This window comes from Desulfovibrio sp. 3_1_syn3 (assembly GCF_000145315.2).
GTDB classification, from domain to species: Bacteria; Desulfobacterota; Desulfovibrionia; order Desulfovibrionales; family Desulfovibrionaceae; genus Desulfovibrio; species Desulfovibrio fairfieldensis.
Genome location: NZ_ADDR02000001.1, coordinates 1,372,501 through 1,428,528, shown reverse-complemented (window position 1 = coordinate 1,428,528; position 56,028 = coordinate 1,372,501). Strand labels below are relative to the sequence as shown.

Annotated in this window: 48 protein-coding genes, 3 tRNA genes, 2 rRNA genes and 1 pseudogene (1 of these 54 only partly in view); 20 read left to right on the top strand and 34 right to left on the bottom strand. The window is 60.4% G+C overall.

The genetic code is table 11. From position 1 onward, the window contains the following. The first annotated feature begins 195 nt into the window (after positions 1–195). Positions 196–831 carry a protein phosphatase CheZ gene (locus HMPREF0326_RS06045; RefSeq protein ID WP_008686315.1) on the top strand — a complete coding sequence of 212 codons (636 nt, stop codon included), beginning with the start codon at positions 196–198 and terminating at the stop codon, positions 829–831. Between the two features lie 381 nt (positions 832–1,212). On the opposite strand, the gene HMPREF0326_RS06040 is transcribed toward HMPREF0326_RS06045, so the two are convergent. The 3 genes from HMPREF0326_RS06040 to HMPREF0326_RS06030 all read right to left on the bottom strand — a co-directional run bounded on the left by HMPREF0326_RS06040 (position 1,213) and on the right by HMPREF0326_RS06030 (position 4,603). Next, the gene (locus HMPREF0326_RS06040; protein ID WP_008686316.1) at positions 1,213–1,818 is read right to left on the bottom strand and encodes an indolepyruvate oxidoreductase subunit beta; all 606 of its coding nucleotides are present in this window, start codon (positions 1,816–1,818) and stop codon (positions 1,213–1,215) included. An 11-nt stretch (positions 1,819–1,829) separates the two neighbouring features. Continuing rightward, entirely contained in the window at positions 1,830–3,680 is a 1,851-nt protein-coding gene (iorA, locus tag HMPREF0326_RS06035) for an indolepyruvate ferredoxin oxidoreductase subunit alpha (RefSeq protein ID WP_008686317.1), read from the bottom strand. 218 nt (positions 3,681–3,898) lie between these two features. Next, the gene (locus HMPREF0326_RS06030) at positions 3,899–4,603 is read right to left on the bottom strand and encodes a tetratricopeptide repeat protein (protein ID WP_008686318.1); all 705 of its coding nucleotides are present in this window, start codon (positions 4,601–4,603) and stop codon (positions 3,899–3,901) included. Positions 4,604–4,757: 154 nt separating this feature from the next. On the opposite strand from HMPREF0326_RS06030, the gene HMPREF0326_RS06025 reads away from it, so the two are divergent. The 5 genes from HMPREF0326_RS06025 to HMPREF0326_RS06005 all read left to right on the top strand — a co-directional run bounded on the left by HMPREF0326_RS06025 (position 4,758) and on the right by HMPREF0326_RS06005 (position 8,305). Then, positions 4,758–6,017, top strand: a complete 1,260-nt coding sequence (locus HMPREF0326_RS06025; protein ID WP_008686319.1) for a glutamate-5-semialdehyde dehydrogenase — start codon at positions 4,758–4,760, stop codon at positions 6,015–6,017. Next, positions 6,018–6,722, top strand: coding sequence for a nicotinate (nicotinamide) nucleotide adenylyltransferase (gene nadD, locus HMPREF0326_RS06020; RefSeq protein WP_008686320.1), 705 nt, complete (start codon positions 6,018–6,020; stop codon positions 6,720–6,722). A 2-nt stretch (positions 6,723–6,724) separates the two neighbouring features. Beyond that, positions 6,725–7,543, top strand: coding sequence for a tetratricopeptide repeat protein (locus HMPREF0326_RS06015; RefSeq protein ID WP_008686321.1), 819 nt, complete (start codon positions 6,725–6,727; stop codon positions 7,541–7,543). Positions 7,544–7,754: 211 nt separating this feature from the next. Then, positions 7,755–7,848: transfer RNA gene (locus HMPREF0326_RS06010), tRNA-Ser, on the top strand. A gap of 169 nt (positions 7,849–8,017) precedes the next feature. Continuing rightward, positions 8,018–8,305 (top strand): Arm DNA-binding domain-containing protein, encoded by a 288-nt coding sequence (locus tag HMPREF0326_RS06005; RefSeq protein ID WP_008686322.1) that lies wholly within the window; start codon positions 8,018–8,020, stop codon positions 8,303–8,305. Positions 8,306–8,325: 20 nt separating this feature from the next. Here HMPREF0326_RS06005 and HMPREF0326_RS16675 read toward each other — a convergent pair whose 3' ends face one another. The 3 genes from HMPREF0326_RS16675 to HMPREF0326_RS05995 all read right to left on the bottom strand — a co-directional run bounded on the left by HMPREF0326_RS16675 (position 8,326) and on the right by HMPREF0326_RS05995 (position 12,793). Continuing rightward, on the bottom strand, positions 8,326–10,404 hold the full coding sequence (locus HMPREF0326_RS16675) for a hypothetical protein (RefSeq protein WP_008686323.1): 2,079 nt from the start codon (positions 10,402–10,404) through the stop codon (positions 8,326–8,328). Continuing rightward, a complete protein-coding gene (locus tag HMPREF0326_RS16670) occupies positions 10,397–11,944 on the bottom strand; it encodes a VPA1262 family N-terminal domain-containing protein (protein WP_008686324.1) in 1,548 nt (515 codons plus the stop codon). The genes HMPREF0326_RS16675 and HMPREF0326_RS16670 overlap by 8 nt, the downstream gene beginning before the upstream one ends. Before the next feature lie 267 nt (positions 11,945–12,211). Continuing rightward, on the bottom strand, positions 12,212–12,793 hold the full coding sequence (locus tag HMPREF0326_RS05995; RefSeq protein WP_008686325.1) for a hypothetical protein: 582 nt from the start codon (positions 12,791–12,793) through the stop codon (positions 12,212–12,214). A gap of 195 nt (positions 12,794–12,988) precedes the next feature. On the opposite strand from HMPREF0326_RS05995, the gene HMPREF0326_RS05990 reads away from it, so the two are divergent. After that, complete coding sequence (locus tag HMPREF0326_RS05990) at positions 12,989–14,395, top strand: phosphomannomutase/phosphoglucomutase (protein ID WP_008686326.1); 1,407 nt, start codon at positions 12,989–12,991, stop codon at positions 14,393–14,395. 19 nt (positions 14,396–14,414) lie between these two features. Here the strand turns inward: HMPREF0326_RS05990 and HMPREF0326_RS05985 are convergent, their stop codons facing one another. The 3 genes and pseudogenes from HMPREF0326_RS05985 to HMPREF0326_RS05975 form a co-directional block, all read right to left on the bottom strand. Continuing rightward, positions 14,415–15,179: an HpcH/HpaI aldolase family protein gene (locus HMPREF0326_RS05985; RefSeq protein ID WP_008686327.1), complete on the bottom strand. Its 765-nt coding sequence runs from the start codon at positions 15,177–15,179 to the stop codon at positions 14,415–14,417. A gap of 48 nt (positions 15,180–15,227) precedes the next feature. Then, a pseudogene (locus HMPREF0326_RS17350) lies at positions 15,228–15,787 on the bottom strand (hypothetical protein). 336 nt (positions 15,788–16,123) lie between these two features. Next, a complete protein-coding gene (locus tag HMPREF0326_RS05975; protein ID WP_020990306.1) occupies positions 16,124–17,095 on the bottom strand; it encodes a tripartite tricarboxylate transporter substrate binding protein in 972 nt (323 codons plus the stop codon). A gap of 185 nt (positions 17,096–17,280) precedes the next feature. On the opposite strand from HMPREF0326_RS05975, the gene HMPREF0326_RS05970 reads away from it, so the two are divergent. Then, complete coding sequence (locus HMPREF0326_RS05970) at positions 17,281–19,182, top strand: sigma 54-interacting transcriptional regulator (RefSeq protein ID WP_008686330.1); 1,902 nt, start codon at positions 17,281–17,283, stop codon at positions 19,180–19,182. 1,413 nt (positions 19,183–20,595) lie between these two features. Then, on the top strand, positions 20,596–21,534 hold the full coding sequence (locus HMPREF0326_RS05960) for an IS1595 family transposase (protein ID WP_008686331.1): 939 nt from the start codon (positions 20,596–20,598) through the stop codon (positions 21,532–21,534). Here HMPREF0326_RS05960 and HMPREF0326_RS05955 read toward each other — a convergent pair. From HMPREF0326_RS05955 to HMPREF0326_RS05940, 3 genes are all read right to left on the bottom strand, one after another. After that, a complete protein-coding gene (locus HMPREF0326_RS05955) occupies positions 21,524–22,267 on the bottom strand; it encodes a DNA-binding protein (RefSeq protein ID WP_008686332.1) in 744 nt (247 codons plus the stop codon). The genes HMPREF0326_RS05960 and HMPREF0326_RS05955 overlap by 11 nt on opposite strands. A 1,874-nt stretch (positions 22,268–24,141) precedes the next feature. Next, positions 24,142–24,546: a MucR family transcriptional regulator gene (locus HMPREF0326_RS05945; RefSeq protein WP_008686334.1), complete on the bottom strand. Its 405-nt coding sequence runs from the start codon at positions 24,544–24,546 to the stop codon at positions 24,142–24,144. A 472-nt stretch (positions 24,547–25,018) separates the two neighbouring features. Beyond that, positions 25,019–26,302, bottom strand: coding sequence for a lactate racemase domain-containing protein (locus HMPREF0326_RS05940; RefSeq protein WP_009303426.1), 1,284 nt, complete (start codon positions 26,300–26,302; stop codon positions 25,019–25,021). 281 nt (positions 26,303–26,583) lie between these two features. Between HMPREF0326_RS05940 and HMPREF0326_RS05935 the strand changes: the two genes are divergently transcribed. The 4 genes from HMPREF0326_RS05935 to HMPREF0326_RS05920 all read left to right on the top strand — a co-directional run bounded on the left by HMPREF0326_RS05935 (position 26,584) and on the right by HMPREF0326_RS05920 (position 30,931). Continuing rightward, the gene (locus tag HMPREF0326_RS05935; protein ID WP_035072793.1) at positions 26,584–27,558 is read left to right on the top strand and encodes a tripartite tricarboxylate transporter substrate binding protein; all 975 of its coding nucleotides are present in this window, start codon (positions 26,584–26,586) and stop codon (positions 27,556–27,558) included. Positions 27,559–27,832: 274 nt separating this feature from the next. Next, positions 27,833–28,810, top strand: a complete 978-nt coding sequence (locus tag HMPREF0326_RS05930) for a tripartite tricarboxylate transporter substrate binding protein (RefSeq protein ID WP_008686337.1) — start codon at positions 27,833–27,835, stop codon at positions 28,808–28,810. A gap of 132 nt (positions 28,811–28,942) precedes the next feature. Next, the gene (locus tag HMPREF0326_RS05925) at positions 28,943–29,410 is read left to right on the top strand and encodes a tripartite tricarboxylate transporter TctB family protein (RefSeq protein ID WP_009303423.1); all 468 of its coding nucleotides are present in this window, start codon (positions 28,943–28,945) and stop codon (positions 29,408–29,410) included. A gap of 12 nt (positions 29,411–29,422) precedes the next feature. After that, positions 29,423–30,931, top strand: coding sequence for a tripartite tricarboxylate transporter permease (locus HMPREF0326_RS05920; RefSeq protein ID WP_020990304.1), 1,509 nt, complete (start codon positions 29,423–29,425; stop codon positions 30,929–30,931). 140 nt (positions 30,932–31,071) lie between these two features. On the opposite strand, the gene gmhB is transcribed toward HMPREF0326_RS05920, so the two are convergent. Both gmhB and HMPREF0326_RS05910 read right to left on the bottom strand, forming a co-directional pair. Continuing rightward, the gene (gmhB, locus tag HMPREF0326_RS05915; protein WP_008686340.1) at positions 31,072–31,635 is read right to left on the bottom strand and encodes a D-glycero-beta-D-manno-heptose 1,7-bisphosphate 7-phosphatase; all 564 of its coding nucleotides are present in this window, start codon (positions 31,633–31,635) and stop codon (positions 31,072–31,074) included. 55 nt (positions 31,636–31,690) lie between these two features. After that, entirely contained in the window at positions 31,691–32,191 is a 501-nt protein-coding gene (locus tag HMPREF0326_RS05910; RefSeq protein ID WP_008686341.1) for a (R)-mandelonitrile lyase, read from the bottom strand. A gap of 147 nt (positions 32,192–32,338) precedes the next feature. Between HMPREF0326_RS05910 and HMPREF0326_RS05905 the strand changes: the two genes are divergently transcribed. Both HMPREF0326_RS05905 and HMPREF0326_RS05900 read left to right on the top strand, forming a co-directional pair. Continuing rightward, positions 32,339–32,542 (top strand): cupin, encoded by a 204-nt coding sequence (locus HMPREF0326_RS05905; RefSeq protein ID WP_008686342.1) that lies wholly within the window; start codon positions 32,339–32,341, stop codon positions 32,540–32,542. Between the two features lie 224 nt (positions 32,543–32,766). Further along, a complete protein-coding gene (locus HMPREF0326_RS05900) occupies positions 32,767–33,708 on the top strand; it encodes a DMT family transporter (RefSeq protein WP_020990303.1) in 942 nt (313 codons plus the stop codon). Between the two features lie 83 nt (positions 33,709–33,791). On the opposite strand, the gene HMPREF0326_RS05895 is transcribed toward HMPREF0326_RS05900, so the two are convergent. From HMPREF0326_RS05895 to HMPREF0326_RS05885, 3 genes are all read right to left on the bottom strand, one after another. After that, positions 33,792–34,712 (bottom strand): DUF2333 family protein, encoded by a 921-nt coding sequence (locus HMPREF0326_RS05895; protein ID WP_008686344.1) that lies wholly within the window; start codon positions 34,710–34,712, stop codon positions 33,792–33,794. Positions 34,713–34,911: 199 nt separating this feature from the next. Beyond that, positions 34,912–34,988 (bottom strand) — tRNA-Pro (locus HMPREF0326_RS05890). 44 nt (positions 34,989–35,032) lie between these two features. Continuing rightward, positions 35,033–35,108: transfer RNA gene (locus tag HMPREF0326_RS05885), tRNA-His, on the bottom strand. A gap of 157 nt (positions 35,109–35,265) precedes the next feature. On the opposite strand from HMPREF0326_RS05885, the gene murA reads away from it, so the two are divergent. Together murA and HMPREF0326_RS05875 are read left to right on the top strand one after the other, a co-directional pair. Further along, on the top strand, positions 35,266–36,516 hold the full coding sequence (gene murA, locus HMPREF0326_RS05880) for a UDP-N-acetylglucosamine 1-carboxyvinyltransferase (protein WP_009303419.1): 1,251 nt from the start codon (positions 35,266–35,268) through the stop codon (positions 36,514–36,516). A 73-nt stretch (positions 36,517–36,589) separates the two neighbouring features. Beyond that, positions 36,590–37,291 (top strand): BON domain-containing protein, encoded by a 702-nt coding sequence (locus HMPREF0326_RS05875; RefSeq protein ID WP_020990302.1) that lies wholly within the window; start codon positions 36,590–36,592, stop codon positions 37,289–37,291. 83 nt (positions 37,292–37,374) lie between these two features. On the opposite strand, the gene HMPREF0326_RS05870 is transcribed toward HMPREF0326_RS05875, so the two are convergent. The 6 genes from HMPREF0326_RS05870 to HMPREF0326_RS05845 all read right to left on the bottom strand — a co-directional run bounded on the left by HMPREF0326_RS05870 (position 37,375) and on the right by HMPREF0326_RS05845 (position 41,478). Then, on the bottom strand, positions 37,375–38,091 hold the full coding sequence (locus tag HMPREF0326_RS05870) for a class I SAM-dependent methyltransferase (RefSeq protein WP_020990301.1): 717 nt from the start codon (positions 38,089–38,091) through the stop codon (positions 37,375–37,377). A 213-nt stretch (positions 38,092–38,304) separates the two neighbouring features. Beyond that, positions 38,305–38,592, bottom strand: a complete 288-nt coding sequence (locus HMPREF0326_RS05865) for a hypothetical protein (protein WP_008686347.1) — start codon at positions 38,590–38,592, stop codon at positions 38,305–38,307. A 98-nt stretch (positions 38,593–38,690) separates the two neighbouring features. After that, complete coding sequence (locus HMPREF0326_RS05860; protein WP_008686348.1) at positions 38,691–39,218, bottom strand: hypothetical protein; 528 nt, start codon at positions 39,216–39,218, stop codon at positions 38,691–38,693. A gap of 7 nt (positions 39,219–39,225) precedes the next feature. Next, positions 39,226–39,729: a cob(I)yrinic acid a,c-diamide adenosyltransferase gene (locus HMPREF0326_RS05855; protein ID WP_008686349.1), complete on the bottom strand. Its 504-nt coding sequence runs from the start codon at positions 39,727–39,729 to the stop codon at positions 39,226–39,228. Continuing rightward, complete coding sequence (amrS, locus tag HMPREF0326_RS05850) at positions 39,726–40,739, bottom strand: AmmeMemoRadiSam system radical SAM enzyme (RefSeq protein WP_008686350.1); 1,014 nt, start codon at positions 40,737–40,739, stop codon at positions 39,726–39,728. Before amrS ends, HMPREF0326_RS05855 begins: the two co-directional genes overlap by 4 nt. A gap of 1 nt (position 40,740) precedes the next feature. After that, positions 40,741–41,478, bottom strand: coding sequence for a hypothetical protein (locus HMPREF0326_RS05845; protein WP_020990300.1), 738 nt, complete (start codon positions 41,476–41,478; stop codon positions 40,741–40,743). 240 nt (positions 41,479–41,718) lie between these two features. On the opposite strand from HMPREF0326_RS05845, the gene purM reads away from it, so the two are divergent. The 3 genes from purM (at position 41,719) to HMPREF0326_RS05830 (ending at position 44,627) form a co-directional block, all read left to right on the top strand. Then, complete coding sequence (purM, locus tag HMPREF0326_RS05840) at positions 41,719–42,771, top strand: phosphoribosylformylglycinamidine cyclo-ligase (protein ID WP_009303414.1); 1,053 nt, start codon at positions 41,719–41,721, stop codon at positions 42,769–42,771. Between the two features lie 135 nt (positions 42,772–42,906). Then, positions 42,907–43,362: a YccF domain-containing protein gene (locus HMPREF0326_RS05835; protein ID WP_008686352.1), complete on the top strand. Its 456-nt coding sequence runs from the start codon at positions 42,907–42,909 to the stop codon at positions 43,360–43,362. A 503-nt stretch (positions 43,363–43,865) separates the two neighbouring features. Then, positions 43,866–44,627, top strand: a complete 762-nt coding sequence (locus tag HMPREF0326_RS05830; RefSeq protein WP_008686353.1) for a GntR family transcriptional regulator — start codon at positions 43,866–43,868, stop codon at positions 44,625–44,627. A 343-nt stretch (positions 44,628–44,970) separates the two neighbouring features. Here HMPREF0326_RS05830 and HMPREF0326_RS05825 read toward each other — a convergent pair whose 3' ends face one another. The 11 genes from HMPREF0326_RS05825 to HMPREF0326_RS05775 form a co-directional block, all read right to left on the bottom strand. Beyond that, on the bottom strand, positions 44,971–46,857 hold the full coding sequence (locus tag HMPREF0326_RS05825) for a TRAP transporter permease (protein WP_009303413.1): 1,887 nt from the start codon (positions 46,855–46,857) through the stop codon (positions 44,971–44,973). A 74-nt stretch (positions 46,858–46,931) separates the two neighbouring features. After that, positions 46,932–47,933, bottom strand: coding sequence for a TAXI family TRAP transporter solute-binding subunit (locus HMPREF0326_RS05820; protein ID WP_008686355.1), 1,002 nt, complete (start codon positions 47,931–47,933; stop codon positions 46,932–46,934). 69 nt (positions 47,934–48,002) lie between these two features. Continuing rightward, positions 48,003–49,157 carry a mandelate racemase/muconate lactonizing enzyme family protein gene (locus tag HMPREF0326_RS05815; RefSeq protein ID WP_008686356.1) on the bottom strand — a complete coding sequence of 385 codons (1,155 nt, stop codon included), beginning with the start codon at positions 49,155–49,157 and terminating at the stop codon, positions 48,003–48,005. A gap of 457 nt (positions 49,158–49,614) precedes the next feature. Next, a complete protein-coding gene (locus HMPREF0326_RS15905) occupies positions 49,615–50,325 on the bottom strand; it encodes a DUF134 domain-containing protein (RefSeq protein WP_008686357.1) in 711 nt (236 codons plus the stop codon). A 131-nt stretch (positions 50,326–50,456) separates the two neighbouring features. Next, positions 50,457–50,828, bottom strand: coding sequence for a hypothetical protein (locus HMPREF0326_RS05805; RefSeq protein WP_008686358.1), 372 nt, complete (start codon positions 50,826–50,828; stop codon positions 50,457–50,459). Positions 50,829–50,838: 10 nt separating this feature from the next. After that, on the bottom strand, positions 50,839–51,219 hold the full coding sequence (locus HMPREF0326_RS05800; protein ID WP_008686359.1) for a NifB/NifX family molybdenum-iron cluster-binding protein: 381 nt from the start codon (positions 51,217–51,219) through the stop codon (positions 50,839–50,841). Positions 51,220–51,223: 4 nt separating this feature from the next. Next, a complete protein-coding gene (locus HMPREF0326_RS05795; protein ID WP_008686360.1) occupies positions 51,224–52,135 on the bottom strand; it encodes a 4Fe-4S binding protein in 912 nt (303 codons plus the stop codon). Next, on the bottom strand, positions 52,128–53,015 hold the full coding sequence (locus HMPREF0326_RS05790; protein ID WP_008686361.1) for a nucleotide-binding protein: 888 nt from the start codon (positions 53,013–53,015) through the stop codon (positions 52,128–52,130). The genes HMPREF0326_RS05795 and HMPREF0326_RS05790 overlap by 8 nt, the downstream gene beginning before the upstream one ends. 1 nt (position 53,016) lies before the next feature. Continuing rightward, on the bottom strand, positions 53,017–53,373 hold the full coding sequence (locus tag HMPREF0326_RS05785) for a NifB/NifX family molybdenum-iron cluster-binding protein (protein ID WP_008686363.1): 357 nt from the start codon (positions 53,371–53,373) through the stop codon (positions 53,017–53,019). A gap of 638 nt (positions 53,374–54,011) precedes the next feature. After that, positions 54,012–54,126 (bottom strand): 5S ribosomal RNA (gene rrf / locus HMPREF0326_RS05780). 45 nt (positions 54,127–54,171) lie between these two features. Beyond that, a 23S ribosomal RNA gene (locus HMPREF0326_RS05775) occupies positions 54,172–56,028 on the bottom strand (it continues 1,075 nt past the right edge of the window).

The window sequence follows — 56,028 nt, the reverse complement described above, 5'->3', positions numbered from 1 at the left end:
CGTGTTTTGCCGCCGGGCCTGTCCCGGCGGCAAAACGTCTCACGGCGGAGAGCGGCTCAGGCATGAAATGTGTGAACCGCTCCGGCAAGGGTTTGCAGCCAACCCCTTGTCATGACAAGGGGTACAGACTCTGAGGGGCCCGGCCCCCTACTCGCAGCACTCTAACCTTTCGGCAGGGCCGGAAAGGGGAACGGGATGGCGGACCACGCAGATGAGCCGACCGTGTACAGACAGTTGAGCACGGACATGCGCCAGGGGCTGAAGGATATTTACCAGCAGATTTCCACGGCTTCCAGCGATCAGGCTTTGCCCGTGCCCGAAACGGACGCCCTGTTCCACGAGGCTTCGGACCAGTTGGGGGAAGTGCTCAAAGCCACGGAAACAGCCACCATGAGCATCATGGAAATCGTGGAGAAGCATCTGGATCTCCAAGCCGAAAGCGCGGAACTGCTGGCCGCCGTGCGGGAAGGCACGGCCACGGAAAGCCAGAAGGCCCGCCTTGCCGAGATCAACAGCCAATTGGGCGATGATCTCACCAGCCTGCTGACCACCCTGAGTTTTCAGGACATCACGGGCCAGCGGATCAAACGGGTGGTGGCGGCTCTGAACAAGATTGAAAACAGCGTGGTGGAGCTCTATGTCTCTTCCGGCCTGATCATGGACGGCGCGGAAAAAGACCCGGCCAAGAACGCCCAGGCCCTGAAAGAGGAAGCCAGCAAGGCTGTGGAGGATTTCCGCCAGAACCGCAAGGTCGTTTCCTCGCTCAACGGTCCCAAGAAAGGCGTCTCTCAGGGGGCCATCGACGATATGCTGGCCCAGTTGGGCATGTAGTGTCTAATTTAAAAAATTAGGCACACAAAACCTAGAGGGTCTTGCGGCGGCGCAGCCGCCGTGAGTCAGCGAAAAACCACGTTTTTTCTCTGACGATCCTCCGAAAATTGAGAGCAGAACTCTACTCAAAATTTTTGCAATCAGAGTAATCCCGGATTCCGGCATTTGAAAGCAAACAGCCCGCCGATGGTTTTCACCACGGCGGGCTGTTGTTTTACAGGGCTGTTACTCTTCAAAGCCTGTTGGCCACTACGAGAAATTTTGTTCTCTGCCAAGGAAGGAAGACTTTTTATGGAAGGAGTGTACTCTTGTGGTACTCGGCCGGAATAAAAAGTCTTTCTGACGCAGGCAGAGGGCGAAAGGGCCGTAGTGCCAACAGACTTAGGCCAGAACCGTCTTGCCCAACTCCAAGGCCTTAAGATTGGACTCCTGCAGCTTAGCGGGCAGAAACTTCTTGATGGCCGCTTCCAAGGCGTCCACGCCGAAAGGCAGCACGCCGGAGGCGCAGACCGCGCTCAGCAGCACGGTATTGCCGCTCTGGGCCGAACCGGCCCGGAGTCCCAGCTCGCGGCAGGGAATGAAGCGGCATTGCCCTGCCACCAGCCGGGTCTGTTCCTCAATATAGGCCATGTCAGGATAGCCGGCCTGTCCCAGGGAGACGCTGACCGGCGGCAGGGGATCGCTGCTGGAAAACACCGTGCCGCCGGGCCGCAGATAGGGCAGGCCGCGCAGGGTTTCCAGAGGTTCAAAGCCCAGCAGCACATCGGCCTCCCCGAAGTCCAGTTTGGGCGAACGCCAGCCGCCCAGCAACAGCACGGATTCCACCACGCCGCCGCGCTGGGCCATGCCGTGCACTTCCCCGGCCACCACATCCAGACCGGCCTGCAGAGCCGTACGCGCCAGCAGGGTAGTCGCCGTCAACGTACCCTGGCCGCCCACGCCGGTGAAATAAATCCGCATCCGTTTTTGCTTGTCGTGTGCTTTCATTGTTTCACCACTCAGCGCTTTTTGGCTTTAAAGGCCGTGGGAGCGATCTGCAGGCAGATCATGCAGCCGGAACACAGGGTTTCATCCACCGCCAGATTGTCGCCCTGGCGATAAAAGGCCGGACAGGCCAGCTGCTCCAGGCAGCGCAAGGCTTCCTCGCCCTGCTGCACCACCTGGGCCACCTGGGGCTGCCCTTTCTTGAGGCGACGACGGGCATAGAGCACGCACGGCTCCTCGGCGATGAGCACCCGCACCCCGGACTTGTCCTTCATTTCCTCCAGGGCCTTGGTCACGGCCTTGAGATTGAAGGCCTTTACCTTGACGCATTCGGTCACGCCCAGGCCGCGCACCACGGCTTCCATATCCATATGCACGCTCATGTCGCCGAGCATTTCCTGCAGCATGCCGGGATTGGGCTGATGGCCGGTCATGGCCGTGGTGCCGTTGTCCAGAACGACCAACAGCAGATCGTGGTGGTTGAAGACCGCATTCGCCAAGCCGGTCATGCCGGAGTGGAAAAAGGTGGAGTCGCCGATGAAACCCACCACCGGCTTGCCCGAAGCCCGCGCAAAGCCGCTGCCCGCCGAAATGGACGAGCCCATGCAGACCAGAAAGTCCGCGGTGCGCAGGGGCGGCAGCAGGCCCAACGTGTAGCAGCCGATGTCGCTGGAATAGATGGCTTCGTCCCCGAATACCTGACGCACGGCATAGTAAACGGCGCGGTGCGAACAGCCGGGGCAGAGGTTGGGCGGACGGCCCGGCAGCTGCGCCTCCACGGGACGCGCGGGCTTGGCCGGACAAGGGCAGTCCAGCCAGGCGGACAGGCGACGCAGCACCAGGGTGGTGGAATATTCCCCCTGGCCGGTCAGATTTTCATTCTTGCCCTCAATGCGCACGTTCAGGCCGCGCCGCTGGGCCAGGGCGCGCACGTCCTGTTCCAGCAGGTCCGCGCCTTCCTCCAGCACCAGCACCCGGTCGCATTTCTGGAGGAACGCGACGATCATTTCGCTGGGCAGGGGCCAGGTCATGCCCAGTTCCAGCACGCGCACGCGGTCTTCCCAACCGCCGCTGGCCAGGGCGTCGGCCAGGTAATTGCGGGCCACGCCGCTGGCGATGATCCCCAGGCGGGTCTGTCCGGCGGGTTCGCGCTCCACGTTGAAGCGGCTGCCCTCGGCGATCTGGCGGGCCTTTTCCAGGTTGGCGTCCAGAGCCAGATGACGGCGGCAGGCCACGGCGGGCACCGGCACAAAGCGTCCCGGCTCGCGCTTGAAGGCCACCTTGGGCTGGGGCGCGGGCAGATCGTCAAAATCCACGGGCCCGCGCATATGGCTGACCCTGGTGGTAGTGCGCAACATGACCGGCTGTTGCAGTTCGCGGGCCAGACGGAAGGCCTCGCGGGTCATTTCCTTGGCTTCCTGAGCCGAAACGGGCTCAAAACAGGGCAGAGAGGCGAAACGGGCGTAATGGCGGTTGTCCTGCTCGTTCTGGCTGGAATGGCAGCCGGGGTCGTCGGCCGTGAGCACCACCAGACCGCCGGGCAGGCCGATATAGGCCGAGGTAAACAGGGGATCGGCGGCCACGTTGAGGCCCACATGCTTCATGGCCACCAGGCTCATGGCGCCGCCCAAGGCACCGCCGGCGGCCACTTCCATGGCGACCTTCTCGTTGATGGAGTATTCCAGCCGGTAGCGGCCCTCACCGCCCAAGCGGAGGAAGGTGTCGGCCACTTCCGAGGACGGCGTGCCCGGATAACAGGAAACCATGTGCACGCCCGCTTCCAGAGCGCCGCGCACGATAGCTTCATTGCCCAATAACAGATGGCGCTCCCCACGGGCGCCGCGCAACAGCGGATCGTTGCTCATGCTTCCTCCAGACCCTGCGCGCGTGCCGCGCGGGCCGCAAATGGATACCCCCAGCCGGACTTTTCCGCCCCGGCGTCGCCGGGCGCGGTCGGCGTCCGGCACGCATTACGGCGTATTCGTGTCTAATTGGGAAAATCAGACACACAAAACCCGTAGGGTTTTGCGGCGGCGTAACCGCCGTGAGTCAGCGAAAAACCACGTTTTTTCGCAATCAGACACTAGTTCTGAACCGGCTTTTCAGGCGCGCTCCCGGCGGCGGGAACCAGCGCCTCGGCCCGGACGCGGAAATACTCCCCGTCAAGACCGTTCACTTCCTGAGCCAGGGCCTGGTAGGTCTTGGCAGCCAGATCCTTCTGCCCCGCCCTGGCGGCGGCTTCGGCCAGCATCTGGCGCAGCTGGACGGAACGGTTTTCACCCGGCAGGCGCGCTTCCAGGCCCTGCAGCAAGGTCAGGGCCTCGGCGTTCTTGCCCGCCTTGAGCAGGCTTCCGGCCTCGCCCAGGGCGGCGGCCAGACCCAGCGCGCCGTCGGCGTCCAGCTTGGCGGCTTTGGCGTAAACCTCGGCGGCAACAGCGGCGTCCCCGCTCTCCAGGGCGCTCTGGGCCCAGGCCAACAGCACGGAAAGGCGCACGTCAGACGGGGCCTTGTCGGCCAGGGCGGCCAGGGCCTTGAGGCGTTCCTGCCCCTGCATGGTCATGCTGACGCGCGCCAGTTCCTGGCGGGCGTCCTCGTTCTTGCCGCCGCTGTACCAGCGCCAGATGCCCGTGCCTGCCAGGACCAGCAGAAAGAGGATCACCACACCGGCGATAATGCCCGCATGGCGCAGCATGAACTGCAGGAGGGGCGCGCTTTCGGAACTGACTTCAGCCTGCAGATCGCGAAACAGGGGCGAAGTCTCCTCGCCTTGATTCTTTTGCGGATTCATGTATCAAAAACTCCTTAGGGAGACGGAACTGCCCAAAGCCGGAAGCCCGCGACGCGGGCAGGCTGTTCCTGACGGAACTATTTACATAGGCCAAAGCCAGCCTCCCTGTCAAAATAAATATCCCCGCCGCTCACGGCGGCGCAAAGGAGCAGCCATGACGCCTGCGGAAGAAATGGAACGCCTGGCCGCGCGGGCCCGTGAAGCGGCCCGGGCCATGAGCCGGGCCTGCGCCGAAATCAAGACGCGGGCCCTGATCGGACTGGCGGACCAGCTGGCCGCGCGGGAAGAGGAAATCCTGACCGCCAACCGCAAAGATCTGGACGCGGCCCGCGCCGCGGGCCTGGATGCCCCGCGTCTGGACCGCCTGACCCTGACCCCGGCCATCATGGCCGAGATGCGCGCGGCCTGCCTGCATGTGGCCCAGCTGCCCGATCCCGTGGGCGTCACGGAACAGCAATGGCAACAGCCCAACGGCCTGCTGGTGGGACGCATGCGCATCCCCCTCGGGGTCATTGCCATGATTTACGAGGCCCGGCCCAATGTGACCATCGACGCGGCCATCCTCTGCATCAAGGCGGGCAACGCGGTGATTCTGCGCGGCGGCAGCGAGGCCCTGCATTCCAACACGGCGCTGGCCGGGCTGCTGCAAACGGCCCTGTCCGACGCGGGCCTGCCGCCCCAGGCCGCGCAGCTGGTGGGCATCACGGACCATGCGGCGGTGACGGCCCTGTGCAAGCTGGACCGGTACATCGACGTCATCATCCCGCGCGGCGGCGAAGGCCTGGTGCGCGCCGTCACCGAAGCGGCCACCATGCCGGTGCTCAAGCACTTCAAGGGCGTCTGCCACGCCTTTATCGACGCGGATGCGGATCAGGATCAGGCCCTGGAGATCGTCTTCAACGCCAAGGTGCAGCGGCCCGGCGTGTGCAACGCCCTGGAATGCCTGCTGGTGCACAAGGACGCGGCAACGAACTTTCTGCCGCTGGCGGCAGCGAAACTGGGCGCCGCCGGGGTGGAATTCCGGGCCTCCCCGGAAGCCCTGCCCCTGCTCGGCCCCGGTGCCGTGCTTCTGCAGCCCGAGGATCTCGGCCAGGAGTTCCACGCCCTGATCCTGGCCGTGCTCGTGGTGGACGATCTGGACGCGGCCCTGGACCACATCGCCCGTTACGGCTCCAACCACACCGAAATCATCTGCACCCGCGACTACGGCCACGCCATGCGTTTTCTGCGCGAGGCCGACGCCTCCATGGTGGCGGTCAACGCCTCCAGCCGTTTTAACGACGGCGGCCAACTGGGCCTGGGCGCGGAAATCGGCATTTCCACCTCCAAGCTGCACGCCTACGGCCCCATGGGCGTGCAGGAGCTGACCACCACCAAATTCGTGGTGCTGGGCCAGGGGCAGGTACGGCAGTAAATGACGGCGCACGGCGTCCGGCGTCCGGGCCGGGCCATTCTGGGCGGCAGTTTCAATCCGCCGCACGTGGGTCATCTGCGTCTGGCCGTGGAGGCGCGCGAGGCACTGGGCGACCTGGTGCAGAGTGTGGATATGGTGCCCTGCGCCCAGCCGCCGCACAAGAAAACCGGGCACCTGCTGCCCTTTGAGCTGCGCGCCGCCATGCTGGAGGCGGCCCTGGCCCCCCTGCCCTGGCTGCGCTGCAACCGTCTGGAAGCCCTGCGGGACGGCCCCTCCTACACCTGGGACACCTTGCAGGCCTATCGCGCGGCGGAGCCGGACACGGACTTCTATTTTCTGCTGGGCAGCCCGGATTTCGCCCTGCTGCCCACCTGGCACCAGGGTCTGGAACTGCCCCGGCTCTGCCACTTCGTGGTGGTGCCGCGCGGCGATCTCACAGCCGAGGAATTCACGGACATGACCAGCGCCCTCTGGCCCGAGGCCCGCGAACACCCGCCTGTTCTGCCCGGAGGCCGCTGCATGGCCCTGCCCGGCGGCGGGCTGGCGCATTTTCTGCCGCTGCCCTGGCTGGCCGTGAGCGCCTCGCGCATCCGCGAACTCTGGCTGGCCGGACGCAGTGTGGATTATCTGGTGCCGAGAGCCGCGCTGAATCTTTTGCAGTCCCACCGACAGGCCATCGCGGCGCATTGGCAGGAGGCAAAATAACCATGCTCACCGTCGCGCCCAAGGAAGTGCGTGAAAACATCGCCCGCGCCAACGGCTATCTGCGCCGCAATGAAGTGAAGCGGGCCCTGACCTCCATGAGCGCGGCCCTGCGCCAATACGCGGGCCTGCAGCTGACGCGCGCGGCCAGGGCGGAGCTGGACATCCAGATCAGCGAATTTCTGAGCGCCCTGGTCCATCATCAGAGCATGCAGCCTCTGCTCGACCCCGCCCAAAGCGGCATCCCCCGCGAGATTTTCTATCATCAGGGCAAGGAAAGCGCCCTGGCCACCGTGCTGGACGGCCTGGCCAAAATTTTGCGGGAAGAGGCGGAGAATTCCATCCGGCAGGAAGCCGAAGCGCGCCTGGAACGCAAAAAAAATCTGATCCGGACCGGCGTGCAACTGATACACGAAGGCCAGCCCGCCAAGGGACGCGCTTTTCTGAAACGCGTGGCCGAGGAATTCAGCGACGAGGAAGGCATCCGCATCCAGTTGGGCCAGATTTTCACCGCCGCCGGACAATATACGGAAGCCGCCGAAATGTATGAGGAAGCCATGCAGGCTCAACCCCGTGAAGCGGCGGCCTACACCGGAGCCGTGGCCGCCTGGCTGAAACTGCGTGAATTCGAAAAGGCCGAAAATATCTACAAGGCCATTCTGCGCACTTTCGGCGGCCATCCCTCCACCTTCGGCAAAATGGCAAAAATGTATTTGGAGTGGCATCGGCGCGCCCAAGCCGAGGATACTGCCCTGCGCGCCCTGCAGGCCGATCCGCGGCAGGCCGATGCCCTGGAAGTCATGGCGGTGCTGGACAAAAAGTAATCATGCGGGCGCGGACGGGGTGTTCGGCGCCGCAATCGTACAGAAGCCATAAGCATACGCCCTGCCTCAGACGCGGTGCAGCCACGCCGGACGGCATCGGGTATCCGGCGAAAAAAGCCCGCGCGGCGTTGCCTTTCACGCGAAAGTACGCTAGAAGGTTTCTCCGATTCCGCTGTGGCAATTTGCCCGGCGCGACTCCGCCATACGACGCGGAGGGGTAGCGAAGCGGCCGTAACGCGCTCGACTCGAAATCGAGTTATCGGTTAATAGCCGGTACGTGGGTTCGAATCCCACCCCCTCCGCCAAAGATTCAAATCGAAGAAACCCGGATTGACCGAGAAGCTAAGAAACTAAGGTTTTCTTGGCTGGTTACTCCGGGTTTTTCCTCGTGTAACCAGCGACATCTGACCCATTACGGGGGCAACTTTCGGGGCAACAATTGCCCCCAAGCAATACCCCGAAAGAGTTGCCCCCATGTCGCTCACAGACCGCGAAATCCGCAACATTGCTCCCACTTCCAAGCGCCAGCGTTACTTTGACGAACGCGGCTTGTATCTGGAAGTTGCCCCCAGTGGGGGCAAGTGGTGGCGTTTCAAGTACCGCTTTGCCGGAAAGGAGAAACGGCTTTCTCTTGGCGTGTACCCTGAAATCGGCTTGAAAGAAGTCCGCATCAAATGCGCGGAAGTTCGCGCCATCCTTCATGAAGGCATCGACCCCGGCGAGGAACGCAAACAACAAAAAGCCGCCTTGAGCAGACCATGATGCCAGTTGAGGAGTGCCTCTCACTTTGCGCGGAGATAATTGGCACTCCATGTGTTTCCTAGGCTGGGATTATTGAGAAGCCATTCAGAACACTGTTTGTTCCCGGACAGTGCTTTTTTCATTTTTGCAATAGCCCCATCCAAAGCTTTCGGTATGGGGTCGGTATGAATACTCACCCCTTGCTCCCAAATTTTTTCAACACGGCACGCATTTTTTACGTCACCATATTTAGCGAATTGCATAAGCGCAAAGTCGAAAGCGAGGAAAGAGGAAATTACACAATCATAGTGTTGTGACCACGCCGTTGTAGGCCATAGGCTTTGCTCTAAAAGAGAGAGTACATATTCAGACTGCCTTTTAAATAACTCTATATTTGCAAGGCCGAGCATTGCCCGAAATGAATATTGCAAGTGCTGAAGTTTCAAAAAAGGCTCTATTTCTTTGCTTGAAACGATATTCACATTATGCACAATTACTTCTATTGCAATCAACGAAAATGTTTTTAGAGCATTATCAGCGACATCCCAACTTCCTTGGGCGGCAGAAATCACTTTTATAAGTCCAAGTATCCCTTGATGGAGAAGATATTCCGCACCGCCTTTTTTCTGCGCATATCCTTCGGTTCCAATCTGTAAAGCAATATAATGTCCAACTCCAAGAGCATTAAGAGCGTGATTATAACTATCAAATCTTTTCCGATGTGCGTAAGGCTCAGATAGTATTTTACAATCATACGTTAATGACTTAGTCGTAGTACTAAAAAACATATTTCCAAAACTTCTTCCCAAATTATCATGTTGCATCAGTAAGAAAACTTGAGCAGCGAAGTCTGCATCTTTCAGCGTTTGCTCTGTTGCGTAACAATGTCCACGTTCACCAGACTTGAATAAATCCGAGGCGGAAATAAATGCTCTTAAAGTATGTTTTAATAGAAATTCTCGGTCACTAACGACAGGAATTTTTTCTAAAAATTGCAACCATATTTCACTAGAAGAGATTATTTCAGCACAATGCTTTAATGCCTCTTTGGACAACCCTTTTGAGGGCCAGTGCAAAATTATTACTTGAATAATTTCAGTGGCAGTATTTTTAAAAAATTCCTTCTGCTTAACTTGGCGCTCAATATTTTCATAATGGTGTTCTTTTTTCCCATACAGATAATCTGGGTTTTCAGAAGCATATGCATAATGCCTTTTTGACTCTTGATGGTTCTGCTTTTCACGCTCATAGGCTTTAGAAATTTCAGCAATTCTAAAAAGTGATGCCCATACGGACATCCCGATTGGTATACCAGCGTTTTCAAGCAGTTTAAACGCCTCATCCAGCGAGACAGACCATACGGGATGCCATTTTTCCAACTGGGCTGTATGAGCAACAACTAGCCCTGTCAAAGAGATAAGCGGATGAGCAGAGCGGGCTAATTGGTAAATTTCTTGCTCATGCCCGGTGGAAAGAATCAGCATGTATGCGTGTTTTAGCCCATATAGGGCCGCATCAAGTATGAGAGGGTGATCTTGACTTTGTAGCCACGCCCCAACAGCGGGTGCGTCAATTTTGAGTAAAAGCGTGAGGCCGCCGGATAGCCCATAACTATGGCTCCGAATAATATGCTGTGGCCCATTTCCAAAAAGCCTATCAACAGCTTTGAAATTCTTTGGCGTAATCTCAACACCGTTTACAAATTGCAACTCCCCTTGGGTTTCTATCGATAAACCATGAGGGTACGAGAGGTGTGCCTTAACTTCGTTGTCAATGCATAGTAAGCACTCTGAAATTTTATCAGACGCAGGGGCCTTGCTTATATAGGAAACAACATCTCGTGTCATATATGGAGCAGTGCGAGCCATGAATTCGCTAATGCCCAAAACGAGCAAAGCAAAATCTTCTGACGATTTTACATTGAGTATCTGTTCGTCTGACGCGAGCTTGCCATGAAACCAATCACTATCGACATGCCAAAAAATTTCATCTTCCGTAATTACCCCTAATGATTTTGCCTTTTCATAGAGGTTGATAGTGTCTTGTGTGGTGGCTTCGCCTTCCAGCCATAGTTGCAAAATGAACTGAATCCAAGGAAGATGGAATGAAGTATCATTCATAGCTTTTCCATGTTTGACTTATGTCGAATCTTTCTGAATTTGGATTCATCATCAAATCAATATAATTTTTTACATGCATTGTGGTTAAATTATCCAATTTGGATATACAGAAGGGAAAATTTCTTGAACGACTGTTAAGGCTATTTGACATAAGGTGCACTTCGAATTTGTCTTCGCTTTTATGTATGATTAAATAGCGGTCGTGGAAAGAACGGCTATTCAAGTCCTTCACCAGTCTGACATTATGTATTGTAAGTTTACAATGAATTAAGTGTTTGTTCTTTTCCGCCAAACTGCATAACTCTGACCAGCCATCAATGGTTTTTTCTGACTGCTTAGCATCCCTTGGAAAAAGGTCAGTTAGTATGGTGACTGGAAGCCTTCTTGTTGAAATTCTTGGAACCAAATCTATAAATGCTGTTTTCTCAAAAAAGGGGTCAGCTATCACAACAGATTTGGAACCATGATCACATATGAGGCGTATTAAATGCAGTAAAGCCTCAATACTTTCCTCATTTCCATTTTCAAACCATGCGCTGCTTGATTCTTTATCAAACAGGCTAGCAGCATACCATTTCTGGCGATGCAAGTGTTGTCGTGCTTTTCCCGTATTGGCAAAAGTAAGCAATGAATTTTCAGGCATTGACCGAATATTTACGGTACTGGCTCTTTTCAGAACATCTTTTCCAATACCCTTTGCCTGCTCGCTTGTTCTATCACCAGCGAGCGTGACTGTCGGGCCTCCGAGGGAAATCCCAAACGCCACGGAGTCAAGCAAGGGGAAATCTTCCTCATGAACAAGATTTCCTGCTTCATCGTAAAGTACGCAAGATTCTCTGTTGAAATGTTCGTCTGTGACTATTGGGCCTAGTTGAGTTTGCCCTGCTTCCAAAATATGCATCTTGTCATATATTAACGATTCTCCCGCATAGAGCTTGAGAACCAAAAAGTGACGCCTCTGTGCAACGTCAGTTCTTCTTCTAAAAACAAGGCAATCGCGTTGTTCTGGGGGGCGCTTCATTGTTTCCGGCCCACGCAAGGAAAGGCTGAAAGGAGGTTCTGCATCTTCAGACCATTCCGGCATTTGACAGATTTCAAATGCCCCGACTAATCCAGCATATTCTTTTTTGAAATTCAGGCCGACCTCTTTTGATAAAGTGTCCAGAATTTCTTGCTGAACTTCTCTTTCTGCAACAATAGCCGCAATCGATAGAAAAGTATGCCAACTAAGAACCCGCACATTTGTGCAACCAAGACATTTTCTAATTTCTGAACAGTTGGCCTGTATCTCTAGTGGAGAAAAAAGTTGCTCTAAATCTGGAACAGAGGAAAAGCTTAGCTTACTTTCGCTAAGCTGTAATTCAATGGACTTAAAAATTTCTTCGGACACGGCAAAGCAGACTTGAACTATTCCGTTCTCACATGTTCTTTCAATGAAGGTTTCAAACGCCGGATAGGACGTTTGAGCCATGAATCCGTAAAGAAATACGTTATTGTCTTTTTGGGGAAGGTAGTATATCCAGCATTGCCAGCGGCGCATTATTGGTTGCTCCTGATGAAGTAAGAATTGTTAGAGCCTACTTCACCCCAAGCGAAATGCAATCGCAAGCAAAAAATATTCTGGGGCAACTTTGGGGGCAACCAACGTGACTCGTTTGTTAGACTCTTATAAAATCTAGCAAGTTACATACGGAGAGTGATAGCCTCCCCCTCCGCCATTTAAAGAAATTTCAGGCTGTTGCACATAATGTGCAGCAGCCTCTTCTTTTATACAGCTTCTTCCCTCTGTCGGCGACAGACGGCAAACTCACCCAACCGCATCCCTGACTGTGTTCCTCAATGCGGCATAGTCACACGGCATGACATTGCACAGTGCCGTCAATCTGTTCAGGCATACAGTTTTCTGATTTCCGAAAGTCTTGTCGAGTTTTTTGGTGGCGACGACATAAAAAGCCCACTGGCTCAGATCTAGGGGATCGATGGTCTTCCGGTCTCTATGCTTCAAGACGCAAAAAACATACACGTCAGCCTGGCGCTTTTTCTCTTCGGCGTATGCTGTTCCATCCCAATAACGCGTTTGCGGAATATTAAAAGTAATGGTTGAAAACTTTTTTTGCTCCCATGACTGAATATATGCCGAAGTTTTGACCTCAACTCGTATTCCCTCAGGGGAAAGCAGATCAAAACTTTCCCAGGTCGGGCTGGTCTCCATATGGCAGCCGATAGCCGTCGCCACTATATATTCGGCCAGTTTTCCCCGCTCCGTATTGCCGACGAGATCGGAAAAGGCCCAGGCCCAAAAATCTTGAAGGGTACGCTTTGGTTCCAAGCCCACAAAGGATTCCTTGCCGTCTTTGCGTCTGACTTCCATCGCAGGAAACTGAGACATAACATCACATATGGGTACGCGGGGTTTGGCTCAACGTCCGGCGACAATCCGCCGCTTGAGCAAATGGACTCATACCTTTCCGTAACATGCCCGTCGTGTATGGTGAAGTCCGAACGTCGCCCAGGCCCCGCCCTTGACATCGCCGCCCTCTTCCACAAGCATGCGGGAAAAACCGCCACTGCCTGCGAGGACGCCATGACCTACGATCTTTCCTGCTTCAAAGCCTATGACATCCGGGGCCGCGTGCCGGACGCTCTCAATCCCGATCTGGCCCGTGCCCTGGGCCAGGCCGTGGCGGACGTGCTGGGCGCGCGTTCCGTGGTACTGGGTCGCGACGCCCGTCTGTCCGGACCAGAGCTGCGCGACGCCCTGGCCCAAGGACTGCTGGCCGCCGGGGCGCGGGTCACGGATCTGGGCCTCTGCGGTACGGAAGAAATCTACTACGCCGCCGCCAACCAGCCTTTTGACGCCGGGATCATGATCACCGGCAGCCACAACCCGGCGGACGAAAACGGCTTCAAACTGGTCCGCGCCGGGGCCGTACCGATAAGCGGGGATTCCGGCCTGTACGAACTCAGGGAGCGCGTGGCCCGGCTGCTTGAAACGCAAGCTCCGCGGAATGCGCCCGCGCCGGGCGCGCTTTCCAACGTGCGCCCGGCCTGTTTCAGGCCGGACTATCTGAACTGGCTGCTGGACTACAGCGGCGCGCGGGATGCGGCAGACTCGGGCAGGCCTTTAAAAATCGCGGCCGACGCGGGCAACGGCTGCGCCGGGCTGGTGCTGCGCGAGCTGGCCCCGTCCCTGCCCTTTGACTTTGTCTGCCGCCAGATGGAACCGGACGGGCATTTCCCCAACGGCGTGCCCAATCCCCTTTTGCCGGAAAAACGCCAGGCCACGGCCGAAGCGGTGCGCCGGGCCGGTGCGGACCTGGGCATTGCCTGGGACGGGGATTTCGACCGCTGCTTCTTTTACGACAGCGAGGGCCGCTTCATTGAGGGCTATTATCTGATCGGCCTGCTGGCCGGGGAACTGCTGCGGCGCTTTCCGGGCGGCAAGGTCATCCACGACACGCGGGTCTTCTGGAACACGCGCGAAATGGTTCTGGCCGCCGGAGGCACGCCGATCATGGGCAAGACCGGCCACGCCTTCATGAAGGAACGCATGCGCGCCGAAGACGCGGTTTACGGCGGCGAAATGAGCGCCCACCACTATTTCCGTGATTTCGCCTACTGCGATTCGGGCATGCTGCCCTGGCTGCTCATCGCCGCGTTGCTCAGCCGCTCGGGCGCATCCCTGGCCGAACTGGTCAGCGAGCGTATGGCCGCCTATCCCTGCAGCGGCGAAATCAACCGGCGGGTGGCCGACGCGCCCCGGCTGATGCAAAAACTCCGCGACCGCTATGCGGATGGGGCCCTGCACGAGGACCACCTGGACGGCGTCAATCTGGAGTTCGCGGACTGGCGCTTCAACCTGCGCATGTCCAACACCGAGCCCCTGTTGCGCCTGAATGTGGAAAGCCGCACCGATCCCGCGCTGCTGGAGGACAAGACCAGCGAACTGCTGGGCCTGCTGGACGCCGAGGAAGGCACGACCCCGGCCTGAGCCGGGGTCGGCGTCTCGCCTATTTTTCGGAACCCCAGAGGGCTTTCAGGTTGTCGGCCAAGGCTTGCGCCAGCAACGCGGCATCCGAGCCCACGCTGATAAAGGTGTAGCCCATTTCCCGCACGGCCGGGGCCAGATCCGGCGTGGGCAGCAAGATGCCCGCCGCCTTGCCCCGCCCGCGCGCCGCATCGGCAATGCCCCGCAACGCCGCCATAAAACGCGGGTCCGCGAAATTCTCCGGCATCTCCATGCTTACGCCCAGATCCACCGGTTCCACAAAAAGCACATCCACGCCCCGCACGGCCGCGATGGCCGAACACTGCCCCACGGCTTCCGGGCTTTCGATCTGCATGACGCCCAAAAGCTCCCGCTGGGCGCAGGCGGCATAGCGCCTGAATTCCCGCCCGTAATCCGAGGCCCGCACGGCCTGCCCCACGCCGCGCACGCCGCACGGCGGGTACTGCATGAAGGAAACGGCCTCTTCCGCCTGGGCCGCGTTGTCGATGTTGGGGAACATGATGCCCGAGGCCCCCAGATCCAGCGCCCATTTGCACCAGACCCGGTCCGACATGGGCAGGCGCACGACGGGCACGGCGGGAAAAGCCGCCGCGGCCTGCAACTGCGGCAGCAAGGTGGCGGGGCTGCCCGGCGCGTGTTCCACATCCAGCAACATCCAGTCATACCCCGCGCCCGCGACGATCTCGCCGCAGATGGAAGAAGCCAGACTGCACCAGACGCCATACACGGTCTCCCGGTTCTGCACGCGGGAACGGATATACTTCATACCTTGCCTCCTGCCGACACGCGTCGGCGCATAAAGTGTCGATGCTTCTCAAGCCTCGCCGCAGCCTTCGCAGCAACGATGGGTAGCCATAAAACGCGAAATGCAGAAAAGTTCCTCGTGCCCCAGCAGCTCCGCCTTAGTGGGCTCGCCGGAAGCCGTGCGCAACAGCGCTTCAAAAAGATCGCGGCCCAGGACCTTCAGGGGCAGCCCTTCGCTGAACAGTCTTCCGGCATCGAAATCCAGATTGGCGGCCATGCTTTTGAACAGCATGGGATTGCCCGTAATCTTGAGCACCGGCACGCCGGGGAAACCGGCGGCGTGCCCCGGCCCGTGGTAAAGGGCACCAGGTTCGCGCCGGAAGCCACCTGGCCGGTCACGGCTTCCCCGTCGTGGCCCGGCCCGTCCATCAGATAAAGGCCGAGGCCCCGTGGCGGGCAGCCGTAGTCCAGCACATCCTGAAACGGCGCGTTACCGGCCTTTTTCAGGCCGCCCAGGGCCTTTTCCACCACATTGCTCACGACGCCGGCGACATTGCCCGGCGACACCAGCATGTCCGCGCCCGCGCCGTTGCGCGCCACGCTGCTCGCGGCCCGGCGCAGGCGGCGCACGTTTTTATCCACACAAGCCAGAATGCGCTCCGCCACGGCGGGATTGACCGCCCGCGTGCAGTTCCCGCACCGCCACGCCCACATTGTCCTTGTCGTCCAGAGTAACGATGCCTTGTTCCATGATGCTTCCTCGGAATCGACCGTGCTTACGCGCCGCGCGCGCCGGAATGCGCCGCCCAGGGCCATGCTGTGGCGGGCAATGCGCCGGGCGGGACAAAAAACAAAAGAGGGAGGGATTTGAAAATTCTCATCAACCTTATCTCTGGCGGGAAACCGGAACGCGCGCAAAAAAGCATGCCCACCCCGGCCGATAAAACAGTCAAAGCCGTCACGCCGCTACCGGGTGATAAATTTGGCGACAGCGGCGGTGTTTTCTTCGTCTTTCGCAAAAACTTCGGCCCAATCAGCCGCGTCCAGGAAGCGGCCCCGAGCCATCTGCTGAGTTGCGAAGGTCTGAAATTCTTCACTTTCCACGGCTTCTTGCAAAGCATGGGCCAAAGCGTTTCTGATTTCCTCAGGGGTACCCCGAGGGGCAAAAACGCCGTTATGCAGAATCAGGGTATTTTTCAGGCCCAGATCAGCGGCGTAACACGGAACGTTGATGCCGGGCAGCTTGTCCTCGCCCATGACCAGCAGCACCCGCTGCTCGCCCGCGATGACAAAGCGGGCCATATCGGTATTGGGCGCGGTGCGCATATCCACGCGCCCGCCCATCAGGGCGGCCACCGCCTCGGAGGCCCCGTCAAAGGGCGTGATCTCCACCTTGTCCTGAATGCCGGTACGTACCAGCACGTCCAGCAGGGCCAGATGCGCCACGCCGCCCACGCCCGGAATAGCGATGTGATACTTGCCGGGTTCCTTTTTCGCGGCCTCGATGAATTCCGAAATCGTCTTGAAGTGCGAATCCAGATTGACCACCAGGGAATTGGACATCTCAAGGGCCTGGCCGATCATCTCGAAATCGTGCCAGCTCATGGGAATCCGGCCCAGGGCCTTCATGGTCACAAGGGCTGAGTGGTGCAGCAGCAGGGTGTAGCCGTCGGGATCGGCCCGCATGGCGGCGCGCAAACCTTCCTGGGTGTTGGCTCCGGGAATGTTCACCACGACCACCGGCTGGGGCAGCAGCTTCTTGTCCCGGATGATTTTAGCCAGCTTGCGGGCGGTCAGATCGCTCTGGCCCCCGGTTTTGTACGGGACGATCAAGCGGATTTCCCTGTCGGGATATGCCGCCGGGGCCGCCAAAGCGGGCTCCCCGGCCAGGAAGAGCCCGAAAATGCAGCCCAGAAACGTACCGATACGTGTGCTCATGCCGACTCCGTGGAGTAAGGGGGAAAATGTGCGTGCCCATCTCAAACGCCCCTCTATAGCAAGATACGCACCATAATAAGACATACTATAAATACAATGCGATCAGAGACTCTTTTTTTTGCAAATGCGTTGCACGCAACCTAAATAGACGCTACATGCAACAGTGCAACACAGAGGAGATCGCCATGCCCGATCCAGCCCCGCGCATTCTTTTCGCCTCGCCCAATGAAAGCCTGATCCAGGCTTTTTACCAGGCCATTCCCAAGGACGAACACAACATCCTGGCCATAAACGTCTTGGATCAGCCCGTCACCACAGTGGTGGAATACGCGAGAGCCTCCTCCATTGAGGTGATCATCAGCCGGGGCGGCACGGCGGAGTTTCTGCGCAAGGGCCAGAGGAGCGACCCAGACGCCATTCCCATTGTCCAAATCCAGGTGACAGCTTTCGATATCATTGACGCCGTATGTGAGGCGCAGAAAGTTTCCCGTAATATGGCATTCATCGCCTACCCCAACATGCTGGAGGGCGCTAAGAAGATCATGGATCTCTTTGACCTGGACCAGCGTTTCGTCGCTCGCTCCTCACCTTGGGATTGTCTGGAAGCCATTTTTACCGCTCTGGAACACAAGGCGGAAGTGATCGTGGGCGATGCGCGGGTAGTAAAAATGTGTCAGGAAAACAGCATTCCCGCCGTCTTTCTCAATGCCAGCCAGGAAAGCCTGCGCCAGGCCTGCGATGGGGCCCTGCGGATTATTGAGGCGCGCGACGACTCCCGGCGGGAAACACGCCGTATAGCGGCCATCCTGGATCAACTGGACCAGGGCCTGATCGCCCTGGACGGCGACGGGCATGTGCTCTACAGCAACGCACCGGCGGACCGCCTGGCCGGGGTGGGCAAGAAGCAGCTTCTGGGGCTCGGCATGCAGCAGATCCCTTTTTTCCAGCGCCACTTCACATCCTCTTTTTTTCTGAACGGCACGGGCAAGACCGTGTTCGCCTGCGGCGACAACAAGCGGGAATGCGTGGCCCGCTGGCAAAGAATCGAACCCGAAATTTTCGGCATCAACGGGCTCATCAGCCTGGACGTCGGACGCGAAGTTTCGGCCCGGCCCCAGACGGAACGCGGGGACCGGGGACACAGCTCCCGCTTTTGCTTTGAGGATATCGTGGGCACCGGCATTGCACTGCAAAAGGCCAAGGCCAAAGCCCGCCAGTACGCCCAGGCCGACGCCGCCATACTTCTGCATGGCGAGACCGGCGTGGGCAAGGAGCTGTTTGCCCATGCCATCCACAATGCCAGCCCCCGCCGGGACGAGCCTTTCGTGGCCGTCAACCTGGCGGCTCTGCCGGTCACGCTGATGGAAAGCGAGCTCTTCGGCTACGTGCGCGGCGCGTTCACCGACGCCCGGCGCGGCGGCAAGCAGGGCGTTTTTGAATACGCGGGCAAGGGCACCGTCTTTCTGGACGAAATCGGGGAAATCCCCCTGGAAATGCAAAGCCGCCTGCTGCGCGTGCTCCAGGACGGAGACTTCATGCGCCTGGGCGACGACAGGCTCGTCAAGGCCCGCTGCCGGATCATTTCAGCCACCAATAAGGAATTGGAAGAGGCGGTGCGACAGGGGGCATTTCGCCAGGATCTCTATTACCGGCTGAACATTCTGCGCCTGAACATCCCCAGCCTGCGGGAACGCCGGGGCGACATCCGGGACCTGGCCCGGACCTTTCTTGAAAAGTTCTGCGCCAAATACGGCAAAATCTCGGGCAAGATCACGCCCGAGGCCCTGAAAATTCTGATGGAGCGGAAATGGGACGGCAACGTCCGCGAATTGCAGGCCGTCATCGAGCGATATGTGGTGCTCTGCGCAGCAGACCATGTGCATCTGGAGGCATCAGGCCTGTACGATATCCTGGAAGAAGACCAACAGGCCGGGCAGGCGGCGGGACAAGCCCGGCGCACGCCCAGCGATGAGGAGATCAGGCGGGCCCTGGAGGAACACCGCCACAGTATTATTGAGGCGGCCGCCGCTCTGGGCGTCCACCGCACCACGCTCTGGCGGCGGCTGAAACGCGCGCGCCGGACCTGAGCGCGCCGAAAATCAGATTCAGAGAAGCCGCCCGCCCCTCACTGCCAAGGACATTCCGTTCTCCTCCCCTTGTTTTATTCTGGCCTCCGGGCATTACAGTTCGCGCTTCGTTCCCGTTTGGGCCGCCTGTCATTGCTGTCTTCATCCGTAAGACGGCGTTGCCGCCAACAACTGAAGCCCGGCGTTGGGCTGCGAAGAACTGAGCGAACAAATCGTTCCGCACAAGGAAGAGCTGAAAACGTGCGCTTCCGGCGCATTCTATACATCGTCTCCCATTTCCTCACAGTCCTGAGACTTGCCAATTCGGCCTGCAGGCGTTATCCATAAAGGGAACCCCGGCCCCTGCGTCAACAGGAACCGGGGTCGGCACGGCGCGGTTAGCGCCCCTGTGCACGGCTACCTACTGGGTTTATCAACCGTTCGGCCTCGTATCAGGTGTAAGCTGATACGGGGCCAGCCTCATTTAAGGCCGACTATCGCCCCGCAGCAGCAGGGCGAGGAGTACCAGCAACACCAAGACGACATAGCGTCTCATGCGGCACCCCCTTTGATAGTTTGCGCCGTGCCAAGCGCGGATCAGGAAGGGGGTAGCCGTGCGCTGATGTTATACTCGTTTCCCGCTCCCCACAACGCTTTGTCGGGCAGTACGCGCGTACCCGGAATTGTCGGCCCTCGTGGGCGGCCATGGGCCCGATCTGCGGAGGCTGTTTCTCAGGGGGCACGGGGGGAATTCGGCGGCGCTGGGCGTCCGCAAGGCGACGCCATACGAAATATCAAGGGGCAAATAATCGGAAACGGTTTTATGTCTGGTGAGGCAACGCCGCACCCTGTATGAAATATAGCCATCTGTATATTTTTTATACGAGCCTGAAGCAGGCCCGCATAAAAAATATACGCCTTCATTTCGGGCTCCCATTCAAAATTCTATTGAATTATAATATATTAGCTGTGTTATCCAGCTTTGGCACGAGCATTGCTATAAGAAAGACAACGGCGTCCAAAATACCGGGCGCCACGTAAAAAAATATCTGCCGACAGGCGGTCAATATATACGAAAGAATAAAACAAATTTCCGCGCCACCCCAACCCCCATCAGGGGCGGCGCGGAGCCCCCGAAAAACCTCCTCCGTTGAATAGAATCCTCTAACCATCGGAACATCCCCCTCTTTGCGGCCACCGGTTACCTCCGGTGGCCGTCCCTCCTTTTAAGATCAGACTAAGCTTGAGATCTCAGCTTTACGGTAGGCAAAACTCGGGATTTATATGTTTAACTCCCACTCCTTGATTGGTACTTCGATGGCTTCCTTACAAAATAGCGGAGCTGTTTTTCAAAACATTTTATATACTTTACTACCATAGAAAGAAAGGTTATACTTTTCTTCAGTAGGAAGAAAAGTCGTAACGGAGTGAAAAATGAGCCGAAAGTATCTTCCCCGTACCACGGTCTCTGTGCCTGAGTTCATGTCCCGTTTCCCCAATGAGGAATTGGCCAGAAAACACATTGAGGAAATCCGCTGGCATGGCAATCCCATCTGTCCCTTCTGCGGCACCGAGAAGGCGTACAACCGTGGCGATACCGCCCCCGGTTACTACCGTTGCCGCAAGTGCCGTCAGGACTTCACCGTGCGCGTGGGGACTATCTTTCATCGCTCCCACATCCCGCTGCACAAGTGGCTGCTCGCCATCTACCTTGTGATGACGGAACGCAAGGGCGTTTCCAGCGTCCAGTTGGCGCAGGAGCTTGGGATTACGCAGAAGTCGGCATGGTACATGCTCCAGCGTATACGTGAAGCGCTGGGCAAGAACGATCCCAGCGGTTCCGGGGGTGGCTTCCTGAAGGACGTGGTGGAAGTGGACGAAGCCTACCTCGGGGGCAAGGCTGAAAACCGCCACGACGGAAAGTCTAATCTCAGCAAGGCCGTTATCGTGGGCTTGAGGGAACGCCATACGGGACGCACTCGGGGCTTTGTGGTGGGAAACACCACGAAGCCCACGCTGCAAGGACTTGTCTATGAAAACGTGGTTGCGGACAGCATCGTCTGTACGGACGACAGCATGGGCTATGTCGGCCTCAACGAGAGCTTCATCCACAAGAGTGTGAACCACTCCGCTAAGGGATATGTTGACGGCATGGCGCACACCAACGGGATCGAATCCTTCTGGGCTGTCCTGAAGCGCGGTTTTTACGGCGTGTTCCACTGGTTCACAAAAAAGCACACACAACGTTACGTCAATGAATTTTCCTTCAGGATGGATGCAGGCTCGGTCTATCACCACACGTATGACCGTGTGAATTCCGCCCTGGAAAAGATGTTCCTTGGAAGGACGACCTACGCTGCCATCATTGCATAGACTCTGAATGTTGATTGGCGGCGGCCTTGGCCTTTTTCTTCTCGTTCTGCTTCCGCTTCTTCACCTGAAGATACTGGTATCGCCATTCCCTTTGAGCGGGCGTCAGCTCTTCGTTCCGTCTCTCGGCTATTTCGTATCCTTTCAATCCGTCTATCATCACTCCCCGGCTCTCCACCCGCTTTGGCGGGGATGTCTTCGCTCGCCTTCTCTGTTGCTTGATCTCGTTCAGTTCATCCCTGTATTTACGGTACAGATCCTGCTGGGCTGGCGTCCTCCGCCCAGGCCTCATCCTGCGGATCTCGGCAAAGGAGGCTCCATCCACCATCAAGCGGGCCTTGGCGGACTCGCTCTTCATGGCTGCTTTCAGGATGCTGCTGTCGGTGATCCGGGTCACAGCAGCCTTGCCCGTGAGGACGTTGGTCAGTACGTCCACTTTGGCCTTTAACTCTTCGTTCTCCCTGGCGAGTCTCTGAAGCTCCTCGTTAGGCTCAAGCCGTCCCATCGCCTTGTTTTCGCCCATAAAACGCTCAAGCGCCTTTATGAGGTAGTCCGGGAGTTGGTTCTTTACCCTCACGGGCGTGGGAAGGTTCAGTGCCTTGATGATCCGGGAAATCCGATCCTGTGTTCCTCCGCCCATGAGTGCGCGGACGTTCCTGACGGTCGGCACTTCTCCGTTGGCGTAAAGTTCGCGAGCAGCCTGGGCGATCCTTTCATCTGTGAATATTAGTCTCATCCTCTGCCTCCTGTCTTTTTCATACGATCATATACGAAGGAGCAGATGGTAGAGAACGTCCTGTTTAAAATGGAGAAGAGGAAAGCCCTTCTCATTGCTGGAGTTATGCGGGCTGGAGGAGGAAATTTTTTTACAGGTTGATAAAAACAGGCGTTTAGAACCTCCTGATTTTGTTTATGTAGTCAAGTATATAAATCCGCAAAACTCCACCAAGACGCGTACCCGGAACTGTCGGCGCTTATGGGCGGCCAGCGCCCGAGCTACAGAAACTCTGTTCTCAGGGGGCATGGAGAAATTCGGCGGAGTCAGGCACGACCCAAGCTGATCTTGCCAAAGGCCATGTACACATATCGTCGTACACGGATCGGGCCGGGAATGAAGCAGATGGGGAGCGTTGAAATACGCGCCCGCTATCGCTGGCCCCATAGAAGGGGAAAGCATTGAAAATCGCCCCGCCAATCAGGCCGTCCACTACCTGATCCGTGCCCGGCCATGAGGCTCTTGCCAAACAGACATGGAGGCGTTATCTAAAAAGGGAACCCCGGCCCCTGTTGGCGCAGGAACCGGGGCTGGCACGGCGCGGTTAGCGCCCCCGTGCATGGCTACCGAGTCAGGTTACAACACCTTTCGGCCCCGTATCAGTGTCAGCTGATACGGGGCCGGCCTCATTTAGGGCCGACTATCGCCCCGCAGCAGCAGGGCGAGGAGTACCAGCAACACCAAGACGACATAGCGTCTCATGCGGCACCCCCTTTGATAGTTTGCGCCGTGCCAAGCGCAGATCGGGAAGGGGGTAGCCGTGCGTTGTCTTTATATACTGGTTTTCCGCTCCCCACAACGCTTTGTCGGGCGGTACGCGCATACCCGGAACTGTCCGCTTATGGGCGGCCAGCGCCCGAGCCACGGGAACTCTTTCTCAGGGGGCATGGGGAAATTCGGCGGAGTCAGGCACGACCCAAGCTGATCTTGCCAAAGACCATGTACACATATCGTAGTACACGGATCGGGCCGGGGATGAAGCAGACTATTTTACAACCGGGGGAGCGTTGAAATATGCGCCCGCTATTACTGGCCCATAGGAGGGGGAAGCATTGAAAATCGCCCCGCCAATCAGGCCCCATGAGGCTCTTGCCAAACAGACATGGAGGCGTTATGTAAAAAGGGAACCCCGGCCCCTGCGTCAACAGGAACCGGGGCTGGCACAGCGCGTGAGCGCTTTACACGGCCACCAGTAGCGGGCCACGTTTTCGACCCCGAACCATGTCGCGATGGTTCGGGGTCAACTGTTATCTAGCCGAAGAAGCTAGAAGCAGGACCAGTACCAGCGCGATGATCGCGGCGAAAACAACTCGCTGCATGGCTGATACCCTCCTTCCATTTGCACTGTGCCAAGCGCATGGGTGGTTGGGTAGCCGTGCTCGTTCCTTATACCTGTATCCAGCCCACCCGACAACACTTTACTGGCCGGCATGGCGCGTACCCGGAACTGTCCGCGCTTCTCGGCGGCCAGGTGCCCGATTTGAGGGGGCTGTTTCTCCGGGGCCACGGGGGGAACAGCGCCGCCCTGGGAGTCCAGCAGGGCGACGCCATACGGAATATTACTGGTGGGGCCGGGTACATTCAGTTTCACCAGAACACAGGTAGCGCCGCAGGAGCCTTCTACCTTTCAGGTAATGGGGGCCGAGCGCGGATCAATGGCTCAGAGTATGAGCCATACCTCAATTTTGATGCCAGCAGGGTCGTTCCTACGGCCCCCGAAACCGTCCGGTGAATACTGCTGTCCGTTTTTTGGTCCGAGCCCGGCCATAGCGCAGAAGGCCTCAGACAAGGGGGTTCCCGCGTCCGAGGCCTTCTGAGAGAAGAAACAAAAATGATCAGTCTGTTTTGGGTTTCCGGCGTCTTTCCCAGAGCTTCATGTCATTCATCTTTTTGCGACGTTCACGCTGTAATGCCTTGCACACCAGCGCAGAACCTTTTTTGAATCCCCATTTCTCACGATACTCATCAGTGCTTATTCCGTGGGTAGCCAAATGACGCTTGGTCAGCACTTTGAAATTTTTTCCACATTCAAGGCATGTGACAGATTTTTCTTTCACAGATTTGCGTCCTTCAAGGACCATCTCTTCAGTACTCATTTCCACAGGCTGTTCGGTTTCGGCTACTACACGAATCCCTTGCGTAACCTTTTGAACAAAGGCGGTAATTTCCTCTTCTTTCATTACTCTGACGCTTGCTTGAGCTTTAGCAATTTCAAGAGCTTCTTTTAAATAGTCATCCATAGATACTCCAAAAATTAAAATAATATTCAGTTTGTATCGTCCGATCTGTTATGCAATTAACGTATTTTATCATAATGCGTCAAATAAATTTCTATGGAAATATATGATCGAGCTGTACTTTATCGATCAGTGCCCTGCAAGACTTTGCCGCGCCCTCGCGCGCGTACCCGGAACTGTCCGCGCTTGTCGGCGGCCAGGTGCCCGAGCTACAGAAACTCTTTCTCAGGGGGCATGGGGGAAGTTCGGCTGCCTTGGTCGTCCAACAAGAGGATGCGATACGAAACGCGGCAGGTCCGTTCGATGCAGGAGTCGCGGGAATATAGCGAGAAGGAACTGGCCCGTTCAGGATCGGAGGCGACGGAGGGCAAAAGCGAACTATCGGCCCTCATGATCTGCTTTGCCGCTTTGCTCATGGCCGGAGTGCGGCTGATTTGTCTCGCTGGCCGTCGCCGCTTCAGGATGCCCCTCCGCCTCACCACCAGGGGTCTTCCAGGCCGCCGCCCGTTCCGAAACGCATGGGCTCCGGCCCGGAAAGGATTTTCACCCGGCCAAGAGCCCCCAGTTCCGGCAGAAGCGCCTCCGATGCATAGCCCCGGTCAAGATGCAGGGTATCGGGGATGCGCAGAAAACGGGGCAGGGCCGGGTTTGACGCGCAGCAGACCTTGAAACCGGCCAGCAATGCCGTGCGCTCGTCAGGCATGGCCATGGGCAGGCGCACGGAAGCCGTGACCCGCGAGGTCAGGCCGTTGGCATAGACCGAAGCCTTGTCGTAATGCGCGGCCAGGGCTTCGGTGATCACGTCCGCCAGGCCCACGCCGTTGGCGTTGCCGTGGCTGGCCTCCGTGACGTCGAAGACCACAATTTTGGTAATCTCCGGCCCGCCGGAAATATAGGGAGTGCTGTAGCGCCCGGTGATGTTGCCGTCCATGCCCCCGCCGGAAAATTCCTTGCCGATGCGATCCACCAGCAGAAGGTCCAGTTGCGCGCAGGGCAGACTCGGCATCAATGAACGCGCCAGAAGCAAAGCCTCGGCGTCGCGGGCCATGATTTCCTCCGGACCGGCGACGAACAGGGTATGGGGGTGCTCGTAGGCGTTCTCCACCACGCCGATGCCCAGAAGCACCGGACAACGTTCGATTTTCATAATCGCCATTTCGCGGATCAGACGGCCGATCTGGCCGAAGCCCAGGCGGTGGCATTGGTCCGCGCCGGCCTGCTTGCCCAGGCCGATGGCCAGCATTTTCACCAGCCCGCTCTCGTTGGCCGCGCGGAAGGCGTTATGCGGCTTGACGCGGTTGAAGACAATGATACCGTCGGCCTCTTGCGCCAGGCGATCCATGCGCACGGACATGCCGTTGTCCAGGCGGCCCACTTCCACGGTTTCCATGCTGGAAAGAATCGGGCAGCCCGCACTGCTCTCGGTGACGCCCAGCCCGGCCAGCAGCGCCTTCTGGCCTTCCGCCGTGGCCCCGCCGTGGCTGCCCATGGCGGGCACCACAAAGGGTTCCGCACCGCAAGCGCGTACCCGGGCCGCAATGGCGGCCACCAGGACGGGCAGTTCGGCTATGCCCCGGCTGCCCACGCTCAGGGCCACGCGCATGCCGGGCCGCACGGCCTTGGCCGCCGGGCACGCCGCCCAGGCTCGGGCCAAAGTGGCGGGTATGTCGTCCAGGCACTCGTCGGGAAAGGACTGCGTGTAACGGAAAACACGGGGCAGCTCCACCTGGTCCAGCAGGGCGTGCAGCATTTTTTTCATCCAGGGCTCCATCAAGCATTTAATACCTTAACTGCTCCAGCTTGGGCAACTTTTCCATACGGCCGCCTTCGGCGCTTGCACTTTTTCCTCCAGGGGCGGAAACGACTCAACGCAATGCGGCTTTCGTGTTGCATCGCAACATGACGGCAAGCCAAGGCATTTGTCAATCGGCTATATTGTAGTCTATATTAGTTGAGGCAGGTCTTATGCAGGCCTGTGGAGTGCAGGTTTTTTCCCGGCGCGCGTCGGCGCGTCATACTCTCAATTCTAAGGAAGAGGTTATGAAATCCGCTCTGATCTGTCTCATGCTTCTGGCGGCAGGCGCCGTGTTCGGCTCGAACACGCAGGCCGCGCCGACGTTTCCCGAAAAGGAAATCACCATCATCGTGCCCTATTCCGCAGGCGGCGAAAGCGACATGACGGCGCGCAAGATCGCGGAAATCGCGGGCAAACTTCAGGTTTTTTCCCAGCCGGTCATTGTGGTCAACATGCCCACCGCCAATACCCGCGACGCCCTGCGCCATGTGGCGGGCAGCAAGCCTGACGGGCACACCCTGCTTTTGCACCACACCACGTTTCTGAGCGCGCACGCCCTGGGCACCGTGCCCTATTCCTACAAAGATTTCGCCATGATCGGCCAATCGCTGATCACGCCCAACTGCCTCATCGCCCGTGCGGACGCGCCCTGGAAAAACGGCACGGAACTGCTGGCTGCGGCCCGAAGCGACAAACCCATTGTGGCGGGCACTTCCACTATCGGCGGCTACGGGCACACCATTTTTGAATTTTTCATGAACGCCACCAAAAGCCGCGACAAGTTCAAAACCATCTTCTTCGGCAGCACCACGGAATCGGCCACCGCCCTCCAGGGCGGCAAGATCGACATCCGGTCCCAGCCCACGGGCGGCGCCATGAACGCGGTCAAAGCCGGAGACAGCAAGATTCTGATCCTCCTGACCGAAAAGGGCATGCCCCAGTTCCCGGGCGTGGAAACCCTGGGTTCTCTCGGCGTCACTAACATCCCCATGCAGCGCCAGGGTCTCTGGGCTCCCAAGGACACGCCGCCCGCCGTGCTGGACCAGTTGGGCGCGGCCTTGGAAAAAATCGTCAATTCACAGGAATTCCAGGACTTCGCGGCGAGCAAGGCCATGATCGCGGAATTCATCCCCCGCGACCAATGGATCAAGTATTACCAGGCCGACGAAAAGGTATATGACCAGATAGCCGCTGACATCAAGAAGGCGGCCAAAAAGTAGACTGTTCCCCTCCGACTTCCGGCATATACCGCATAGGCCGGAAACGGAACCTTTCTTTCCACGGGTGGAGGCATGCGGAGACCGCATGCCCCCGCTTTCTCTATCGGCCCATGCCGCGTCGGGAGGCCGCCATGGTTTTTCTCACGCCCTGACTCTGTTGACAGCCGTCCTGCCCTGCCTCTTTTGAGGCAGATCCCATGCAGGCCTGTGAAGTGCAGATTTTTTTCCCGACGCGGTCGGCGCGTCATAACTCTATCAATTCAAGGAAGAGGTTATGAAATCCGCTCTGATCTGTCTCATGCTTCTGGCGGCAGGCGCCGTGTTCGGCTCGAACGCGCAGGGCGCGCCGACGTTTCCCGAAAAGGAAATCACCATCATCGTGCCCTATTCCGCAGGCGGCGAAAGCGACATGACGGCGCGCAAGATCGCGGAAATCGCGGGCAAATTGCAACTTTTTTCCCAGCCGGTCATTGTGGTCAACATGCCCACCGCCAATACCCGCGACGCCCTGCGCCATGTGGCGGGCAGCAAGCCCGACGGGCACACCCTGCTTTTGCACCACACCACGTTTCTGAGCGCGCACGCCTTGGGCACCGTGCCCTATTCCTACAAAGATTTCGCCATGATCGGCCAATCGCTGATCACGCCCAACTGCCTCATCGCCCGTGCGGACGCGCCCTGGAAAAGCGGCACGGAGTTGCTGGCCGCCGCGGCCCAAAGCGACAAGCCCATTGTGGTGGGTACTTCCACTATCGGCGGTTACAGCCACACTATTTTTGAATTTTTCATGAACGCCACCAAAAGCCGCGACAAGTTCAAAACCGTCTTCTTCGGCAGCACCACGGAATCGGCTATGGCCCTCCAGGGCGGCAAGATCGACATCCGTTCCCAGCCCACGGGCGGCGCCATGAACGAGGTCAAGGCCGGGGACAGCAAAATTCTGATCCTTCTGACCGAAAAGGGCATGCCCCAGTTCCCGGGCGTGGAAACCCTGGGCTCTCTCGGCGTCACCAACATCCCCATACTGCGCCAGGGTCTCTGGGCTCCCAAGGACACGCCGCCCGCCGTGCTGGACCAGTTGGGCGCGGCCTTGGAAAAAATCGTCAATTCACAGGAATTCCAGGACTTCGCGGCGAGCAAGGCCATGATCGCGGAATTCATCCCCCGCGACCAATGGATCAAGTATTACCAGGCCGACGAAAAAGTATATGACCAGATAGCCGCTGACATCAAGAAAACGGCCAAAAAGTAAACTGCTCCCCCTCCGGCTTCCGGCATATACCACACAGGCCGGAAGCCGAACTTTTCTTTCCACGGGCGGAGGCATGCGAAGGCGGCATGCCCCCGCTTTCTCCATCGGCCCATGCCGCGCCGGGAGGTCACCATGGTTTTTCTCGAGCCCTGCATCCTGCTGACAGCCGCCCTGCTCAGCCTGCTCTGTCTCTTTTACCCCACGGAGGGCGCGGGCTTCGTCGCCTCGTCGGACTATCTGGGGCCGGACGGCTTTCCCACGGCGGTCTGCGTTCTGCTGCTGGCGGCCTGCGGCCTGCGCCTGGTTCTCTGGTTCAAGGAACGCAAGGCCCTGCTCGGGCAGCGGCTGTTCGCCGCCACGGAACAGCGCACCCTCTTCGGCAAAACGTTTCTGATGATCCTTCTTTTCATTCTCTCCTTCATCCATGTGGGTTTTTACGCTACCATCCTGGTCTATTTCGCCGTCTTTCCCCTGTTGCTGGAAGGGGTCAAAAACGTCAGACCGGCGGCCCTGGCCGCCTATGCCGGTGGCCTGGCCCTGACCTGCTGGGTCATTTTCCGCTGTTTCAAGATTTATCTGCCCGAACCGCTGTTGTTTTAAGCTGGAGCCCCCATGAATATTCTGGACGCACTCTGGGCGGCGCTTGACCCCCTCACGTTTCTGCTTGTTTTCCTGGGCACGCTGTTCGGCCTGATTTTCGGCGTGATCCCCGGCCTGACGGCCATTCTGGCCATTGTGCTGCTGATTCCCCTGACCTACGGCATGGACGCCCTGATGGCCATTGCCATGCTGATCGGCGTATATATCGGCGGCATTTCCGGCGGTCTGGTCACGGCCATCCTGCTGGGCATGCCGGGCACCCCGGCCTCCATCGCCACCACGTTCGACGGCTTTCCCCTGGCCCAAAAGGGCGAGGCGGGCAAAGCCCTGGGCGTGGGCATTACCAGCAATCTGGTCGGCTGCATGATCGGCTGGCTGGCGCTGATCCTGCTGGCGCCCTTTTTCGCGCGCATCGCCGTGGCCTTCGGGCCGGTGGAATACGTGGCGGTGATCATCTTCGGCTTCACCACCGTGATCAGCCTGTCCGGCAACACGCCCAGCAAGGGCCTGATCGCCTGCCTGCTGGGCCTGCTCTGCTCAATCATCGGCATGGACCCGGCCACCGGCATGATGCGCAACACCTTCGGCTTCACCGTGCTGGACGGCGGCATTTCATCCATACCGGCCATGATCGGCCTGTTTGTGCTCACCCCGGCTTTTCGGGAAGTGGAGCAGTGCACGCGGAAATACATCATTCCGCGCAGCAATCTGAAAAATATCTCCATGTCCCGGACGGAACTGCGCCGGTCGCGCGGCAATTTTCTGCGCTCCGGCATCATCGGCGTGCTTATCGGCATTCTGCCGGGCATCGGCGGCACCCTGGCCAACTTCGTGGCCTACGACCAGGCCAAGAAGCACGCGCCCCGCCCCGATACCTTCGGCACCGGCGACATTCAGGGCATCGTGGCTTCGGAGACGGCCAACAACGCCGTTATCGGCGGCACCCTGATCCCCCTGCTGGTACTCGGCATTCCGGGCGACGCGGTCACCGCCGTTTTGCTGGGGGGGCTCCAGCTCCACGGCATCGAACCGGGGCCCCTGCTGATGCGCGACAACCCGCAGTTGCTCTACGGCATCTTCGCCTATTTCCTGGTGGCGTCCCTGTTCATGTTTGTGCTGATGTTCGCGGCCGGTGCGCGGATTTTCCCGATGATCCTGCGCATCAGCAAAACCTGGCTGCTGCCGGTGGTGATCATGGCCAGCCTGGTGGGCTGCTACAACATTTCCTACGCCACACGGGATCTCTGGATCAGCTTCGCCTTCGGGGTCATCGGCTATTTTCTGCAAAAAGCCGGATATCCCCTGGTGCCCTTGGTCATTTCCCTGGTGCTGGGCCTGATGTTTGAAAAGCAACTGCGTCTGGCCCTCTCCCTCACCGACGGCAGCCTGCTCCCCTTCCTGCAGTCGCCCTATGCCCTGCTGTTTCTGGCGCTGGCCCTGTTTTCCGTGCTCTGGTCCTGGTGGAAGGCCCGGCGCATGGCGGCCCCGATAAAGGTCGCTCGCGGCGGCCGCGCGGACTAGAGCGGATTCACTTTGAAATTTTACAAATTTCAAAGTGAAATTGCTCTGAGAGCCGCCGGAAAATTCTTTCCGGCAAGCCGCTGTTGCAAAACCGCCCGGCGCAGGGAACAGCGCCGGGCGGTTTCTTTCAAAAATTCCTTTCAGGAATGTTGTGCCAGAATATGCGCGCAGGCGGCGGGCAGGTCCGGCAGCACAGGCACTTGCGGCAATACCGCCCGCGCCTGCGCCGCCTCATGCTCCCCCCAGCCGGTGCGCAGCAGCACGGCCCGGCACCCGGCGGCCAGTCCGGCCTGGGCGTCGCGCAACCGGTCACCGACCATCCAGGAGGCCGCCAGGTCAATAGCCAGATCGCGGGCGGCGCGCAGCAGAAGGCCGGGCGCGGGTTTGCGGCAGTCGCACGGGCCGGTGATCTCCGGCAGATGCGGGCAGGAATACCAAGCGTCCGGAACCGCGCCCAAAGGAGCCAGCCGGGCATCGACCCAGCGCTCCAGGGCGTGCAGCTCCGCCGGGCCGAACATGCCCCGCGCGATGCCCGACTGGTTGCTGGCGACCACCAGCAGCCACCCGGCGGCCTTGAAACGGGCCAGGGCCTCAGGCACGCCGGGCAGCCAGCGCCAGTCTTCCACGCGGTGCACGTAGCCCGTATCCAGATTGAGGGTGCCGTCACGGTCCAGGAAGACCGCGCGGCGCAATGCGGTGCTCATGCGCCCATGCTACCCGCCCGGCCGGACCGGGTAAAGCCCGCCGGGAAAGCCGGTTCTACCTGCTCACGGGACGGCTGTACTCCGCATCGCTGACCTTTTCATGCCACACGGCGTTTTTGCCGTCCTTCACGCCGGTAAGCGCCATGTGGGTCATGGCGACATGGGGCGCGGCACCGTGCCAGTGGCGCACATTCGGGGGGCAACGCACCACGTCCCCGGCCCGGATTTCCACGACCTTGCCATCAGACGTGCCGGTCAGGCCCACGCCGGAAATCACCACCAGGGTCTGCCCGGCGGGGTGCTCGTGCCAGGCCGAGCGCGCGCCCGGCTCAAAGGTGACATAGGCTCCCGACACATTGGCGGCGGCATTGTCCGGAAACAAGGGATCAATGCGCACAGTGCCCGTGAACCAGGCCTCCGGTCCCTTGGCCGAGGCCTGCGTTCCGGCGCGAACGACGCTCTGCCCGGCGCTGGACGCGGTGTCGGCGGCCCGCGCCGCACCCACGGACGCCCCGGCCAGCACAAAGGCGAAAAAGGCGATGGCAATACGTTTCATGAGTATACTCCTTTGCGGCGGATTCCGGGAAAAGCTCCCTTTTCCGCGATACTAGCCGCCGGGCGGGCGGGGCGGAATATCCGATCCTCGCAAAAAACTGCCTGATCCTTTCGGCGGCGCGAAGACCCACCTCGGCAGGCAATCGCCATGCTTCTTTCCTCCGGCTGCCGGACCTCGGCAATTGAAGAGGCGCGCCCCGGCGACACGGCCTGGTTTACGCCGCAGGTCCGGCACTGGCACGGGGCCGCGCCGCATACGTCCATGACGCATATTTCCGTGGCCGAGGAAGCGAACGGCACGGCCGTGGACTGGCAGGAAAAAGTCATTGACGCGCAATACGCCGGATGTTGAACGGCAAGGCCATGCCGCGGGAAAAGCCTTGCCACATTGCCGGATTCGAGCCACCTTGGCGCGACGGAGGCCGACCCCGTCGCTTCCATGTAGTTTCTGGAGCGGATTCGCTTTGAAATTGTGCCGATTTCAAAGCTGAAATGTCCTGGACAGTTGTACGCCATCCTGGCCCGGAGCGCCCGCCGCCCGGTCCGGGATACCCCTTGAATTCCGGAGAGTCGGGCATGCAGCTCGGAACACAATTGAAGGGCCTTCTTCTGGCCCTGACCACCGCGCTTTTCTGGGGCACGCTGCCCATTGCGCTCAAGCAGGTGGTGACCACGGTGGACCCCATGACCATTGTCTGGCTGCGCTTCAGCACCGGCGCGCTCTGGCTGTGGCTCTGGCTGCCCCGCACGGACGCCCGACGCCCCCGATTCGGCGTGTACGAAAGGCGCATTATTCTGCTGCTGGGCATCGCGGCCGCCGGCCTGGGCGGCAATTTCGTACTGTTCAACGCCTCCGTGGCCTATCTGAGCGCGTCCGCCACCCAGATCATCGCCCAGGCCGGACCCATGCTCCTGATGCTGGGCAGCGTCGTGGTGCTGCGGGAGCCGTTGCGCCGCATCCAGGTCAGCGGGGTCGCCACCCTGCTTCTCGGATTCGGACTCTTCTTCAATGAACGTCTGGCTGACCTCCTCCGCTTCCGGGAAGGCTACGGGCTCGGCCTGGCGCTCGGCCTCACCGCCGCCGTGGTCTGGGCCGTTTACGGCGTGACCCAGAAAATTCTGCTGCGCGAAATGGCCCCACCCCGGATCATGCGGGCGCTCTACACCGTCTGCGCGCTGGCCCTGACCCCCTTTGCCGCGCCGCAGAGCCTCCTGCGCCTAGACGCGCTCCAGAGTATCTGCCTGGCCTACTGCTGCCTGAACACCCTGGTGGCCTACGGGGCGTTCAGCCGGGCCATGGCCTGCTGGCACACGGCCAAGGTCAGTGCGGTCATCACCTTGACGCCCCTGTTCACCCTGGTTTTCGCCAAGCTCTTCCATCTGCTCGGGCCGGCCTTTTTTCCGGCCGACCCGCTGAACTGGCTGAGCTACGGCGGCGCGCTGGTGGTGGTCTGCGGGGCCGGGCTCATTGCCGTGGGCCCGCTGCTGCATCCCCTGGCCTTGTTTCACCACCGCTGAACCGCAGGACAAAATGCACAGGGCGCGCGGATCATCCCGGCGATGATCCGCGCGCCCTGTTTGCGTCAGGCAATGGCAGCGCGTCAGATGCGGATGCTGTCGCGGATGTCTTCCAGGCGGGCCTTGGCGAACATCAGATAGGACAGGATCAGCTCGCCGGAGTTGAAGGACGAGGTAATGTAAAGCGGGTCATAGGTGCAGATGCGATTCAGGCAATCCATGGCGGCGGCCATGTTGCTCTCGTTGTTCTTGGCCCGGATCTCGGGATACAGAACATACAGGGTATTGATGAAGTCCCGCAGCACCAGCGCTATGCCCTGCACTTCGTAGATGCGGTTGTCCAACTCATAGAAAGGCATGTTCTGGGCGTTTTCCAGCAGGCCCAGGGCATAGCCCAGCATGTTCTCGCCCGTGACCGTGACAAAGGAGGCGTACAGGTCGTCGGTGCGGCAATTGTAGACGCCCGTGCCCTTGTCCAGCGAGTCTTTGTACTGTTCCAGCAGCTTGAGGCCCTTTTTGTAGGAGCCCTCGGCCGAGGGGAACATGAAGCTGCGCGGGTCCATGGCAAAGCTGTTGATGCGCGCCTTGTAGAGAAATTCGCTTTCGCGGTCGCTGGAGCCCAGTTTGGCGATCTGGCTGGAATAGAGATCCAGCAGGAATTTTGTGGCGTGATATACGCCGTACTGGCGGTATGCGCGGTTATCCAGCACGAAACGGTTGAAGACGATGTCGTTGAAGCTCCAGCCGAAGGGGGAGTTCAGTTCGTAGCGTAGCTGATGGGTAATGGCGTCCAGCAGGATTTTGCCTTTTTCATTGTCGGAGAGCTGGTCGGCATTCTCCGGCAAGGCCACGGGGTCCGGGAAGGTGGTGGTGTCCACCATGGCATAAACGCGCTGCAGGCCCCAGACCACAACCAGAATGCCCACCAGAAGGCAAGCCTGCACGGCCAGGGTTTTCAGCACAACGCGCATTTTCAACACAGTGGGAAGTTCAGGCAGCTTCATGAAAAAAATCCTCGCTTGAGAGACGGTGACGTGCGCCGCTCCGGCTGAACGGCATTGCCTTATCATATAGGACCTATCGGCCCATGCGGAAGGGGTGGGCCTGAAAAAAACATCGCCCCGGCCTGAAAACCCGGCTTCCGCGCCGGGCACATCACGACAAAAGGGCCTATCCGCAACGGATAAGCCCTTTCGGCAAATTTGGTCGGAGCGAAAGGATTCGAACCTTCGACCCCCTGCTCCCAAAGCAGGTGCGCTACCAAGCTGCGCCACGCTCCGAATGAAAACCCCGCGTCGTGGCTAACGGACGCGGGGCAAATTTATGGGGCGAAAGATGGGACTTGAACCCACGGCCACCTGGGCCACAACCAGGTGCTCTACCAACTGAGCTACTTCCGCCACAGGGAGATCTCTATACGCGGAGACCGACCGTTTGGCAAGTAATTTTTCCAACGGGCGACTCTGGATTTTCTTTAGAAAAAAATCTACGCTGACGGCGTTTCCCCCATCACGGACGGCCCCGGCATTGCCCGTCCCAACAGCCCCTTGGAGAATTATGGACAAGCTGGTCATTGAAGGCGGCGTGCCGCTCACCGGCAGCATCGACGTCAGCGGTTCCAAAAACGCCGCCCTGCCCATTCTGTTCGCTTCCATCCTGCTGAGCGAGCCGGTCACATACACCAATGTGCCGGATCTGCGCGACATCCACACCACGCTCAAGCTGCTGGACATGCTGGGCTGCCCCTGTTCCTATCAGGATCGGCGGGTTGAGGTGACGCCGGGCGATCTGCGGCCCGAAGCCCCTTACGACCTGGTGCGCACCATGCGGGCCTCGGTGCTCTGCCTGGGGCCGCTGCTGGCGCGCATCGGCCAGGCCCGCGTGGCCCTGCCCGGCGGCTGCGCCATCGGCGCGCGCCCTGTGGACCAGCACCTCAAGGGCCTGGAGCAGATGGGCGCGCGTTTCGAACTGGAAGAAGGCTATATCATCGGCCGCTGCCGCAAGCTCAAGGGCGCGCACATCACCTTTGACCTGCCCACGGTGGGCGGCACGGAAAATCTGCTCATGGCCGCCGTCCTGGCCGAAGGCGAAAGCATTCTGGAAAACGCGGCCCGCGAACCGGAAGTGGTGGATCTGGCCAACTTTTTGCTGGCCTGCGGCGCGCGCATCGAGGGCCAGGGCACGAGCTGCCTCCGCGTACAGGGCGTAAGCAGCCTGCACGGCGCGGAATATGCCGTCATGGCCGACCGCATCGAGGCGGGCACTTTTCTGGTGGCCGCGGGCATCACCGGCGGCGAACTGCTGCTGCGCCACTGCCCTTTTGCCGAGCTGGAGGCAGTGATCCTCAAACTCCAGAGCATGGGCATGGACATCACGGCCACGCCCGACGGCGTGCTGGCCAAGTGCGGCTGCCCCCCGCGCGGCGCGGACATCACCACCCAGCCCTACCCCGGCTTTCCCACGGACATGCAGGCCCAGATCATGGCCCTGATGTGTCTGGCCGACGGGGCCAGCGTAGTGGAGGAAAGCATTTTTGAAAATCGTTTCATGCACGTGCTGGAGCTGATGCGCATGGGCGCGCAGATCAAGGTTTCCGGGCACACGGCCATGGTGCGCGGGGTGAGCCGTCTGACCGGCGCGCCGGTCATGGCCTCGGACCTGCGGGCCAGCGCGTCCCTGGTGCTGGCCGGTCTGGCCGCGCGCGGCGTCACCGAGGTGCGGCGCATCTACCATCTGGATCGCGGCTACGAGCGCATTGAAAACAAGCTCAACGCCGTGGGCGCGCGCATCCGCCGCGAAGCCGAGTAAGCTCGATTCCGGACAGGATATTGAACACATTTATCCGGCACATGAAATAAGCCGCGCCCGGAGGAGGAACACTATGCGACGTCTGGCCCTTGTTCTGCTGCTGGCCGCCCTGGCGGCCCTCAACGGCTGCGCCTACAGCGCCTACGGCCTGTATGACGACCAGCGGCTCATGGATACCATCACCGACGACAAAACTCTGGCTACCAGCATCAAGACCGCGCTGATGAACGAAAACTTCAGCGGCGGCTGGTCCATTGCCGTCTATTCCTACTACGGCAACGTCTTCCTGGTGGGCGAAGTGCCCCAGAACATGCAGGGCAAGGCCTTGGCCATCGCCCGCCGCTACAAGCCGCGTTCCGTGACGCCGCACTGGTTCTCTCCGGCCAAGAGCGATACCAGTAACTTCGCCCTGGCCGCCTCGCTGCGCACCGACCTGATCGGGGCCAAAGGACTGTCCTCCACCCGTATCGACACGGAGGTCAATGCCGGGCGCGTGGTTCTGCTGGGCGTGGTCAAGGACGACGAGGAAAAACAGATCGCCATCCGTACCGCGCGCAAGGTCAAGGGCGTGACCTCGGTGACCAGCTATCTGATGCTGCCCCAGCGGCCGAGCAAAGCCCCGGCGGAGGCGGACGCGCAGACCAGCGCGCAGGCGGGCCGGGAAGGCGTGGGCGAACGGGAGCTGCCCCCGGCCCGGACTCCGGCCCAACAGCCCGCCCAGGCCACGCCTCCGGCGCAACCCCAGGCCGCGCCGTCCCAACCGGTGAACATATAAGCTCTGAACAACACTGATACGTGAAGGGGACGCGGCATGGCCGCGTCCCCTTCACGTATCAGTGTTCCCTTGATTTACTCCTTCTACCTGCTTTCCAGCAGATATACGGCCCTCTGCGGGCGCGCGCGCAGCAGCGTATGCCGCACGATGCTGAAGCCGTGGCGCGCGGCGATATTCTCCATTTCTTCACGGGAAAGCCGGAAAGTATATTCCGAAGGCCTGCGCCGCAGCGGGGGAAGATGCCTGTCGCGTGTGTGGAACTCATTGTCGGTAACGCGGTTGTAGGAGGCGTCAACCACGTCGCAGACAATTTTTCCCCCGGTGTTCAGGCAGGACCGGTAGGTACGCAAAAAACTTTCCATGGAAGCTCCGGGAATGTGATACAGCCAGTTGACCGAAAGAATGGCGTCCACGCGCCGGGGCGGACGCGTCGGCGCAAGGCCGTCATCCTGCCAGACATCAAGGCTCGCTCCGGTCTGGCGGGAAAGGCTGCGGCAAAGTGCGACGACTTCGGCGGAAATATCGGCTCCCTGCAAGCGGGTGAAGCCCTGTTGCGCCAGCCAGAGCAGATTCGCGCCGCTGCCGCATCCTGGTTCGAAGATGCGCGCGTCGCGGGGCAGGCTGTCGGCCAGCCAGCCGCAGGCGATGCAGACATGCCGCCGCCAGATACGTTTTTTAATGGCATAAATGTGCCATGCCTCCGCATGGCAGCGCTCAACAAAATTTTCCAGCCCGGCAATGCGGACTGTGTGGGAAAACGGCCATCTGTCGCGAATATATCCGGAAAGCGCCGTAAGCATTGGAATCTCCTTTTCAAGCACAAACTGCACCGGGGGGCGGCGCGGGCGCGCGACAAGACTTCCACCGGGTTCTGACGCGGGCCGAGACGGGCCGCGAGCCCCGAAAGAAATCGACGCGTGAACCGCGCGGAGCGCCGCGCTCATACGGAGGAAAGGAAACCGGTCGCCGATGGATGCCGCGAAAGAAGAAGGCTCGCGGCACGGCAATGGGGGCTATTCCGGAGGATGGTCCAGAGAAAAAACAGGATGGGCGGGAGGAACGGGAAAACCGGCTTCGCCGACACGGAAGACGACGGTCCGCCTGAGAAGAACCGGCACGGACGCGGAGGCCTCATCACCGGGCAGGGGAACGATATAGTGGTGTGAGCTCTCGTCATGACTTTGCGTGACATACTGCCGTCCTTCGCTGAACAGCGTGAAGGGCGTGCAAAACGTCAGCAGCAGGACAACAAGAACGGCCCGCGCAACCATGCGCAGGCTGCCGTCATTCCATTTTGGCATATTACGAATAAACGTGATACTCCAATCTATGTCAATGATTTTTCAGTATAAATTATTTTACACAGCGTGAAGCAAACACGTCGCCACAGTGCAGATACTCAGCCCTTTCGTCGCAGCAACGCCCCGCCCAGGCGACGCACGGCGGCGTCCGGTTCGGCATTCAGCCCGGCCCAGGCCGCAGCGGCATGGGCCAGCACCCGCCCGACCAGATCCAGGGCGTCCTCCGCGCCGTCCACCCAGACGCTGACCGCGCCGTGCAGCATGAGGCCCGGCCCTTCCAGCGGGCCCCGGATGCCCAGCACCGGCACTCCGGCTCCGGCGGCCAGACCCACTTCCACTCCGGCATCCTGGCCTGACGCGCCGTAGTAGATCACCAGATCCGCCGTAAGGCAGGCATTGCGGCAAAACGCATAGACCTGGCCGCCGTCCCGGTCCGTATCCATCCAGATGCGGCGCTCCGCCGGGGTCAGGCCCGGCGGGGGCACGGCCTTTTCAGTCCAGTCCAGCATACGGCAGCCCAAGGCGCGCAATTCACGGCCCAGCAGACGAACGCCGTGCTTGTGTTTGAAGGAACCGGCCACGTAGATGGTCAACGGGGCTTCGGAAGAAAATTCAGGCAAAGGCATGCAAACCTCAGAATTCAATGCCGGGCGCGGCTTTGACGCCCGCCCGCCAGGGATGTTTGATTTCGCCCATCTCCGTGACCAGATCCGCCTCCCGCACGAGCCAGTCCGGCGCGTTGCGGCCGGAGAGCACCAGATGGCGGCCCGTGGCGCGGGTTTCGGCCATGAGCGCCTCCACTTCCTGCCGGGTCAGGATGCCCGCGTCCAGGGCGTAGAGGCATTCGTCCAGGATGAGCATATCGGCCTCCGGCACGCGTGCTCGCGCCCAGGCCAGCACGCGCAGAGCGGCGGCCCGATGGGCCGGGCGGTCCTCCTCACGACGCAGAAAGCCTTCGCCTCCGGCCAGAAAACGCGGGCCCAGCCATTGCGCCAGCATGCGCTGCTCCCCGGCCTGGCCGTCCCGCTTCATGAACTGGCCGAAGGCCACGGTCATGTTCTGCCCCAACGCGCGCACGGCCTGGCCCACGCAGGCGCTGGTCTTGCCCTTGCCGTTGCCGGTATAGACCAAAATCACCTCCAGACTCCGGGCAGAGCAGCCTTGCAGGAAGGGCATTGCCCCGGCGCGCCCAATTGCCGCGTCTGCCAGCCCCGGCGCTCAATGGCCGGCGCGCCGCAAGCCGGGCAAAAGGTAGTGCCGCCCAACGCGCTGGCCACATTGCCGATGTACACGAAATGCAGGCCCGCTTCCCGGCCGATGCGCCAGGCGTCCTCCAGCCGGGCCGGCGGCGTGGAGGGATGCCCGGCCATGTGATAGGCCCCGTGAAAGGCCGAGAGATGCCAGGGCGTGTCCGGGCCCAATTCGCCATGCACAAAGGCGGCCATATCCCGTAGTTCGGCTTCGCTGTCGTTACAACCCGGAATGACCAGGGTGGTCACTTCCAGCCACCAGCCCAGCGCCTTGATGGCCTTCAAATTGTCCAGGACGGGCTGAAGGCGGCCGCCGCAGTAGTCGCGGTAAAAATCGTCGCTGAAGGATTTCAGATCCACATTGACGGCATTGACCCGGCGGCGCAGGGGCAGCAGAAAGTCCTCGGCCATAAAGCCGTTGCTGACCAGAATGACCCGCATGCCCATGGCCTGGGCCAGCCCGGCGGTTTCATAGACCTGCTCGAAAAAGACCGTGGGCTCGTTGTAGGTAAAAGCCATGCTGCGCGCGCCGTGCTTTTCCGCCAGCCGCACCAAGGCGTCCGACGTAACGCGCTTGCCGGGCACCATGCCGTTGGCCGGTATGCGCGCTATCTGGTAATTCTGGCAGAACCGGCAACGGAAGTTGCAGCCCGCGCTGCCCACGGAAAAGGTTTTGCTGCCGGGCAGAAAATGGTAGAGGGGCTTTTTTTCCACCGGGTCCATCTGGGCGCTGGTGACCACATCCCCCACCAGGGAAACCATTTCCCCGCCCACGTTGGCCCGCACGCCGCACAGCCCCTTGCCGCCTTTCTTCAGGCGGCAGGCATGCGCGCACAAGCGGCATCGCACCTCCCCGCCGGTCCCGCCGGACAAGGGCTCCCAGAGCATGGCGCGCATCTCAACGCCCTCCGGTGCCGCGTCCCGGCAATACGGCTCCGCCCATGCCTCCGGTGCCACCCGTTCCCCCCAGTCCCGTGGACGGCGCGATATTGTTGCGCGGGGCCGGCAGATAACCCGGCGCGTGCGGCCAGGGCCGCGTATTGGACGGCGGCCGCCAGCCCGGCGGCATATGCCCCTGGGGCGGCGTCGTGCCCTGCCAGCCCGGTTGCTGCCAGGGCGGAACAGGCGAGGGCCGGGGGGGCGCGGGATGAGGCCACGGCCCCGGATGCGGGCCGGGATCGGGGCGCGGACGCGGCGGCGGGCCCGGAGGATACGGCGGATACGGCCCGGGTCCCGGCGGATAGGGCCGGTTCTCGCCGGGGTAGATCTGCGGGGCCACGATGACCGGCGTGTTCTGTTCCGGCTGGGGCTGGCGGGGCGCGATGACCGAGGTGATGATGTCCCCGGTTTCAGGATCCCGCCAGGTTCCGGCAAAACCGTTGTACCCCGCGCTGTCGTTGGTGGAATTGTACACGTCGCCGTTGTACACGGTGGGATTGTTGTATTCGTTGTGTACGGACGGATTTTGCGGCGCGGGCGTCTGCGCGGAAGCGGTCGCTCCCGCTTCAGCATTGCGGGGTGCGCTGTCCGTCCTCTCGGCGTTGCCCGCATCGGGCGACCCCATGGCATGGACCGACACGCCCGGCCAGAGGCAAAGCGCAAGCCAGAGAAGCAGAACTATATGATGATTACGCATAAAACTTTCCCGTTTTTGCCAACCGGTACTTGTAACACTTGAAATGCTCGTTTGCGGCGAGCAAAGGCCGCCGACTCGCATTTCGCGGCAAGGATTTGCAGACAAATCCTTACAGAACAGTTCACGCATGAAATGCGTCAACTGTTCTATACCAGCGGCGGGCGGCCCGGTCCATGAAAAAAGAGACTTGGGCTTCGGAGAAAAATTTGCTATTCAATGGAGATTAAAGGAGGCGACAGCATGTCCAGCGAGCGCGCAAAAGCCTATACTCAGGCCGGCGTCAACATTGAGGCGGGCAATGCCCTGGTCGGACGCATCAAGCATTTGGTGGCGAGCACCCAGATCAGGGGCGTCATTTCCGACATCGGCGGTTTCGGCGGCCTGTTCCGTCCGGACCTTAGCGGCATGAGCGAACCGGTGCTGGTCTCCTCCACCGACGGCGTGGGCACCAAGCTCAAGCTGGCCTTCACCTTCAACAAGCATGACAGCGTGGGCATCGACCTGGTGGCCATGAGCGTCAACGACATTCTGGTTCAGGGCGCGACTCCCTTGTTTTTCCTGGATTATTTCGCCACCGGCAAGCTGGATGTGGACACGGCGGAAACCGTGGTCAGCGGCGTGGCCGAAGGTTGCCGCCAGGCCGGTTGCGCCCTGCTGGGCGGCGAAACCGCCGAAATGCCGGACATGTACGCGCCCGGGGAATACGATCTGGCCGGTTTCTGCGTGGGCTTGGTGGACAACGCCAAACTCATTGACGGTTCGGGCATTCAGGTGGGCGACGTCATTGTGGGCGTGGCTTCCTCCGGCCTGCACTCCAACGGTTTTTCCCTGGCGCGCAAGGTTCTGGCCCGGAGCGGCCTCAAGGCGGACGACGCCTTTCCCGGCGCGGACGGCGCCAGCGTGCGCGACGTGCTGCTGACGCCCACCACCATTTATGTGGAGGCCGTGCGCTCCCTGTTGCGCGACATGAATGTCAAGGGCATGGCCCATATCACCGGCGGCGGTTTTTACGACAATATCCCGCGCGTGCTGCCCTCCCAGGTGGAAGCCCGGATCAATTTCGGCAGTTGGCAGCTGCCGCCCGTCTTCCACTGGCTCAAGAACGCGGGCGAACTCTCCTGGCCGGAGATCCTCCAGATATTCAACGGGGGCATCGGCTATGTCCTGATCTTGCCCGCCGAGCAGGCCGAGGAAGCCATCAACCGCATCCAGGCCTTCAATCTGCGGGCCTGGCGCATCGGCGAGATCGCTCGGCGCGCCCAGGACGGCGAACAGGTTGTGGTCAATTTTTAGAGCAGGTTACCTTTCAAAGCTGACCTGCTCCGTCGTCTGCGGAAGCGGACGACAGCGACGAGCGCCTTTAAAACTTTGAAAATGTCGATTTCCGAAGTGAACCCGCTCTGAAAAACGGGTCAGGAGAACACGGCCATGAGTTGCCTGGGCAATGTGATCTGGTTTTTACTGGGCGGCATCTGGATGGGCCTGACCTGGTGGTTTTTCGGAGTGCTCTGCTTTATCTCCATTGTGGGCATCCCCTGGGGACGGGCCTGTTTTGTGATCGGCGAATTCGCCTTCTTTCCTTTCGGGAAGATGCCGGTATCGCGCGACGTGCTCACCGGCCGGCCGGACATCGGCACCGGGCCCTTCGGCACAGTGGGCAATATTATCTGGCTGTTGCTGGCGGGCATCTGGATCGCCATGCAGCACCTCATCTGGGCCCTTTTCTGCGCCGTCACCATTATCGGCATCCCCTTTGCATGGCAGCACGTCAAACTGGCGGCCCTGGCCCTCTGCCCCATCGGCAAGACCATTGTGCCAGTGGCGGTGGCCGAGGCGGCGGAACGGGCGGCTGCCGACGAGCGGGTACGCTCCTCCCGATCCTAGAGCAGATTACCTTTGAGACACTTTGCGTTTCAAAGGGGGCATTCCGAAAAAAGCGCGGTTATCGCTGCTGTCGATCCCCGTATGGCTCCGTTGTCGCCAACGGGGACAGCCCTTCGGGCTGCCTTCGGTCGCTTTTCCGGAATCCGCGCCGCGTTGCTCTCAATGCCTGTACGCCCTTTGGGCTACAGCACGGCCCTGCGGGCCGCCCGTCGGGTCGGTCTTCGCGGCGCGCCTCACCGTGTGCGGCGTTAGAGCATTTCAACGTTGAAAGGTTACTTTGCTCCGGCTGCAAAGCGGCCTTTTTTCGGGCGGCGTTTTACTGAGGGATGAACCTGGAACCTGTTGTACTTGAGGTTTTCGCTGAACGCCCGGCCACGGAAATCTCGCGGGGGTTGCCCCGCGCCGCGCCCGGCGCGGCTTCAGAGCGTTTCAACCTTGAAATGCTCTTGTTTCCGTTCTCCCAGCGGCCGGGTGTGTGACAGCGGCCTCGGCAAAGGAACGTCATGATCGAACAGAACCGGCAGCCCTTTCCCGTTTTTTCCGAACCGCCGCAGTTCCGTCGCCCTGGTCCGCCCCTCTACGCCCAGTTGGCGGACGTGTTGCGCCAGCAGATCGAAAACGGCGTGCTGCCTCTGGGCGTAAAGCTGCCCAATCTCCTCCGAATGGCCGAGATTTTCGGCGTGGCACGGGTCACCGCGCGTCAGGCCGTGCAACTTCTGGTCATGGAGGGCCTGCTCACCGCCCGCCAGGGACGCGGCATCCATGTGGCGCGCCAATTGCCCGTCCGGCCCTATGAAAATATGCGTACTTCCTGGAAGGCCATGGTCAAGCGTATCGAAGGGGCCAGCGTGGAGCTGCTCGACGCGGCCGACGTGGGCGATTGTCCCTTGCTGGCGGCCTGGGAACTGCCGCCCGCGCCCGCCTATCATTATATGCGGCGCGTGCATATCAAGGACGGCGCGCGCTTCGCCTACATCGAACTTTATCTGGACAAGATCATTTACGACCAGGCTCCGGAACGCTTCAACGCCACCACGGTGATCCCGGTCATGGACGAACTCAGAATCAACGTCTCCAAGGCCCGGCAGGAACTGACCATCGGCGGCGCCTCTCCGGAGGTCGCGCAGCATCTGGGCATTGCCTGCGGCGCTCCCGTGGCCCTGGTGCGGCGCTATGCCTGCGACGACTCGGGCAAAGCCATTTACGCCGCCCTGGTGGTGCATCCCGGCGACAGGGTGCGCTTTGACATTGATCTGGTGCGTTGAACGCGAAGAACCCCACACGAAAGCCCCCCGCCGGTGCAGGTACCGGTGGGGGGCTTTCGTGTGGGGCCAGGATTATGAGGCATACCGGCGCTAGAGCATTTTTACTTTGAAATTGCTCTAACGCCGCACACGGTGCGGCGCGCCGCGAAGACCGACCCGACGGGCGGCCCGCAGGGCCGTGCTGTAGCCCAAAGGGCGTACAGGCATCGAGAGCAACGCGGCGTGGATTCTGGCGAAAACCACGTTTTTCGCCAGAATGCCAACTTTGAAATTTTACAAATTTCAAAGTTAATCTGCTCTAAGACAATGTAACATTTCGTTTTAGTAGTAGCGCCGGTATGCCTCAGGCCGTCCGTAGGGCGACGGAGGGCTGTCCTCTGACCTGCCGGAGCCATTGCGCGGCCAGCAGGGCCACAACGCCCAAGGTGACCAGCACGCAGGCCAGCGGAGCCAGATGCGCGCCCCAGATGGTCAGCCAGAAGCTGGCCAGCATAACCACGGCGGAGAGGGTGTAATCGCGCGGGGTAAAGGGCCGGGCCATGGCTCCGTACAGCAGGGCGTCCAGGCTGGTCAGTCCGGTCAGGATGCAGACCAGGGAACACGCTCCCCAGGCGACATTGCTGAAATCAAAGGAAAACAACGGATTGTAGATGATCAGGAAGGGCAGAATAAAGCCGCTCAGCGAAAGGCGGAAGCCGTGCACGCTGGTGAGGGCGTAATTGCCGCCCGAAATGCCCGTGGCCGCCAGGGAGGCCAGGCCCACCGGCGGCGTCACCGCCGCGATGATGGAGAAGTAAAAGCAGAACATATGGGCCCGCAGCAGGTCCACGCCCATGGGCGTCAGCGTGGGAATGATAATGATGGCGCACAGGGCGTAGGCTGCGGCGGGCGGCACGGCACAGCCCAGAATCAGGGCCACGACCATGGTGACCAGCAGGGCGATGAACAACTGCCCTCCGGCAAGAATATGGATGAGGCTCGCCAGCTTGCTGCCCAGGCCCGTGGAAATGAGCGTCTGGGCCACCATGCCGATGAGCGCCAGGGAGATGCCGATCTTGGCGCCGGTTACGGCCCCGCTGACCAGCGAGCGTACCAGCTCCCGACGACCGGGGCGGGTGTCCTTGATGGCGAAGCCCGTAACCAACGTGACCACACTGGCCCAGAAGGCCGTGTTGGACGGGCTGTAGCGCATGAGCAGCATGGCGAAGATCAGGCCGATGGGCAGTACGAAGACCGGCAGCCGCCGCCGGATCAGGGCCCAGTCCACGTCCATATGCACGGTTTGCAGATCCTTGCGTACCGACAGGAACTGCACGCCCACGGCCACGGCGAAATAAAAGAGCGCCGCGGGCAGAATGGCGGCCAGCATGACCACGGCGTAGGGCCGGCCGATGAAAGTCGCCATCATGAAGGCCGCGGCTCCCATGACCGGAGGCATGAGCTGGCTGCCCGTGGCCGAGCAGGCCAGAATGCCCCCGGCCTCGTCCACGGAATAGCCGGATTTGTTCATATACGGCAGCACAAAGGGGCCGGTGATCGCCACATTGGCCACGGGCGCGCCGGAAACCATGCCGATGAGCGAGTTGGAAAACACCCCGGTGAGTCCCGCCCCGCCGCGCAGCCTGCGCCCGAGAATCTTGCCCAGCTCCATGAGCAGGCCTTCCACCTTGAAGATGCCCAGCAGCGCGCCGAACACCACGAACATGAAGACCTGATCCGCGCTGATGGACATGAACAGCCCGTACAGGCCCGAAAGGCCCACGCTGAGCATGGAAACCACATAGTCAAAGCCGAAGGCCGGATGGTAGAGCGGCCCGCTGAGCAGGTGGCCGAAGAAAAAATAGGCCACAAAAATCACGGCCACCAGCAGCAGGGGCAGCCCCCAGCACAGCCACGTGCCCAGGGCCGTGGCCAGTATCAGACAGAGCCCGGCCAGCAGCGCCGCCCGGGTGGGGAAGCCCTGGGACATTTCCAGCTCTTCGATATTGCCGTACACATAGACGCAGCAGGCCAGGGCCGCCGCCAGGCAAAGATACAGGCCCACGGCCGCGAGACGGCTTTTGGCCTTGATGGCGTAGCTCATGAAGACCATCAGGAAGAGAAAGGCGAAGTGGATGGTCTGGTGTTCCCACTGGCTGAAGTAGAGGTATTGCGAGGCCACGGCATGGTAGACCACCATGGCGAGCCCTCCGACGGTCAGAACGGCCTTGGGCAGGGAGACGTTTTTCATGGAGGCACCTCCGGGCGGACGGATCGGACGAATCCGGGGCCGTGACGGCGGCCCCGGACAATACGGCGGAAGAATTACAGGATCCCGGCTTCCTTATAGGCGCGCAACGCGCCGGGGTGAATATTCTCCGGGCTGAAGCCCTTGACCAGTCCGGCGCGGCTCATGAGGCCGCCCAGGGCATGGTATTTGCCGAAAGCCTCAATGTTTTCGATCATGGCTTTCGCCAGGATGTAGGCGTATTCCTCGGAAAAATCGGGATGGGCGAAAAGGCCGTGCAGGTCCGCGCCGATCCAGAGGGGAGCTTCCAGGCCGTCCACGGCCTTGGCCGGAACCTGGATGGGGAAGAGCCGGATGTCCTTGGCGGCGGTTTTTTCCACCGCGTCTTTAGTCCAGTCCAGATGCGTGAGTTCCCGGCCGGAGGCCAGTACTTCCACGGTCTGGGGCGCGGGCGAAAACTTGCCGGACACCGGGTCCATGTAACCGCCGATGGTGGCCGCGTCCACCTGGCCGTTGACCAGGGCCGTGGCCGCTTCAGAGGTGCCCACGAACTGGATCTTCAGGCTCTTGTAAAAATCATCGTCATAGCCGTTGCGCAGCAGGGCGTCGGGTTCATACCCCCAAATGACCTGGGGAATGCGGCCCATGGCGATGCGCTTGCCCCGGAGGTCGGCCACGCTCTTGATGTCCTTGTCGCCGGTCACCAGCCAGGTGGCCGTATAGGTATAGATGCCGATGAGTTTGAGGGGCGTGCGCTTGGCCGGGAAGGGCTTTTTGCCCTGCTCCGCCAGCCAGTTGATGCCTTGCGAGGCCGTCACCACGGTATTCTGGCGCGCGGCGGCGTCGGCATTGAGTTTGTTGACGTTGTAAGCCTGGCCCGGCGTTTCCGCGTGGGCGATGCTGAGAGGATAATTGCCCTGGTTGACGATGCTCTCCAGAGCCGTGCCCAGCACGTAACTGCCGGTGCCGAAGGGCGTGCTGAGCAGATGGATGACCGTTTTTTCGGCCGCGCGGGCCGGAAGAGCGGCGCACAGCGCGCCGACCACAAGACACGTCAGGATAAGCGTCAGGCGTTTCATGGAGTCTCCTTTCCAAGCATGGAACAAATTAAAGCACGTAACACTTGAAATGCTCTGGTGGGGAAGGCGTCAGCGGCAGCGCGCATGAAAGGTCAGCAGTTTTTCCAGCGCGCCCATATCCGGGGCGACGCCCAGGCCGGGTGCATCACTCAACAGGAAGCGCCCATCCCTGAGGCGCGGAAAGGGAGCGGCCAACAGCTCGCGCAGGGGATTGGGGTTGCAGTCCACTTCCAGCAGGCCGTCGCCGCCCACGGCGGCCAGCAGGTGGGCTGAAGCCAGCAGGCCGATGCCGCCGCCGAGATAGTGCGGACAATAGTGCAGCCCGGCGGCCAGGGCCGCGCGCGCCACGCGCAGGCAGCCCGTGAGGCCGCCCCATTTGCAGACGTCGGGCTGGACGACGTGGACGGAGGCGGCGGCAATGGCCGCGTCAAAGGCCGCGTCGCTGCGGATGTTTTCTCCCGCCGCCAACGTGAATCGGCTGGCGGCGGCCAGAGCGGCCCACTCCGCCTCCGGGCGGTCGCAGGCCAGGGGCTCTTCCACCCAGAGCAAAGGATATCGGCACAGGCGCGGCAGGGCCTCCAAGGCCTGTTCCAGTGTCCAGGCCTGATTGACGTCCGCGGCCAGACGCTCGCCGGGCAGCAGGCTGTCCAGGGCCGCGCGGATGTTGGCCTCGTCCTGCTCGCGCCCGAAACCGATCTTGACCTTGAAGGCCCGGTAGCCCTCCTGTCGCGTGCGGGCCACGGTTTCGGCCACGCCGGGATGATTAATGCCGCTGGCATAGGCGGGCATGGCCGTCATGGCCGCGTCGCCGAGCAGCGCGTGCAGCGGAACCCCGGCGCGGCGGGCGGCCAGATCCCAGAGGGCGATATCCAGACAGGCCAGAGCCTGGTCCATGGGGCCGGGTTCGTCGGCCTGGAGCCGCAAAATACGCAGCTTGCGGGCCACCTCGCGCACAAGACCGCCGGGCTCGCGCCAGGATGCGCCCAAGGCCGAGGGCAGGACTGTTTCAGCCAGCAACCGGCCCCGGTGCTCGGCGCCGCAGGAGGGGAAATTGCACCAGGCTTCGCCCCAGCCGCACAGGCCGTCCTCATCCTCCACACGCAACAGCACGGCGGGCCTGTCGTGCATGACGCCGAAAGAGGTGCGCACCGGCGCGTCAATGGGCGCGCGGAAAACAAAAACCTCAGCGTGTCGCAGGGGTGCGGTGGCCGGGATCTCCCGCATGGGGCCTCCTTGACTTGATGTAAAAATTGATATCTAGGTACTAATCATAGTATCAATTTGCTGTCAACAATTTTTATATATAATTATAAATAATTAGTAAGCCATTATTTGATCAATATGGCCGCCCCGCTTCCGCCGCGCGGATCTGTACGCGGTCTGGGCCGGAACGCACGCTCATAACCTGTCCGCCTGTCCGCTTGGATCAGCGGGCACGCTGCTTGCGGAATTCTCCCGGCGGGTTGGAACCGCGCGCATGTCATTGAAAGGGCGACAAGCCCCGGCGGATCCCGGCCGGACGTGAACGGCCCGGTCTGCTTGCGCAGGCCGGGCCGTAAAAGGAGGGTTGGACAAAAAAACGGGCATCAGAGCATGCAGCACGTGAACTGCTCGTTTCCGGCGAGCAAGGCCCGCCTGCTCATGCGTGAACGGCGTTAGAGCATTTCAACGTGGAAATGTTCTAATGGTGATTGCAGCCGCCCTTGCACAACTGCTCCGTGCCGAAGGGTTGCAATTTGCCCGCGGCGAAGGCCTTCAGGGCATCGCCCACCGTGGCCTGCCCGGCATTGTGATAGACCGTGACGCCCGCGGCCTGCATGGCGCTGAGCGGGCGCATGCCCATGCCCCCGGCCAGCAGGGCGGTGACCCCCTGCTGCGCCAGTTCCTGCACGGGCTGGAGGCAATTGCCGTGCTCATGCCCGCTGTTGGGCAGCACGCGTACATCGCTGACGGCCCCGTTTTCCACGCGGGCCAGGGTATAGACGTCGCAGTGGCCGAAGTGGGCGCTGGGCGCGGCTTCCAGCCCGCCGGGCGCGTCTGAGGGAACGGCCACCAGAATGGATTGACTCATATCTAGAGCTCCTTGCGTTTCAGATGTATCCACCAGGGCGCAGACGCCGCCTTCAATGCGCAGGGCATGTCCCTCAATGAGGGCTTCGGCCACGCAACGGCGCGCCTTGCGCAGCAGCCTGCCGAAGGTATGCCTCGAAACGCCCATGCGGGCGGCGGCCTCGTCCATGTTCAGATCCTGATAATCGGCCAGGCGCAGGGCTTCCAGTCCGTCCACGGAAAGCCGGCATTCCGCCAGCTCGCTCATGGGCACGCCCCGTGGCTTGAAATAGGTCATCTTGGGCAAGGCGGCCACACGGCGGCAATGACAGGGTCTGGGCATGGGCTCCTCGTGCTGGTGGATGAAAATTAACATATACTAAAAAGCTGGTAAGAACGGCAGGGAGCTTGTCAAGACGCGACGGGCCGGGAGAAAGACTCCCGGCCCGCGATTCAGAGAGACTGAAAGGCCGCTCAGACTTCCGCCAGAAGGCGGAGCAGACGGCGGGCATCCTCCGCGCCGGGCGTCAGGGGCAGGCAGTCCAGGATGCCCAGGCCCTCCATGGCCTCGTGAAAAGCCTCGGGGTCCAGAGCGCTGGCAACGGCGGTATGCGTCCGGGCGTCGATCATCAGCAATTCCATCACGCTGCGCCGCACGTCCTCGTCCGGAGCCGGGTCCAGCAGGATCAGTCGCGGCGGGTCGGCCCGCAGACGCGCCTTGCAGGCCTCCAGATCCGCGACTTCACTCAGGCCGCAGCCTCCGGCCCGCAATTCCTCCGTGCAGGCCCGCCAGGCTTCGGGACGGCGGCTCACCAGCACAACATTTATATTCTCCGCGTTGGGCATGACGGACCGCCTAATGCCGGCCGCCGCCGCAGGTGTGTTCCATGGTGAAGGGCGCCAGCTTTCCTTCGCTGAAAGCCTGCACGGCCGCGCCCACGGTGGGATAATTGCCCGCGAAGTAAACCTGGATGCCCATCTGATTGAAGCCCATGAGCGGACGCATGCCCATGCCCCCGGCCAGCAGCGCGTTGACCCCATGCTCGGCCAGATACTGGACGGGCGCCAGGCAGCCGCCCTGCTGGTGCGCCAGGGATGGAAGGGTGGAATGCCCGGTCACCGCGCCGTCTTCCAGCTCCACGATGGTGTACAGGTCGCAATGACCGAAATGCATGCCCATGCCGGCATCCAGGCCGCCGGGCTGAACCGAGGGAACGGCCAGAATGGTCTTGCTCATGTCGCTATCCTCTGTGTACAGGGTTAAGGTTTTCACGCCGTACCGGCATTGCGTCGGCCAGAGCGCGCACGCGCTTCCAGATGGACGCCAGCACGGCGGCAAGGGGAGTATCTTCCTCAGTAAGCGCCCGCCGCCGGATCATGGCGCGGGTCGCCTGGGGATCAAAGGGGATTTCTCCGGCCAGGCTATGCCCCTGCTCGACGGCAAAGCGCCGGATGGCCTCGGCTTCGGCCGGATTGAGGTCGGCCTTGTTGATGACCACGGCCACGGGTATGCGGAAGTGTCGGCAGAGTGTCGTCACCCGCTCGAAATCATGCCGCCCGGAGGGCGTGGGTTCCACCACGGCCACGGCCAGGGACGCGCCCGCCAGCGAGCTGATCACCGGACAGCCCACGCCCGGCGAGCCGTCACAGAGAAGCAGCTCCCGACCCTGCGCGGCGGCCAGCTCGCGGGCCTGCTGCTTGAGCAGACTGACCAGGCGGCCGGAATTCTCCTGTCCGGGCTCCAGCTGGGCGTGCACAAAGGGGCCGAAGCGCGTTTCGCTGATCCGCCAGAGGCCGCAGCGCCGCTCGGGAAAGTCAATGGCCCGAGCCGGACAGAGTGCGCGACACACGCCGCAGCCCTCGCAATCCAGGGGGTCGATGACAAAATGTCCGTCCTCGTTGCGAACCGCCCCGAAGCGGCAGAGGTCCGCGCAACGGCCGCATTGGACGCAGAGATCCTGCACGATTTCCGCCGTATGGCCGGAAATGAAAACTTCCTCCCGCTCCACGCGCGGGTCCAGCACAATGTGCAGATCAGGCACATCCACATCCAGATCGCAGATGACCGCACTTTCGGCCAGATGCGCAAAGGCCGCGCAGACCGTGGTTTTACCCGTGCCGCCCTTGCCGCTGATGACTACAATCTCACGCATGGCGCACCTCCCCGGCCTGATGGCGCAGCGCCGTCCGCAAGAGGCGGAAGCGCTCCCGCCAGGCCTCGGAGTCCAGCACCGGCAAACGTCCGCGCGCATAGCTCTCGGCGGCGGCGCGCTCAAAAGGCAGCTCGGCCAGAAGAGGCAACTCCTGCTCCGCGCAGTAGGCGCGCAGCAGCGCGTCCCCGGCCAGGTTGTCCGGCATGCCCGCACGATTCATAATCACGCCCAGCGGCTTGCCCAGACGGCTGAACGCGGCGTGCGCCAGCCGGAAATCATGAAAGCCGAAGGGCGTGGGCTCGGCCACCAGCACGATCATGTCCGCCTGGCGTGCCACGGTCATGGCCGGGCAACTCACGCCCGGAGGCGCGTCCAGCAGCACATCGGCCCCGTCCTGCGCCAGCATGGCAGCCAAGGCATTCTCCAGCCCGCGCAACAGCGGCGGGGTCATGGCCTCGCCGATCCGGCTGCGGCCCATGAGAAAACGTGCCTTGCCGTCCAACGCCGTGCCAAACTGCAATACGCCCAGCTCACGCCGCCCGACGCTCAGCGCCTGGGCTTCGCACACGGCGAAACAGCCGCCGCAGCCGTGGCACATGTCCGGAAAAATCATGATGTTCGCGCCCAGACGCGCAATGGCCTTGTAGGCGCAGATTTCCCGGCACGCGCCGCAGTTGGTGCAGCGCTCCTTGTCCAGCACGGGTACTTCCAGATAGACGCTTTCCGGGGCAGACCGTTCGGGATGCAGAAAAAGATGCAGATTGGGCGCTTCCACATCCGCGTCCACGACCAGGCAGGGGCCGTCCCAAACCGATGCCAGAGAGGCCGTGACTGTGGTCTTTCCGGCCCCGCCTTTGCCGCTTGCCATGGCTATACGCATTTCAGGCCTGCTTGTTGGGGGCATCGGCGGCTGTAACGCCGCCTTCCAGATAACAGCGCACGGCTTCACGCACGCTGCGGCCGTCCAGATCCTGATAGACGGCGATATCCGCCGCCTGCAGGGCCGCAAAAGCCTTGGGCCCCACATAGCCGCTCAGCACGGCCCGTATCCCGGCCACGGCCAGGCGCTCGGCGGTTTCAATGCCCGCGCCCTGAGCCAGAATCTGCGAGGCTCCATTGTCCAGATATTCAGCGGCCATACTGTCCGTATCCACCAATACAAAACCAGCGGCTCGGCCGAAACGGGGGTCCACCATGGAATCCAGGCCCGGCCCTTCGCTGGAAACGGCAATTTTCATACTGAGACTCCTTTTCGCGGCATGGCATGAGCGCCACAGAATATTGCTCAAATGAGCATAATCCTACAGCCTGGAATGTCAAGCGGCGGGCAAAAGAAAATTGCCTGCTGTCCTGGCCGCTCGCCCCCAAGAGGCACAACTCTCTTGAAACCGGGAGCTATTGCAGCGGAGGAGGAGAAAAAGCCTCCAAAACCGGGCCGTTTGATCGATGTCGGAACCAGGCGAACGTCCTTGGGACAGTTTTAGAGCAATTTCATTTGAAATTGCTCTACCGCCGCACAAAGTGCGGCGCGCAGCGAAGACCGACCCGACGGGCGGCCCGTAGGGCCGTGCCTGTAGCCCAAAGGGCGTACAGGCATCGAGAGCAACGCGGCGTGGATTCTGGTGAAAACCAGGTTTTTCACCAGAATATCAACTTTAAAATTTTACAAATTTCAAAGTTAATCTGCTCTAGAAGCGGCTCCGAGGGTTTTCCAGCCTGGCCGGTTCAAGGTGATGTGATGAAGGGAGGGATGGATGAAGGAAGCGGTGGGATGGTTCGGGAATTCGCGGAGTTGGGGGGGCGCAGGCGCGGCAGCATAGGGGGACAAGAGAAGCCCCCCACGCGCTGAGAGCGGCGAGGGGGGCTTCCGAATAATTTTTGGCAGCGGCCTACTTTCCCACATGACGTTATGCAGTATCATCGGCGAGGAAGAGCTTAACTACCGAGTTCGGAATGGGATCGGGTGTACCCTCTTCTCTATGGCTGCCAAAAAATTTGTCAAAATATAATTGACAGGGAAGGAAGGAGTTTTTCAAGAGAACAAGCCTCACGGGCTATTAGTACTGGTCAGCTCCACGCCTCGCGGCGCTTCCACCCCCAGCCTATCAACGAGGTAGTCTACCTCGGCCCTTCAGGACTTGCGTCAGGGAGAACTTATCTTAAGGCAGGCTTCCCGCTTAGATGCTTTCAGCGGTTATCCCTTCCGCACATAGCTACCCTGCTATGCCGTTGGCACGACAACAGGTCCACCAGGGGTGCGTCCATCCCGGTCCTCTCGTACTAGGGACAGGCCCTTTCAATTCTCCAACGCCCACAGAAGATAGGGACCAAACTGTCTCACGACGTTTTAAACCCAGCTCGCGTACCACTTTAAACGGCGAACAGCCGTACCCTTGGGACCTGCTTCAGCCCCAGGATGTGATGAGCCGACATCGAGGTGCCAAACCGCATCGTCGATGTGAACTCTTGGATGCGATCAGCCTGTTATCCCCGGCGTACCTTTTATCCAATGAGCGATGGCCCTTCCATTCGGGACCACCGGATCACTAACACCTACTTTCGTACCTGCTCGAGATGTCTCTCTCGCAGTCAAGCTCCCTTATGCGTTTGCACTCGACGGCTGGTTTCCAATCAGCCTGAGGGAACCTTTGCATGCCTCCGTTACATTTTAGGAGGCGACCGCCCCAGTCAAACTACCCACCAGACACTGTTCCCTCGCCGGCTTACGGCTGAGGGTTAGGGACCTGAAAAAACAAGGGTGGTATTTCAACAATGGCTCCCTCCATACTAGCGTACAGAGTTCACAGCCTCCCACCTATCCTACACATGCAGGTTCAAATCCCAATGTCAAGCTATAGTAAAGGTGCACAGGGTCTTTCCGTCTTTCTGCGGGTACACGGCATTTTCACCGCGACTTCAATTTCACCGAGTCTCTGGCCGAGACAGTGTGGAGATCGTTACGCCATTCGTGCAGGTCGGAACTTACCCGACAAGGAATTTCGCTACCTTAGGACCGTTATAGTTACGGCCGCCGTTTACCGGGGCTTCAATTCGGAGCTTCGCTTGCGCTGACCCCTCCTTTTAACCTTCCGGCACCGGGCAGGCGTCAGTCCGTATACGTCGTCTTTACGACTTCGCACAGACCTATGTTTTTAGTAAACAGTCGCCACCACCATTTCTCTGCGGCTCCCTCAGGCTCAACAAGTGAATCGCTTCACCTAAAGGAGCACCCCTTCTTCCGAAGGTACGGGGTTATTTTGCCGAGTTCCTTGGCCAGAGTTCTCTCGAGCGCCTTGGATTATTCATCCCACCCACCTGAGTTGGTTTCCGGTACGGTTTGCGTGTTCTAAACTTAGAAGCTTTTCTTGGCAGCATAGACTCAGCGACTTCAGGGCTTACGCCCACGGACTCGCGTCTCAGCATAAAGGGAAACGGATTTGCCTGCTTCCCATGCCTACTCGCTTGCACCGGGTAATCCAACACCCGGATCGCCTATCTTCCTGCGTCCCTCCTTCGCGCGAACACACAAGTACGTGAATATTAACACGTTTCCCATCAGCTACGCCTTTCAGCCTTGCCTTAGGGGCCGACTAACCCTGGGAAGATTACCTTTACCCAGGAAACCTTGGGTTTACGGCGAACGGGTTTTTCACCCGTTTTATCGTTACTCATGTCAGCATAATCACTTCTCCACAGTCCAGCATGCTTTACAACACACCTTCAGCCCATGAAGAACGCTCCCCTACCAGACCGCATACGCGGAATTCAAAGCTTCGGTAATATGCTTAGCCCCGTTACATTTTCGGCGCAACGTCATTAGACCAGTGAGCTATTACGCTTTCTTTAAACGATGGCTGCTTCTAAGCCAACGTCCTGGGTGTCTCTACAACGTC

Excerpts from the sequence above, each read along its gene's own strand:
- HMPREF0326_RS06045 (WP_008686315.1), top strand. The coding sequence starts at position 196 with ATGGCGGACCACGCAGATGAGCCGACCGTGTACAGACAGTTGAGCACG.
- HMPREF0326_RS06040 (WP_008686316.1), bottom strand. The coding sequence starts at position 1,818 with ATGAAAGCACACGACAAGCAAAAACGGATGCGGATTTATTTCACCGGC.
- iorA (WP_008686317.1), bottom strand. The coding sequence starts at position 3,680 with ATGAGCAACGATCCGCTGTTGCGCGGCGCCCGTGGGGAGCGCCATCTG.
- HMPREF0326_RS06030 (WP_008686318.1), bottom strand. The coding sequence starts at position 4,603 with ATGAATCCGCAAAAGAATCAAGGCGAGGAGACTTCGCCCCTGTTTCGC.
- HMPREF0326_RS06025 (WP_008686319.1), top strand. The coding sequence starts at position 4,758 with ATGACGCCTGCGGAAGAAATGGAACGCCTGGCCGCGCGGGCCCGTGAA.
- nadD (WP_008686320.1), top strand. The coding sequence starts at position 6,018 with ATGACGGCGCACGGCGTCCGGCGTCCGGGCCGGGCCATTCTGGGCGGC.
- HMPREF0326_RS06015 (WP_008686321.1), top strand. The coding sequence starts at position 6,725 with ATGCTCACCGTCGCGCCCAAGGAAGTGCGTGAAAACATCGCCCGCGCC.
- HMPREF0326_RS06005 (WP_008686322.1), top strand. The coding sequence starts at position 8,018 with ATGTCGCTCACAGACCGCGAAATCCGCAACATTGCTCCCACTTCCAAG.
- HMPREF0326_RS16675 (WP_008686323.1), bottom strand. The coding sequence starts at position 10,404 with ATGAATGATACTTCATTCCATCTTCCTTGGATTCAGTTCATTTTGCAA.
- HMPREF0326_RS16670 (WP_008686324.1), bottom strand. The coding sequence starts at position 11,944 with ATGCGCCGCTGGCAATGCTGGATATACTACCTTCCCCAAAAAGACAAT.
- HMPREF0326_RS05995 (WP_008686325.1), bottom strand. The coding sequence starts at position 12,793 with ATGTCTCAGTTTCCTGCGATGGAAGTCAGACGCAAAGACGGCAAGGAA.
- HMPREF0326_RS05990 (WP_008686326.1), top strand. The coding sequence starts at position 12,989 with ATGACCTACGATCTTTCCTGCTTCAAAGCCTATGACATCCGGGGCCGC.
- HMPREF0326_RS05985 (WP_008686327.1), bottom strand. The coding sequence starts at position 15,179 with ATGAAGTATATCCGTTCCCGCGTGCAGAACCGGGAGACCGTGTATGGC.
- HMPREF0326_RS05975 (WP_020990306.1), bottom strand. The coding sequence starts at position 17,095 with ATGAGCACACGTATCGGTACGTTTCTGGGCTGCATTTTCGGGCTCTTC.
- HMPREF0326_RS05970 (WP_008686330.1), top strand. The coding sequence starts at position 17,281 with ATGCCCGATCCAGCCCCGCGCATTCTTTTCGCCTCGCCCAATGAAAGC.
- HMPREF0326_RS05960 (WP_008686331.1), top strand. The coding sequence starts at position 20,596 with ATGAGCCGAAAGTATCTTCCCCGTACCACGGTCTCTGTGCCTGAGTTC.
- HMPREF0326_RS05955 (WP_008686332.1), bottom strand. The coding sequence starts at position 22,267 with ATGAGACTAATATTCACAGATGAAAGGATCGCCCAGGCTGCTCGCGAA.
- HMPREF0326_RS05945 (WP_008686334.1), bottom strand. The coding sequence starts at position 24,546 with ATGGATGACTATTTAAAAGAAGCTCTTGAAATTGCTAAAGCTCAAGCA.
- HMPREF0326_RS05940 (WP_009303426.1), bottom strand. The coding sequence starts at position 26,302 with ATGAAAAAAATGCTGCACGCCCTGCTGGACCAGGTGGAGCTGCCCCGT.
- HMPREF0326_RS05935 (WP_035072793.1), top strand. The coding sequence starts at position 26,584 with ATGAAATCCGCTCTGATCTGTCTCATGCTTCTGGCGGCAGGCGCCGTG.
- HMPREF0326_RS05930 (WP_008686337.1), top strand. The coding sequence starts at position 27,833 with ATGAAATCCGCTCTGATCTGTCTCATGCTTCTGGCGGCAGGCGCCGTG.
- HMPREF0326_RS05925 (WP_009303423.1), top strand. The coding sequence starts at position 28,943 with ATGGTTTTTCTCGAGCCCTGCATCCTGCTGACAGCCGCCCTGCTCAGC.
- HMPREF0326_RS05920 (WP_020990304.1), top strand. The coding sequence starts at position 29,423 with ATGAATATTCTGGACGCACTCTGGGCGGCGCTTGACCCCCTCACGTTT.
- gmhB (WP_008686340.1), bottom strand. The coding sequence starts at position 31,635 with ATGAGCACCGCATTGCGCCGCGCGGTCTTCCTGGACCGTGACGGCACC.
- HMPREF0326_RS05910 (WP_008686341.1), bottom strand. The coding sequence starts at position 32,191 with ATGAAACGTATTGCCATCGCCTTTTTCGCCTTTGTGCTGGCCGGGGCG.
- HMPREF0326_RS05905 (WP_008686342.1), top strand. The coding sequence starts at position 32,339 with ATGCTTCTTTCCTCCGGCTGCCGGACCTCGGCAATTGAAGAGGCGCGC.
- HMPREF0326_RS05900 (WP_020990303.1), top strand. The coding sequence starts at position 32,767 with ATGCAGCTCGGAACACAATTGAAGGGCCTTCTTCTGGCCCTGACCACC.
- HMPREF0326_RS05895 (WP_008686344.1), bottom strand. The coding sequence starts at position 34,712 with ATGAAGCTGCCTGAACTTCCCACTGTGTTGAAAATGCGCGTTGTGCTG.
- murA (WP_009303419.1), top strand. The coding sequence starts at position 35,266 with ATGGACAAGCTGGTCATTGAAGGCGGCGTGCCGCTCACCGGCAGCATC.
- HMPREF0326_RS05875 (WP_020990302.1), top strand. The coding sequence starts at position 36,590 with ATGCGACGTCTGGCCCTTGTTCTGCTGCTGGCCGCCCTGGCGGCCCTC.
- HMPREF0326_RS05870 (WP_020990301.1), bottom strand. The coding sequence starts at position 38,091 with ATGCTTACGGCGCTTTCCGGATATATTCGCGACAGATGGCCGTTTTCC.
- HMPREF0326_RS05865 (WP_008686347.1), bottom strand. The coding sequence starts at position 38,592 with ATGCCAAAATGGAATGACGGCAGCCTGCGCATGGTTGCGCGGGCCGTT.
- HMPREF0326_RS05860 (WP_008686348.1), bottom strand. The coding sequence starts at position 39,218 with ATGCCTTTGCCTGAATTTTCTTCCGAAGCCCCGTTGACCATCTACGTG.
- amrS (WP_008686350.1), bottom strand. The coding sequence starts at position 40,739 with ATGCGCGCCATGCTCTGGGAGCCCTTGTCCGGCGGGACCGGCGGGGAG.
- HMPREF0326_RS05845 (WP_020990300.1), bottom strand. The coding sequence starts at position 41,478 with ATGCGTAATCATCATATAGTTCTGCTTCTCTGGCTTGCGCTTTGCCTC.
- purM (WP_009303414.1), top strand. The coding sequence starts at position 41,719 with ATGTCCAGCGAGCGCGCAAAAGCCTATACTCAGGCCGGCGTCAACATT.
- HMPREF0326_RS05835 (WP_008686352.1), top strand. The coding sequence starts at position 42,907 with ATGAGTTGCCTGGGCAATGTGATCTGGTTTTTACTGGGCGGCATCTGG.
- HMPREF0326_RS05830 (WP_008686353.1), top strand. The coding sequence starts at position 43,866 with ATGATCGAACAGAACCGGCAGCCCTTTCCCGTTTTTTCCGAACCGCCG.
- HMPREF0326_RS05825 (WP_009303413.1), bottom strand. The coding sequence starts at position 46,857 with ATGAAAAACGTCTCCCTGCCCAAGGCCGTTCTGACCGTCGGAGGGCTC.
- HMPREF0326_RS05820 (WP_008686355.1), bottom strand. The coding sequence starts at position 47,933 with ATGAAACGCCTGACGCTTATCCTGACGTGTCTTGTGGTCGGCGCGCTG.
- HMPREF0326_RS05815 (WP_008686356.1), bottom strand. The coding sequence starts at position 49,157 with ATGCGGGAGATCCCGGCCACCGCACCCCTGCGACACGCTGAGGTTTTT.
- HMPREF0326_RS15905 (WP_008686357.1), bottom strand. The coding sequence starts at position 50,325 with ATGCCCAGACCCTGTCATTGCCGCCGTGTGGCCGCCTTGCCCAAGATG.
- HMPREF0326_RS05805 (WP_008686358.1), bottom strand. The coding sequence starts at position 50,828 with ATGCCCAACGCGGAGAATATAAATGTTGTGCTGGTGAGCCGCCGTCCC.
- HMPREF0326_RS05800 (WP_008686359.1), bottom strand. The coding sequence starts at position 51,219 with ATGAGCAAGACCATTCTGGCCGTTCCCTCGGTTCAGCCCGGCGGCCTG.
- HMPREF0326_RS05795 (WP_008686360.1), bottom strand. The coding sequence starts at position 52,135 with ATGCGTGAGATTGTAGTCATCAGCGGCAAGGGCGGCACGGGTAAAACC.
- HMPREF0326_RS05790 (WP_008686361.1), bottom strand. The coding sequence starts at position 53,015 with ATGCGTATAGCCATGGCAAGCGGCAAAGGCGGGGCCGGAAAGACCACA.
- HMPREF0326_RS05785 (WP_008686363.1), bottom strand. The coding sequence starts at position 53,373 with ATGAAAATTGCCGTTTCCAGCGAAGGGCCGGGCCTGGATTCCATGGTG.